The sequence below is a fragment of the Ruegeria sp. CH11 genome, from assembly GCF_056537105.1.
This window is the reverse complement of sequence record NZ_JBQFQX010000023.1, coordinates 1-54618: the sequence shown is the minus strand read 5'-3', so window position 1 is coordinate 54618 and position 54618 is coordinate 1. Positions and strand designations below refer to the sequence as shown.

At 55.3% G+C, this 54618-nt stretch carries 46 protein-coding genes and 2 pseudogenes; 21 read left to right on the top strand and 27 right to left on the bottom strand.

What is annotated here, in order from left to right; all coding sequences use genetic code 11:
- Positions 1-99 precede the first annotated feature (99 nt).
- Positions 100-1089 (bottom strand): LysR substrate-binding domain-containing protein, encoded by a 990-nt coding sequence (locus tag ACR0LX_RS21340; protein WP_480785371.1) that lies wholly within the window; start codon positions 1087-1089, stop codon positions 100-102.
- 51 nt (positions 1090-1140) lie between these two features.
- Between ACR0LX_RS21340 and proX the strand changes: the two genes are divergently transcribed.
- The 4 genes from proX to betC all read left to right on the top strand — a co-directional run bounded on the left by proX (position 1141) and on the right by betC (position 5609).
- Complete coding sequence (proX, locus tag ACR0LX_RS21335; protein WP_480785370.1) at positions 1141-2100, top strand: glycine betaine/L-proline ABC transporter substrate-binding protein ProX; 960 nt, start codon at positions 1141-1143, stop codon at positions 2098-2100.
- A gap of 62 nt (positions 2101-2162) precedes the next feature.
- Positions 2163-3182, top strand: a complete 1020-nt coding sequence (locus ACR0LX_RS21330; RefSeq protein ID WP_480785369.1) for a quaternary amine ABC transporter ATP-binding protein — start codon at positions 2163-2165, stop codon at positions 3180-3182.
- A gap of 11 nt (positions 3183-3193) precedes the next feature.
- A complete protein-coding gene (locus ACR0LX_RS21325) occupies positions 3194-4111 on the top strand; it encodes an ABC transporter permease subunit (protein WP_170768762.1) in 918 nt (305 codons plus the stop codon).
- 1 nt (position 4112) lies between these two features.
- Positions 4113-5609, top strand: coding sequence for a choline-sulfatase (gene betC, locus ACR0LX_RS21320; protein ID WP_480785368.1), 1497 nt, complete (start codon positions 4113-4115; stop codon positions 5607-5609).
- A 462-nt stretch (positions 5610-6071) separates the two neighbouring features.
- On the opposite strand, the gene ACR0LX_RS21315 is transcribed toward betC, so the two are convergent.
- Positions 6072-7961, bottom strand: coding sequence for an SLC13 family permease (locus ACR0LX_RS21315; protein WP_480785367.1), 1890 nt, complete (start codon positions 7959-7961; stop codon positions 6072-6074).
- A 159-nt stretch (positions 7962-8120) separates the two neighbouring features.
- Here ACR0LX_RS21315 and ACR0LX_RS21310 point away from each other — a divergent pair.
- From ACR0LX_RS21310 to ACR0LX_RS21300, 3 genes and pseudogenes are all read left to right on the top strand, one after another.
- Positions 8121-8469, top strand: a pseudogene (locus ACR0LX_RS21310) (transposase); the annotation flags it as partial.
- Positions 8470-8560: 91 nt separating this feature from the next.
- Complete coding sequence (locus tag ACR0LX_RS21305) at positions 8561-9286, top strand: alpha/beta hydrolase (RefSeq protein ID WP_480785366.1); 726 nt, start codon at positions 8561-8563, stop codon at positions 9284-9286.
- Positions 9287-9491: 205 nt separating this feature from the next.
- Positions 9492-11003: a class I adenylate-forming enzyme family protein gene (locus tag ACR0LX_RS21300; protein ID WP_480785365.1), complete on the top strand. Its 1512-nt coding sequence runs from the start codon at positions 9492-9494 to the stop codon at positions 11001-11003.
- Between the two features lie 424 nt (positions 11004-11427).
- On the opposite strand, the gene ACR0LX_RS21295 is transcribed toward ACR0LX_RS21300, so the two are convergent.
- Both ACR0LX_RS21295 and ACR0LX_RS21290 read right to left on the bottom strand, forming a co-directional pair.
- Positions 11428-12795, bottom strand: coding sequence for a dipeptidase (locus ACR0LX_RS21295; protein WP_480785364.1), 1368 nt, complete (start codon positions 12793-12795; stop codon positions 11428-11430).
- A 332-nt stretch (positions 12796-13127) separates the two neighbouring features.
- Positions 13128-13721: a TetR/AcrR family transcriptional regulator gene (locus ACR0LX_RS21290; protein WP_480785363.1), complete on the bottom strand. Its 594-nt coding sequence runs from the start codon at positions 13719-13721 to the stop codon at positions 13128-13130.
- A 117-nt stretch (positions 13722-13838) separates the two neighbouring features.
- Between ACR0LX_RS21290 and ACR0LX_RS21285 the strand changes: the two genes are divergently transcribed.
- From ACR0LX_RS21285 to ACR0LX_RS21260, 6 genes are all read left to right on the top strand, one after another.
- Positions 13839-14216, top strand: a complete 378-nt coding sequence (locus ACR0LX_RS21285) for a hypothetical protein (RefSeq protein WP_480785362.1) — start codon at positions 13839-13841, stop codon at positions 14214-14216.
- A 13-nt stretch (positions 14217-14229) separates the two neighbouring features.
- On the top strand, positions 14230-14655 hold the full coding sequence (locus ACR0LX_RS21280) for a GFA family protein (protein WP_480785361.1): 426 nt from the start codon (positions 14230-14232) through the stop codon (positions 14653-14655).
- Positions 14652-15542, top strand: coding sequence for a haloalkane dehalogenase (locus ACR0LX_RS21275; protein WP_480785360.1), 891 nt, complete (start codon positions 14652-14654; stop codon positions 15540-15542). The genes ACR0LX_RS21280 and ACR0LX_RS21275 overlap by 4 nt, the downstream gene beginning before the upstream one ends.
- A 113-nt stretch (positions 15543-15655) precedes the next feature.
- Entirely contained in the window at positions 15656-16615 is a 960-nt protein-coding gene (locus ACR0LX_RS21270) for an HlyD family secretion protein (RefSeq protein ID WP_480785359.1), read from the top strand.
- The gene (locus ACR0LX_RS21265; RefSeq protein ID WP_480785358.1) at positions 16612-17538 is read left to right on the top strand and encodes an ABC transporter ATP-binding protein; all 927 of its coding nucleotides are present in this window, start codon (positions 16612-16614) and stop codon (positions 17536-17538) included. Before ACR0LX_RS21270 ends, ACR0LX_RS21265 begins: the two co-directional genes overlap by 4 nt.
- Positions 17535-18680 (top strand): ABC transporter permease, encoded by a 1146-nt coding sequence (locus ACR0LX_RS21260; RefSeq protein ID WP_480571503.1) that lies wholly within the window; start codon positions 17535-17537, stop codon positions 18678-18680. Before ACR0LX_RS21265 ends, ACR0LX_RS21260 begins: the two co-directional genes overlap by 4 nt.
- Positions 18681-18840: 160 nt before the next feature.
- Here ACR0LX_RS21260 and ACR0LX_RS21255 read toward each other — a convergent pair.
- Positions 18841-19540, bottom strand: a pseudogene (locus tag ACR0LX_RS21255) (IS6 family transposase).
- A gap of 147 nt (positions 19541-19687) precedes the next feature.
- On the opposite strand from ACR0LX_RS21255, the gene ACR0LX_RS21250 reads away from it, so the two are divergent.
- Positions 19688-20722 carry a GlxA family transcriptional regulator gene (locus ACR0LX_RS21250; protein ID WP_480785357.1) on the top strand — a complete coding sequence of 345 codons (1035 nt, stop codon included), beginning with the start codon at positions 19688-19690 and terminating at the stop codon, positions 20720-20722.
- A gap of 4 nt (positions 20723-20726) precedes the next feature.
- Here the strand turns inward: ACR0LX_RS21250 and ACR0LX_RS21245 are convergent, their stop codons facing one another.
- From ACR0LX_RS21245 to ACR0LX_RS21230, 4 genes are all read right to left on the bottom strand, one after another.
- Positions 20727-21302 (bottom strand): sarcosine oxidase subunit gamma, encoded by a 576-nt coding sequence (locus ACR0LX_RS21245; RefSeq protein WP_480785356.1) that lies wholly within the window; start codon positions 21300-21302, stop codon positions 20727-20729.
- Positions 21295-24255 carry a sarcosine oxidase subunit alpha family protein gene (locus tag ACR0LX_RS21240; RefSeq protein WP_480785355.1) on the bottom strand — a complete coding sequence of 987 codons (2961 nt, stop codon included), beginning with the start codon at positions 24253-24255 and terminating at the stop codon, positions 21295-21297. The genes ACR0LX_RS21245 and ACR0LX_RS21240 overlap by 8 nt, the downstream gene beginning before the upstream one ends.
- Entirely contained in the window at positions 24252-24539 is a 288-nt protein-coding gene (locus ACR0LX_RS21235) for a sarcosine oxidase subunit delta (protein ID WP_480579955.1), read from the bottom strand. Before ACR0LX_RS21235 ends, ACR0LX_RS21240 begins: the two co-directional genes overlap by 4 nt.
- A 71-nt stretch (positions 24540-24610) precedes the next feature.
- Positions 24611-25861 (bottom strand): sarcosine oxidase subunit beta family protein, encoded by a 1251-nt coding sequence (locus ACR0LX_RS21230; protein WP_480785354.1) that lies wholly within the window; start codon positions 25859-25861, stop codon positions 24611-24613.
- A gap of 400 nt (positions 25862-26261) precedes the next feature.
- Between ACR0LX_RS21230 and ACR0LX_RS21225 the strand changes: the two genes are divergently transcribed.
- The 3 genes from ACR0LX_RS21225 to ACR0LX_RS21215 all read left to right on the top strand — a co-directional run bounded on the left by ACR0LX_RS21225 (position 26262) and on the right by ACR0LX_RS21215 (position 29056).
- On the top strand, positions 26262-27638 hold the full coding sequence (locus ACR0LX_RS21225) for an ammonium transporter (RefSeq protein WP_480579961.1): 1377 nt from the start codon (positions 26262-26264) through the stop codon (positions 27636-27638).
- 24 nt (positions 27639-27662) lie between these two features.
- Positions 27663-27830 carry a hypothetical protein gene (locus tag ACR0LX_RS21220; protein WP_480785353.1) on the top strand — a complete coding sequence of 56 codons (168 nt, stop codon included), beginning with the start codon at positions 27663-27665 and terminating at the stop codon, positions 27828-27830.
- A 128-nt stretch (positions 27831-27958) separates the two neighbouring features.
- Positions 27959-29056, top strand: a complete 1098-nt coding sequence (locus tag ACR0LX_RS21215) for a cytochrome P450 (RefSeq protein WP_480785352.1) — start codon at positions 27959-27961, stop codon at positions 29054-29056.
- On the opposite strand, the gene ACR0LX_RS21210 is transcribed toward ACR0LX_RS21215, so the two are convergent.
- The 15 genes from ACR0LX_RS21210 to ACR0LX_RS21140 all read right to left on the bottom strand — a co-directional run bounded on the left by ACR0LX_RS21210 (position 29053) and on the right by ACR0LX_RS21140 (position 46513).
- Positions 29053-30309: an NAD(P)/FAD-dependent oxidoreductase gene (locus tag ACR0LX_RS21210; protein WP_480785351.1), complete on the bottom strand. Its 1257-nt coding sequence runs from the start codon at positions 30307-30309 to the stop codon at positions 29053-29055. The genes ACR0LX_RS21215 and ACR0LX_RS21210 overlap by 4 nt on opposite strands.
- Before the next feature lie 53 nt (positions 30310-30362).
- Positions 30363-32735, bottom strand: a complete 2373-nt coding sequence (locus tag ACR0LX_RS21205; protein WP_480785350.1) for a trimethylamine N-oxide demethylase — start codon at positions 32733-32735, stop codon at positions 30363-30365.
- Between the two features lie 4 nt (positions 32736-32739).
- Complete coding sequence (locus ACR0LX_RS21200; RefSeq protein WP_480785349.1) at positions 32740-34725, bottom strand: ABC transporter permease; 1986 nt, start codon at positions 34723-34725, stop codon at positions 32740-32742.
- Positions 34725-35744 carry a quaternary amine ABC transporter ATP-binding protein gene (locus ACR0LX_RS21195; protein ID WP_480785348.1) on the bottom strand — a complete coding sequence of 340 codons (1020 nt, stop codon included), beginning with the start codon at positions 35742-35744 and terminating at the stop codon, positions 34725-34727. Before ACR0LX_RS21195 ends, ACR0LX_RS21200 begins: the two co-directional genes overlap by 1 nt.
- 74 nt (positions 35745-35818) lie before the next feature.
- On the bottom strand, positions 35819-36772 hold the full coding sequence (locus ACR0LX_RS21190) for an ABC transporter substrate-binding protein (RefSeq protein ID WP_480785347.1): 954 nt from the start codon (positions 36770-36772) through the stop codon (positions 35819-35821).
- 68 nt (positions 36773-36840) lie between these two features.
- The gene (locus ACR0LX_RS21185; RefSeq protein WP_480785346.1) at positions 36841-38175 is read right to left on the bottom strand and encodes a flavin-containing monooxygenase; all 1335 of its coding nucleotides are present in this window, start codon (positions 38173-38175) and stop codon (positions 36841-36843) included.
- On the bottom strand, positions 38172-38465 hold the full coding sequence (locus ACR0LX_RS21180) for a DUF1330 domain-containing protein (RefSeq protein WP_480785345.1): 294 nt from the start codon (positions 38463-38465) through the stop codon (positions 38172-38174). The genes ACR0LX_RS21185 and ACR0LX_RS21180 overlap by 4 nt, the downstream gene beginning before the upstream one ends.
- A 1-nt stretch (position 38466) precedes the next feature.
- The gene (locus ACR0LX_RS21175) at positions 38467-39057 is read right to left on the bottom strand and encodes a hypothetical protein (protein WP_480785344.1); all 591 of its coding nucleotides are present in this window, start codon (positions 39055-39057) and stop codon (positions 38467-38469) included.
- Positions 39054-39902 (bottom strand): carbon-nitrogen hydrolase family protein, encoded by an 849-nt coding sequence (locus ACR0LX_RS21170; protein ID WP_480785343.1) that lies wholly within the window; start codon positions 39900-39902, stop codon positions 39054-39056. Before ACR0LX_RS21170 ends, ACR0LX_RS21175 begins: the two co-directional genes overlap by 4 nt.
- Positions 39903-39905: 3 nt before the next feature.
- Entirely contained in the window at positions 39906-40319 is a 414-nt protein-coding gene (locus ACR0LX_RS21165) for a hypothetical protein (protein ID WP_480579990.1), read from the bottom strand.
- Between the two features lie 13 nt (positions 40320-40332).
- Positions 40333-41697, bottom strand: a complete 1365-nt coding sequence (locus tag ACR0LX_RS21160) for an FMN-binding glutamate synthase family protein (RefSeq protein WP_480579993.1) — start codon at positions 41695-41697, stop codon at positions 40333-40335.
- A 53-nt stretch (positions 41698-41750) separates the two neighbouring features.
- The gene (locus tag ACR0LX_RS21155) at positions 41751-42620 is read right to left on the bottom strand and encodes a GltB/FmdC/FwdC-like GXGXG domain-containing protein (RefSeq protein ID WP_480579996.1); all 870 of its coding nucleotides are present in this window, start codon (positions 42618-42620) and stop codon (positions 41751-41753) included.
- Positions 42608-43483: a class II glutamine amidotransferase domain-containing protein gene (locus ACR0LX_RS21150; protein ID WP_480785342.1), complete on the bottom strand. Its 876-nt coding sequence runs from the start codon at positions 43481-43483 to the stop codon at positions 42608-42610. The genes ACR0LX_RS21155 and ACR0LX_RS21150 overlap by 13 nt, the downstream gene beginning before the upstream one ends.
- A 145-nt stretch (positions 43484-43628) precedes the next feature.
- Positions 43629-45104 (bottom strand): glutamine synthetase family protein, encoded by a 1476-nt coding sequence (locus ACR0LX_RS21145; RefSeq protein ID WP_480785341.1) that lies wholly within the window; start codon positions 45102-45104, stop codon positions 43629-43631.
- A gap of 65 nt (positions 45105-45169) precedes the next feature.
- Positions 45170-46513, bottom strand: coding sequence for an NAD(P)/FAD-dependent oxidoreductase (locus tag ACR0LX_RS21140; RefSeq protein ID WP_480785340.1), 1344 nt, complete (start codon positions 46511-46513; stop codon positions 45170-45172).
- A 96-nt stretch (positions 46514-46609) separates the two neighbouring features.
- Here ACR0LX_RS21140 and ACR0LX_RS21135 point away from each other — a divergent pair, with 96 nt between their 5' ends.
- Entirely contained in the window at positions 46610-47326 is a 717-nt protein-coding gene (locus tag ACR0LX_RS21135) for a FadR/GntR family transcriptional regulator (RefSeq protein WP_480785339.1), read from the top strand.
- A gap of 449 nt (positions 47327-47775) precedes the next feature.
- Here ACR0LX_RS21135 and ACR0LX_RS21130 read toward each other — a convergent pair whose 3' ends face one another.
- Complete coding sequence (locus ACR0LX_RS21130; RefSeq protein WP_480785338.1) at positions 47776-48498, bottom strand: type 1 glutamine amidotransferase; 723 nt, start codon at positions 48496-48498, stop codon at positions 47776-47778.
- Positions 48499-48740: 242 nt separating this feature from the next.
- Here ACR0LX_RS21130 and ACR0LX_RS21125 point away from each other — a divergent pair, with 242 nt between their 5' ends.
- Positions 48741-49514 carry a DUF1194 domain-containing protein gene (locus ACR0LX_RS21125; RefSeq protein ID WP_480785337.1) on the top strand — a complete coding sequence of 258 codons (774 nt, stop codon included), beginning with the start codon at positions 48741-48743 and terminating at the stop codon, positions 49512-49514.
- A 548-nt stretch (positions 49515-50062) separates the two neighbouring features.
- Here the strand turns inward: ACR0LX_RS21125 and ACR0LX_RS21120 are convergent.
- Complete coding sequence (locus tag ACR0LX_RS21120) at positions 50063-50842, bottom strand: HalD/BesD family halogenase (RefSeq protein ID WP_480785336.1); 780 nt, start codon at positions 50840-50842, stop codon at positions 50063-50065.
- A gap of 107 nt (positions 50843-50949) precedes the next feature.
- Here ACR0LX_RS21120 and ACR0LX_RS21115 point away from each other — a divergent pair, with 107 nt between their 5' ends.
- A complete protein-coding gene (locus ACR0LX_RS21115) occupies positions 50950-51864 on the top strand; it encodes a LysR family transcriptional regulator (protein ID WP_480785335.1) in 915 nt (304 codons plus the stop codon).
- 140 nt (positions 51865-52004) lie between these two features.
- On the opposite strand, the gene ACR0LX_RS21110 is transcribed toward ACR0LX_RS21115, so the two are convergent.
- Positions 52005-53081 carry a helix-turn-helix domain-containing protein gene (locus ACR0LX_RS21110; protein WP_480785334.1) on the bottom strand — a complete coding sequence of 359 codons (1077 nt, stop codon included), beginning with the start codon at positions 53079-53081 and terminating at the stop codon, positions 52005-52007.
- 121 nt (positions 53082-53202) lie between these two features.
- On the opposite strand from ACR0LX_RS21110, the gene ACR0LX_RS21105 reads away from it, so the two are divergent.
- Entirely contained in the window at positions 53203-54390 is a 1188-nt protein-coding gene (locus tag ACR0LX_RS21105) for a sterol desaturase family protein (RefSeq protein ID WP_480785333.1), read from the top strand.
- The last annotated feature ends 228 nt before the right edge of the window (positions 54391-54618 follow it).

Below are 54618 nucleotides of genomic sequence, written 5' to 3'. Positions count from 1 at the left end.
TCATTGACCGAGGAGTCTCATTGCTGCGTTGCCGCCCGTTGGCGAAAGGTTTTCTGCAGGCTCAATATGTCGAGCTGAAATAGAGCACGCAAAGCTTTCCTACTGTAATATTGGCGGGCTTCTTAGCTGAGTTGCCTGATCAATTATCCAGCTGCAAAACTTTTTTGTGTCTTCTCTGTCCGCAGCCGCGTTTATCAAATAGAAATAGTCCCGCTCGATCTCCAAGAAGCCATCCAACTTTCGCAAAGTCCCGTCGGCGAGATACGGATCGACCAATGGATTTCCTGCCAAGGCGATACCTTGTCCGGCGATCGCGGCTTGCAGCATGTTGATATAAGTATTCAAAGCTACTCCGCTGGACTCGGTTGGTAGCACCAGGCCATTTGCTTTGAACCAATGCGGCCAGCGGGCACCGGGTCGATAGATGCCAGACAAATGAAGCAAGTTCTCCTTTGTCAGATCAGCGGCTTCTGACAGGGCCGTATTTGGGGTGTATTTGGGGCTAAGCACCGGGAAAATGCGTTCTTGCAGCAGCGGAGTTACGTTGTCTCCGGGTGGTTTGTCCTTGGAATAGCGGATCGCAACATCGATGCTTTCGGCGGCAAGGTCCAATTTGCGATCGGTGACGACGAGGTTCAGCTCAACCTCCGGGAATTGATTGCTGAAGTCCACTAACCGCGGCATAAGCCAGTAGGTCGCAAATGCAGTGGTCGTGGTTACTGTCAGCGGGGTATCACCTGACGTCTTTGAGACATTCAGAACGGCGTTTGCAATTTGGTGCAAAGCCGGAGCCACCTCGGCCTCCAACATCCTGCCTGCCAGAGTCAAAGATACTTTTCGGTGATCCCTGACAAACAGCGTCGTACCAAGCGCTTGTTCAAGCTCGGCAATCTGGCGGCTGACCGATACGCGCGTGACACCCAGTTCTTCTGCGGCACGCGTAAAGTTGGAATTTCTGCATGCCGCTTCGAAGGTAATCAAATGGGGAAGCTTTGTAAGAGTTTTGCGCAGGTTTACCATAACGTATTGGTTAACATTGTGGATGGTATTTTGGAACTTCACAACTGCGTTCAGATCACAAAAAATCACCCCAAGAAGAGAACCGGCTGGACTGGCCTTAGAAAATTCTGGGAGGAAAACATGACAAACTTTTCCAATCTTGCACGCACCGCGGCAATAGCAACCGTACTTGGGGTCCCGGCAATTGCTGCGGAACAGCCCGGCGCAGGTGTTGATGTCTCACCCATCAAGGGATCGCCCGCCAACGCTTGGTTTCAGCATATGGTCGTGCAACAAGGCCTTGAGGCGTTAGGCTATAACGTCGAAGAAACCTTGGAAGCCGACTTCCCGGCGGTTCATCTGGCCGTCGCGTCTGGCGACGCCGACTATACCTTTAATCACTGGAAGCCCCTGCATAACGAATTTTTTGACAAATCCGGGGGCGAAAGCACCATGTCTCGCGTCAAGGCTGGAATTACCGGCGCGGGCCAAGGGTTCTTTATCGACAAGAAGACAGCCGAAACGAACGGCATAACCAGCGTCCAACAATTTTCCGATCCTGCCGTTGCCACCCTGTTTGATGCAGACGGCGACGGGCGCGCCAACCTGTCCGGCTGCAATCCCGGTTGGGGGTGTGAAATCGCGATAGAGGATCACCTGGACAATCTGAACCTGCGCGACACAGTTCAACATGATCAAGGAAGCTATTTCGCGATCATGGCGGACACCATTACGCGATACAACGAGGGGGGTGCCATTCTGTACTACACTTGGACGCCGAACTGGATCAGCGACGTCCTGGTCCCCGGAGAAGACGTGGTGCAGATCGGCGTTCAAAGCGACGGCGAGATGGATGCAGGGTTTGCTGTGAACGACGTCTATATCGTCGCCAACAATGAATTCCTTGAAGAAAACCCCGCCGCTGCAAAGTTCTTTGAACTTGTCGACATTCCGATCAGCGCCGTCAACGCGGCACAGGTCAAACTGCGCGATGGTGAAAACACACTGGAAGATTTCCAGCGCCACGCCGCAGATTGGATTGCCGAAAACCAAGCGCAATTCGACGGTTGGGTGGCCGAGGCCGCAGCCGCCGCAAACTAACTCTCCCCGAAGACTTTGGGGCGGCTTACCCGGCCGCTCCGGTTTTTTGAAGGAACAAGACAATGGCTGATGCACAGATCGAATGTCGTGACCTCTGGAAAATCTACGGCAACCGTTCGGACGAAGCTATGAAGGCGGTGCTGGCTGAGGGGCTTTCGAAAGAGGACGTGCGCGACAGATACGGCTGCGTTCTTGGCGTTCGCGATGCGAGTTTCAGCGTCAGGAAAGGCGAAATCTTCTGCATCATGGGGCTGTCAGGATCAGGCAAGTCCACCCTTGTGCGCCATGTCAACAGGCTGATCGAACCGACGTCGGGCCAAATTCATGTGGCAGGTCAGCGTGTGGACACGATGGGCGAAGAGGAGCTTCGTCAATTGCGGGCCGAAACGATTGGAATGGTTTTTCAGCATATGGCGCTGTGGCCTCATCGAACCTTGGGCGAAAATGTCGGTTTCGGGCTCGAAGTCCGCGGCATTGATTTGCAAACACGGCGAGAGGCGGCAGTCAAAGCGCTGGAAGCCATGGATCTTGGCGGCTGGATCGACCACTACCCCGATCAGCTGTCGGGCGGCATGCAGCAACGTGTGGGTCTGGCCCGCGCCTTGGCAGCCGACCCTGAAATTCTGCTGATGGACGAGCCATTCTCGGCGCTTGATCCTTTGATCCGTCGGCAATTGCAGGACCAGTTTCTGAACCTGTCGGCGCATATGCACAAAACCACGCTGTTCATCACCCATGATCTGGATGAGGCCATCCGGATGGGAGATCACATCGCCATCATGAATGATGGGGAAATTGTGCAAATCGGCACTCCCGAAGAAATCGTCACCAGCCCCAAAGACGACTATGTCGCCGAGTTTGTTAAAGGCATCAGCCGTGTCGCGCTGGTCCGGGCGGAAACCATCATGGAACCGCTGAACGGGCGGGACGCCACTGACAAAACTATACGCGTTGATGCTGAGTTGGGAGAGATCATTGATCTCTTCATGGACGATCAATCTCCGGTCACCGTTGTCAGCGCGGATCATACATCCGTCGGACAGATCACCATCAAAGACGCGTTGACCGCGTTGCGTGGGTAAGGGACGAATTCATGGATATCTGGAACATCTTTGACACTGAATGGGTCCCCGTCGGCACATGGGTCGAAACCTTCCTGCAATGGGTGGTGACCAACTTCCGCTTCATCTTTCAGGCCATCAAAGTCCCGTTCGAAATCGTTCTAACCGGATTGGAGGACGCTCTGACCCAGGCCCCTGACCTGCTGGTTCTGGCGTTGATCATTTTGGTGGCCTGGCAGGCAGGCGGTCGCCGTCTGGGCCTGATCTCGGCGGCCTGTATGCTTGCCATCGGCCTGATGGGCGCATGGGAAGAAAGCATGACCACCCTGTCCATCGTTCTGACATGCGTTGTGTTCTGTTCATTGATCGGCATTCCGCTGGGTGTGTACTCGGCCAAGAATGATCGGTTCTGGACGGTCCTGCAGCCCATGCTCGACCTGATGCAAACGATCCCGTCCTTTGTCTATCTGGTGCCCATCGTGATGCTGTTCTCGATCGGCAATGTCTCAGGCGTGATCGTGACCTTCATCTACGCTTTGCCACCGGTGGTGCGCCTGACCAATCTGGGCATCCGACAGGTTCGTGGCGATATGGTCGAGGCCGCGCGCGCGTTTGGGGCCTCAAACCGGCAGACGCTATACAAGGTCGAGCTACCTTTAGCGATGCCGACAATCATGGCCGGCGTGAACCAGACCATCATGATGGCGCTGAGTATGGTTGTGGTGTCTTCGATGATTTCCGTGACCGGTCTGGGCCAGATGGTTCTGCGCGGCATCGGTCGGCTGGACATGGGTCTTGCGACCGTTGGCGGGCTGGGCATCGTATTCCTGGCCATCGTCATTGACCGCGTATCGCAAAGCTTCGGCATTTCATCGCGCGAACGCGGTCACAAGAAATGGTACGAAACCGGCCCGGTTGGATATGTCCGCAGCCTGATGGGACGGGGGTGACATGACCGACTCTCGCCCAAATATCCTGTTCTTTCAGGTCGATCAGCTAACCGCCACTGCCCTGCAAGCCTACGGGGACAAAATTTGCCATTCCCCAACTATCGATGGGTTGGCCGCGCGTGGTGTGGTGTTTGAGAACGCCTATTGCAACTACCCTCTCTGTGCGCCGTCCCGCTTTTCGATGGCAACAGGGCAGTTGTCGTCGAAAGTTGGCGCCTATGACAACGCAGCAGAGTTTTCGGCCGAAATCCCAACGTACGCGCATTATCTGCGTGCGGCAGGCTATCAAACAGCCCTGTCCGGCAAAATGCATTTCATTGGCCCGGATCAGTACCACGGGTTTGAAAAACGCCTGACAGCAGATCTCTACCCCGGTGATTTCGCATGGGTTCCCAACTGGGAACACGAGGGCAAACGCGACACCAATGATCCCCGTGCGGTGCGTATTGCCGGAATCTGCGAACGGTCCGTCCAGATCGATTATGACGAAGAGGTCACCTTCAAGGCGATACAGCATATATATGATATGGCGCGCAGTGACAACGAACGCCCATTCTTCCTGCAGGTCTCTTACACCCATCCGCACGAACCCTATCTGTGTCGGAAGGAATTCTGGGATCTTTACGAAGGCAAAGACATCCCCATGCCCGCTGTGGGGGCTTTGTCAGAAAACCAACATGACCCCCACTCCGTGCGCCTGCTCAAGGATTTCGGCATGTTGGGCATTCAGTTCAGCGACGAGGATGTCGCCCGCGCCATCCGCGCATACTATGGATCAATCAGCTACATCGACAGCCTGATGTCCCGGGTCATGGATGCCTTACGGGCAACCGGCGCGGACAAGAACACCGTGATCTTGTTCACTTCGGATCACGGCGAAATGCTGGGTGAACGTGGCATGTGGTTCAAGAAGCATTTCTATGAGAAGTCCCTGCGCATTCCCCTGATCATCGCTGGCCCCGGTATCGCACCACAACGGGTTCAGGAATTGACTTCACTTGTCGATCTTCTTCCCACACTGAACAGCATTGTCGAAATTGAGGAACCTGTGGAGTCGTTGGAAGGCGTGAATCTGCTGTCTCTGCTGGACAAAGGTAATCCACCGCCTGAACGTGCGGTCTATGCCGAGTATTTGGCCGAGGCGACTAAGGTTCCGATGTTCATGATCCGCCATGGGAGTTACAAGTTCATTTACTCGTCACATGACGGGAACATGCTTTTTGATCTATTGGACGACCCGAATGAGCTTACAAACCTTGCACACGCCGAGGTCCATCGCGAATTGGTCGACGGATTTATCCAAGAAGTCGCAAAAAAATGGAATGAAGCTGAATTGATGCAACGCATCATCCTTAGTCAGAAGCGACGCGCCCTGGTTCGCAAGGCAATGGGGCAAGGCATCAAGCAACGTTGGAACCACGGTGAGTCTGAAACCGACAAAGTTCTGTGGTACCGCGGAGAACAGGGCTACAATGAATGGGCGTTCGACTATATCTGACCCCAAGCCAATGAGCCACCATTTGTAATGGCAGTCTCGGCCCAGAGCCGACCTAGATTGCGACTATTGATTTCTGCAGCGCCAAAGCCCCGTGTCGTAGCTGGTCTGTCGAAAGCTGTTCGGCTTGACCAGTTCAACCATGGCCGCGAACTCGGCCGCCCAGCTTTGTGTTTGCGCATTCAGAGCCTCCATATCGCGCCGATTGGTCCAATCGTTCACGCAAAGCCAAATGGCGTTTTCACCTTGGTCCACTCTGCGATAGAGAAGCGCGTCGTTCTGGTTCAAACTATACGATCTCAACGTGTTTCGGCGCACGCAGATCATCTGCGCCCACTTACTGGGTCATTCCACCTTTCAATCGTCTGAGTGGCATATGCAAGGCTGTCGGACGGTCGTCAGGTTGCCTTATGAGTTCTTCTGAACCGAAACGGAATTCATCCGCACGGATCGCCGAGAGGCGGATCAGAAGAAAATCGCAAGTCCGGTCATTGAGACAACCAAGAAAAGAATGGTCATGATTCCGCCAGAGCGAACGAAATCGACGACCCGGTAACCTGCCGGCCCCATGATCAACGCGTTCACCTGGTGAGTCGGGATCAAAAATGAGTTCGACGTTGAAATTGCCACCGTGAGAGCAAATACAGCCGGGTTACCACCAGCCGATACGGCAATGGAAACTGCTAGCGGCACGAGCAAAACAGTTGCACCTACATTGGACATGACCAGCGTGAACGCCGTTGCCAGAACGGCTATTCCTGCTTGCAAAGACCATATCGGCCAACCCTTTAGGAGGGCCAACACGTGAGCTGCAATCCAATCCGCAGTACCGGTGTTCTGGACTGCCTGGCCCAACGGGATCAGCGAAGCGAGCAGAAAAACTGTACTCCAACTAATCGACTCGTAGGCTTCGTCTATCGAGAGCACCCGGCTCAACACCATCCCAATAGCGCCAATCAACAGGCATAATGACAAGCGCAGATCGGAAAACAGGATTAAGCTCAACGCGATCAGGAAGAAGGCAAGCGCCCATCCAACCTTGTGTGGCCGTAGCTCTTCCTGGGGAAAATCCGAGGTTACGACGACAAAATCCCTGTCTGACTTCAGTCGAGTCAGACGGTCCCACTGGACGTGTACCACACACGTATCACCAGCTTGCAAAGGAACTTGCCCGATATGCGTGGCCGAATGATCTTCGGTTTCTACATGGCTCAGTGTTTCTTCGCCGCGCTGAATGGCCAACAGAGACAAACCATGTGTCTGACGGAGACGCAAATCAATCGGAGTCTGGCCGATCACTGAAGAACTGGGCGGAATGACGACCTCTGCAACCCCCGATTGGGTCGCGGCGAAGTCATCTGCAAAGACATCTAGTTGGGGTAGGATCTCTAAGCCGTAGGGTTCAGCGAACTGATACTCAACCACACGGCGCAGGCCAAGCACTGCAAGCCGCGCTGGCGCTTCGATCTTGGTATCAGCCATCGGCGCGATGACTTTGTGGCCGCGATAGGATGTGCCAAGAATGTACATGTTATGGGCGACCATTAGGTCCGCGAGCGTTTGCCCGATGATGATCGAGCCTTCAGGAACACGTATCTCAAACATATCGGCCCTAAGCCCATAGGTGTTTTCGACATATGTTTGCATGGACCGAGCTGAGCTTGCGTCTTCTCCACGCTCTCGCTGCGCTGGGAGGACCCAACGACCAAAGAGCACAAAGTAAAGCACCCCCGTCAGCACCAGCATCACACCGATAGGCGTGACTGAAAACAACCCAAATGTCTCCATTTGTTGGTCAGACGGAAGGGATGAGTTTGCCGAAACAATCAGGTCATTCAACAGGATGAGGGGCGACGACCCGACCAATGTGATAGTCCCACCCAGTATCGCGCAAAACCCCATGGGCATCAGCAACCTACTCAACGGGATTTCCGTACGTGCTGAGATGCGGCTAACAACAGGCAGAAAAAGCGCGGCAGCCCCGACGTTCTGCATGAAGGAGCTGATGACACCAACCGTTGTTGAAATTATCGGAATTATCCGGGCCTCTGTCGTGCCTCCATTCTTGAGGATCAAGGCCGCAACCTTTGACATAAGTCCAGTCTTATCAAGCCCAGCCCCAATTACCATCACTGCGATGATGGACATCACAGCGTTTGAGGAGAAACCTTCAAAAAGCTTTGATATATCGGCTAGATTACCTAGTCCCGGTAGATAGCTCAGCGCGCCAAGCAGCACCATTACAAGAATTGCGGCAACATCGATCCGAATAATCTCGGTAACAAAAAGTAAGACCGTAAAAGACAACAGACTCAGTACCGCTATCATTTCGTAGGTCAGTGTTGGTAATTCCATATCGTACTCCCAACCCAACGTTACCTGACTAGCAGCAAATACGAAGGACCAACTCTGCGCCGCAGATAAGGCCAAAATCCATCAAGCCGATTCACGCGGCTTATTTTATCGGACGTGATATCTGCTGAAACCTGGATATCGCCAACCCAAAGAGACGCTGATGACCGGCGTGTTCTGAGCGGAATTATTATCCTCAGTCGCAATCGGTTGCGGTGGTCTAGTGCCCCTCGCGAATATCGGCCGCCACAGACACGATACAACAGTTTGAAGCGGTGGAGCGAAAGGGCGTGTTTGTTCGGATCATGTCTGGGTTGGCAACGAAGGGGGCTGATCGCAAGACCATCAAGAATGTCACGACCTACCTCTAGGCGCACCGAACAGCCTCCTGCCTGCGGTTAGAAGAACGGGGCGCAGCAGGCTAATCAGGCGAACCAATGGCGGTATGGACACGAAGTTGCATGCAGTTACCAATAGTCTCGGACGCCCAAAACGCTTCTTCAAATCCGCTGAACTGAGCAATTCAATTGCCAATTGTTCAATTCCTGTTTCCTGCTTACCTTGCGACGACAAGTTCGCAATGGAATGGAAATGAGGTCTTGATGCAGCCGCACGCAATTGTTCTCGTTCATGGCCTTTGGCATGGCGGGTGGTGTTGGTCTCGGGTTGCGGAAATACTCAGAAGTCGGGACTATCGTGTTGATACCCCTACCAATACCGGTGTCGGGGAACGATCCCATTTACTGACCAAAGATATTACCCTTGAGACATTTGTTCAGGATATCGTGCAACATATCCTCTATGAGCAATTGCAGGACATTATTCTTGTTGGCCACAGTTTTGGAGGTGCCACAGTCACTGGCGTCGCTGACAAAATCCGCGATAGGATTGCCAAGCTGGTCTACCTCGACGGTGCTATTTTGGAATCCGGCGAAACGTGGATGAGCCTTCTCGACGCGGATCTCGCCAAAGCAAGGACAGACCTGGCGCGATCCAGCAGCGGTGGGCTTTCATTGCCTCCGGTAAAACCGGCTGCAATGGGTGTGGCCAAGGATGAAGACGCTGCGTTTATCGAATCCCGCCTGACACCGCACCCGTTTTCAACGATGACAACCGCGCTGGATCTTGAACGACCAGCGGGGGATGGGTTGGATGTGCACTACATTCAATGCATGGATCCACCCTACCCGCCGGCCAATCTGTCGCTGGCCCGGGCCCATGAGAAACACTGGCCAGTCACTCAGATTGCGACCGGTCACGATGCAATGGTTCTGGCGCCTGCGCTGGTAGCAGACGAAATCGACCGAATTGCTGGATCAACACAATAGTTTTTCGCACCCCCGATTAAGCGCGCTTTGGCGCTGTCGTTCGAGGCAGATTTTCACCTAAGGCACGGGCTTTCACCTAGGCCATCTCGTTCCCGGGGCTTCTGCGACCGCACAACGTAGTCTACACCTTGGAACAAGCTGGATTAAGGAGAAGCCCATGCCGGTATCTGGGTCGCCGCTGAGGGTATCGGCGGATTTGACAGACTTGCTTCGTGCGGGTTTGTCAGCAAACCCCGACGGGATCGCGCTTTATGCGTTGGATGGTGCTCTGACTTGGCGAGAGATTGATGCCGCCTGTACCCGGCTTGCTCGGAGTTATCTGAAAATAGGACTGCGGCCGGGCGACCGCGTGGCATCAATCATGCCGAACCGGGCGGCCCTGGTGATCCACTATCTGGCATGTATGCGCGCCGGTTTGGTGGCAATGCCGCTCAACTATCGTTACTCGGCTGCGGACATAGATTATGCCCTCGAATTGGCGGCACCTGCAGCGCTATTGGTGCATAGTGAGCGGGTCAATGATATTTCCGCTGTCTCTGGCATAGCGCGATTGCCAGTGGGGCTGATAGCGCATGCCGGCAAATTGGAAGGCGCGTTTGACTTTGAAGACCTTGTGGACGCCGAGAGTGAAGAAGCCCTGCCTGAAGTTCAGGCGGAGGCTCCGGCCTTCATATTTTTCACCTCCGGGACCACTGGCAAACCGAAAGGCGTAACGCATAGCCATGCTAGTATGGGAAGTATGGTTGCGAGCAATGCTCAAGGGTTGGGGCTGGTGCCACAGGACGTGGTTTTGCCTGCCTCGTGGATTTCCCATACTGCCGGATTACGCCTCACGCTCGCTGGGCTTTGGGTCGGCGCCAAGACGACTATTGCGCGGAATTTTACACCGGAAGAGTTGTTGGGGTTATTGCGGCAGACACGACCGACAGTCGCGCAAATCCTGCCTGCGCCGTTGGCGGCGTTGCTAACATCGCCCGGCGCAGCACGAGACGACTTTACCTCTCTGAAAACGATGATGGCGGGAGGAGACAAGCCGTCGCAAACAGTGGTCGAGGCGTTCAAAGCGCTGGCAGGCGTACCGATTGGATCGTTCTACGGGATGACGGAAATGGGAACATCTCATTCCAACACGCATGGAGGCGCCGAAAAAACCGGTGCGGTGGGACCGAACAATCCGGGATATGTCTCAGAGCTTCGAAATGAGGCCGGGGAGGAAGTCCCTGTGGGTGCGGACGGTCGGCACTGGGTCAAGAGCCCAAGCATGATGACCGAGTATTGGAACAACCCGGAGGCGACTGCAGCGGCCTTTCGAGACGGTTGGCTCGACACCGGTGATCTGATGCAGCGAGATGCGGATGGCTATTTTTGGTTCCGGGGGCGCCAGAAACAGATCATCGTGCATGATGGCTCAAATATCAGCCCGGCAGAGGTCGAAGATGCGTTAACGGCACATCCAGCTGTCGCGGCAGCTGTGGTGGTTGGGGTGCGAGACGAGATGCATGGTGAGGATGTTTGGGCATTCGTGAGTATGGCGGAAGGTGCTGCATCAGTTGACGTCAATGAAGTAATTGACTTCGCGCGGGAGCGGATTGGCTACAAAGCGCCAGATGTAGTTAAGGTATTAAAAGCGCTTCCGTTAACAATGGGTGGCAAGCTTGACAGGATGGCGCTGAAGCGATTAGCGGCCGATGAGAGCGGTCCTGCGCACGTGTTGTAAGCCTTGGACATTCGGGCAGCAGCCGCAGCCAGATCCACGATACTCTATACCGAAAACACTGTGCGATGACTCGGGTACCAAGCAACGCATGCTGCATCGTAAACCGATGACCTTTGCCGCCAAAAGCTAACATTGCTCAAAGTGAAAAGCGAAAGAAGACGACGCCATCGAAGTGACAGCGCCGCAATATTGCGCTGGACCCTGCAAATGCAGGGCTGGCCCGCGCGGTTCTGCCCATCTTTATCGGAAACACGCAACCGGGTCTCAAACCAGTTTCACCACTGATTGCTGACCTGGCATATGACCAGTGGCTGGTCACGCATTATGAAGACCGGTTTATTGCAGAGGTGATAGATGTCGTTGATCGCACGCTTGCAGTGATGTCAGAAGCTTGTAAAAACCGGTGAATCGATGCAGCAAATGCCTATTCACCCAACCTTTCCATCAATCTGGCATAGGCTGTTTGGCCGCGTCGGAATGTTGGCAAACGGAAGAACTCGTCCGGGGCATGTTGGTTCTCATCCTCATGTCCGAACGCAAACATGACGGCGTGCAGACCCAACTCGTCCAGCAGGGTCGACATCACCGGGATCGAGCCTCCAACACGGGTTTTGTAGGCTGGTTTGCCGTAAACTTCTTCCAGAACCTGACCCGCGATGGCGGTTGCGTTGTGCCCGGCTGGCACAAGGAACGGGTCCGCGCGGCCAGGGTTGCGCGATACCTGAGCTGTCACACCTGGCGGGCAATGAGCCTCGACATGGGCCGAAATCAGGTCAAAGATCTTTTCGGGATTTTGATTGGCGACCAAACGACACGTGATCTTGGCCGAGGCCACTGCGGGCAAGACTGTCTTTGTGCCTTCCCCTTGCCAACCGCTGGTCAGCCCATTGACCTCAAGCGTCGGACGTGCCCACAGATTCTCACGCGTGGAATATCCCGGCTCACCCAAGGTCGCGGGCGCTCCGGTCTGGGTCAGATAGGCCGCCTCATCCCAAGGCACCCGTGCTATTGCCGCGCGGTCTTCATCGGTCAATTCGACGACATCGTCGTAGAAGCCATCGACTGTGATCCGACCATCGGTCGATTTCATGCTGGCTAGCAACTGGGCCAGCGCCATCGCCGGGTTTGCAATACCGCCGCCATGCATACCAGAGTGCAAGTCCGATTTCGCGCCTTGAACCGAGATCTCAAGCGAGGTGAGCCCTTTCAGACCCAGAACCAGTTGCGGCGTCTCGGTGTCCCACTGACTGCCATCGGCGGAAAAGATCATATCAGCCTGAAGGCGATCGAGATTTGCTTCGATAAAGGGCGGAAGGTCGGGCGATCCGATCTCTTCCTGGCCTTCAAAGAAAAACCGCACATTGACGGGGAGTTTTCCAGTTTCAGCCAGCAATGCCTCGGCCGCAAGGATCGGTATTAACATCGCGCCCTTGTCGTCGGTCGCGCCACGCCCGTAGATCCGATCCCCGCGGATCGTCGGCTCGAACGGAGGCGAGGACCAGAGATCAAACGGTTCAGCCGGTTGCACGTCAAAATGGCCATAGATCAGGATCGTGGGTGCATCGGACCCGGCATGCATCCAATCGGCGCAGACCACTGGATGGCCTGCTGTCTCCATCATCTGAACGTTTTCCATTCCCGCTGCGACCAACCGGTCAACCACCCACTGTCCGGCTTTTCGAACATCGCCCGCATTTTCGGGTTTGGCTGATACCGACGGAATACGAATGAAGTCACACAGTTCTTCGACAAAGCGCGTTTGGTGTGCGTCGAGATAATCGGTCCAGCTCATTCCTTGTCCTCTCTGTTGCTCGCGCTAAACTTACGAACCTAGACGTGGTCCGCAAGTCTGCGAAGACAACCTGATACTCGCAACAACCCGACATGGGCGAGCGATACCAGGTCAGCCCTCAGCAGTCGATCAACCGCCAACCGAAATGCTAGCCCACGATCCTGACTTTCGCTGCAGGCGCGCTTTTCTTGCGCCGCAAGAGGTCAGAATTGCGTAACTCTCATTGGCACGAGAGCTGAGCAATCGAAGGCAACTTCGTAATCTCGTTCGTTTGCGCATTGGACTTTTGAAGTTGTCTAATAGGGCCTCGTCGCGCAATTACTTTTGATTACTTACTGATCTTTCCATCCCTCAATCAGCCCGACCGCCGCCTCGGCGTAGCTCTGCGGAAACTGGTCCGAGGTTCGTGCTTTCATGATCGTGTGCAGCCCCAGCAGAAGTCCGGTTAGCAGCTTTGCACCTCCTACTGGATCTACGTCGGAGCGCACTGCGCCCTGTGATCTGGCGCGGTTGAGGATTGCCACAAATCGCCCCTCCAAGGTGGTCAGGTATCGCTCGATTCGGACGTTCACCTCGGGGTCAGAGCGGTCAAATGAACTGATCGAGTTGAAGGCAAGACAACCGGCATCCTCGATCCTTGGCATACGGTCAGCCGAAGCGATCCCCCGGAACCAGTCGGCCAGATCATCCAGTGAACAGCTGTCGGGGTCAGGGAAATGCAGGGCCTCGGCATTGTCCAGGTAAGTATCCAGCGTCTTTAGAAAAAACTTCTCTTTCCCACCATAGGTGGTCTGCAGGGTAAAGCGGGTCAGCCCCGTCTGCTGCTCCAGTTCCCGCGTGCTGGCACCGTGGTATCCCCGCCGCCAAAACAGGTCCAGCGCGCCTGCTACGGCACTGTCGTGATCCGTCTTGCGTTTTCGCGCCACAGATTTCTCCTTGCTTTTTCTATCCATGTGGATAGTAATTTCTTTCTATCCACATGGATAGCATTGCGGGCACGTAACGGCAAATGCTGTGTGCCCCAACTGAAATGGAGACCTGATATGACCACCATAGACCCAACAGCCGGGGCATCGAAGCCCGTCACCCTACGCGCAATCTTCATCCTGAACGCATTGAAAATCCTGATGGCTTTCGGCTTCTTCGCCGCGTTCAAGTATTTTGGGCTGCAGGTTGGAGAGTTGGCTGGCCCGCAAGCTGCTAACCTGATGCTCTATACGATGCTGGGGTATATGGTGACCTTCGCCTGCATCGTCGCCTCTATCCTCAAGCGCAGCATGATCGCAATCCGCGCAGCGATTGCCGTTGATTTTCTGGTCTCGATCCCGGCAACGGCGGTCATCGGCTTTGTCATCGCGATTATCAGCATGGGCCTGACCTTCACGGCCTCTGTCCGCGCGTATTTTGCGTATCGCGGGTAAGATGAGCGCTCCGATGGGTCACCCGAACAAGATCGAGGGCCAATGTATCTGCGGCGCAGTGCGCTATTGGGTGCAGGACAACATGGCCACCTTCAAACTCTGCTATTGCAGCTTTTGCCAAAGGGCCTCGGGCTCGGCCCATGTAGCGAATGCATTCACCACGCCGGACCGGATCGAATGGCTGGAAGGCCAAGAACAACTGACATCTTTCGATGTGCCCAGTTCCCAGGTGCGCCGGGTGTTTTGCCGAACCTGCGGGGCGACGCTGCCATTCGAGACTCAAAACGGCAAGTTTCTGGTTGTCCCCGTTGGCAGCTTGTCTCGCCCGCCGTCCCAACCCGTTAACGCGCTCGTCGGCTGGGCGTCCCGACCTGCTTGGTATGATGAGTCGCTGGGTCTGATCGAAGAAACCCGCAATGCAGAAAGGGTGGCTCAATGAGTACCGAACAAGAAATCTCACCCGACTTCCCGTTTGACTCGAAATATGTCGAGGTGAACGGGCAGCGCATCCACTATGTCGATGAAGGTGAAGGCGCGCCGGTCTTGTTTTTACACGGCAATCCGACCTCGTCCTATCTGTGGCGCAACATCATACCCTACGCCGCCCGGCAAGGTCGAGCTATCGCGATGGACCTGATCGGCATGGGCAAGTCGGACAAGCCAGATATTCCTTACCGCTTTGTCGATCACGTTCCTTTTGTGGAAGGGTTTATCAGGGCGCTGGGGCTGAAGGACGTGACGTTGGTCATCCACGACTGGGGCTCAGCTTTGGGGTTCCACTATGCGCACCGGCACCCAGAGAACATTCGCGGTATCGTGTTCATGGAAGGCATTGTGCGTCCGATGACCTGGTCCGGGTTCCCGCCCGATTTCCGCGTCGGGTTTCGCATGATGCGAACACCCGGTCTGGGATGGCTGATGATCTCAGGGCTGAATATGTTCGTTGAGAAAATCTTGCCAAGCGCCATCGTGCGCGACCTAACCCCGCAAGAGATGGATCACTACCGCGCGCCTTACCCCACAGCGCACAGCCGCAAGCCGCTTCGGGTCTGGCCCTGCGAAATTCCGATCGACGGCACCCCGGCAGATGTGCATGACATTGTCAGTGGCTACAGCCGCTGGCTTGGTGAAACGCAAACCCCGATGCTGATGTTCCACGCGACACCCGGAGGCACCATCGGGCCAAAAGAGGTCGCCTGGTGCCGTCAGACCATCCAGAATCTCGAAGTGGTGGATATCGGCAAAGGCATTCATTTCCTGCAGGAAGATAACCCCCATTTGATCGGAGAAAAACTGGAGGAATGGCTGGCGCGGCTGCCCGGGTGACCCCGTTCTGCCATGTTTAGCGGCTGAACCGTATACATAAATCAGATTTCCTGATTTTATGCATTAACTATCGCCCAACGCGTTCAAAGGCCAAGCACCGGAGGGAAACACTTTTGAATCTGACGATCCCCATACCTTTGATCCTGGCGGCTGTACTGCCCGCCTTTCTGGACCGGTGCTCTGGATCCGATACCAGCGTCGCCTTGGGTGTATTGGCGCGCGACCGGGTGGCTTTGACCGCGACAGCCAGCGAAATCGTTGTCGATTTGCCGGTAGCAGAAGGTGCCGTGGTCAAGGCAGGCGACACGTTGGTTCAGCTTGATCCCACATTGCAAAGCGCAAAGTTGGCACTGGCGCAGGCTGAATTGGAAAAGGCGCAGGCCACGCTTTTGAAACTGCAGGTCGGGCCGCGCGAGGAAGAGATTGCGATTGCCGAGGCGAAGGTGGCAGGCGCTGTTGCGCGCCTTGCGGATGCCGAGGCCATCTATGACCGAAACGCCAGATTGGTCGAGAACTCGGTCGTGACCGAGGCGCAGGTGGCAAATGATCTGGCCCTGCGCGATTCCGCGCGGGCTGAACTGGCCAGCGCTCAGCAATCCCTGAACGAGCTGCAAAACGGCACCCGCCCCGAAGACCTTGCAGTCGCCGAGGCCAATGTGCGGGCAGCAGAAGCCTCGGTTGCCGCCGAACAGACTGTGCTGGATGATTTGACGGTCACAGCCACCCGAGACGGCGTGTTGGATTCCCTGCCGTGGAATCTGGGCGAGCGGGTGACATCCGGCAGCCCGGTTGCCGTGATGGTCACGGGCCAGACGCCTTACGCGCGCGTCTATGTGCCCGAGCCCCATCGCGTCAATCTGAGACCCGGCGACACGCTGGAAGTGCGCGTTGACGGGCTGGCCGATCCGCTGGACGGCGTGATCCGCTGGATCAGCGACGACTCGTCGTTCACGCCTTATTACGGGTTGAACCAGGATGACCGAACCCGGCTTGTCTATCTGGCCGAGATTGACCTGCCTACCGCGTCGCCGGACTTGCCTGCAGGAGTACCCGTGCAGGTCCCCATGCCATGAATGATATCGTCGTCTCGACCAAAGGTCTGACCCGGCGGTTCGGGGATAATACTGCCGTTAACAATCTGGACCTCGAAATCCGAACCGGTCAAATCTATGGGTTTCTCGGCCCCAACGGCTGCGGCAAGACCACGACCATGCGCATGCTGACCGGCCTGCTGACACCCAGTAGTGGGGCGATCTCGGTTTTGGGTCGGTCGATGCCCGAGGCTGCGGAACCGTTAAAGAATGAGATCGGGTATATGACCCAGATTTTCTCGTATTACCGCGATTTGACGGTGCTGGAAAACCTCAGGTTCGCGGCCGAGATTTACGGCATTCCAGTGAAGTCGGCCAAAGATCGGATTGACGAGTTGCTGGAGACCTACGATCTGACAACGAATGTCCACCAGCTCAGCGGTAGCATGAGCGGAGGGCAAAGACAGAAACTCGCCCTTGCAGCAACCGTCATGCATCGCCCGAAATTGCTGTTTCTGGACGAACCGACCTCAGCCGTTGACCCCGAAACTCGTCGCACCTTCTGGGAGCAATTGTTCGATCTGGTCGATCAGGGCGCGACCATGATCGTTTCCACCCATTTCATGGACGAGGCAGAGCGCTGTCACCGGCTGGCCATCCTGCAGCACGGGGTGAAAAAGGCGGACGGCTCTCCGCGTCAGTTGATGGACGATTTGCAGGCCGATGTAATCGAAGTCGAAGGCCCGGACCTGCGAACGGTCAAACACGCGTTGGACGGTCAGCCCAAGATACTCTCGACCGCGCAAGTCGGGTCGCGGCTGCGTGTGCTGGTGGACAAATCCGAACCTCAGCCGGTGGACATGTTGCGCGGCCAAACTTCGGCGTTTCCCGACCTGTCCCTGAACCCGCAGCGACCAAATCTGGAAGACGTGTTCGTCAGCGCCACGCGGGGACCGGAACAATGATCTCGCCACGCCGCATCGCCGCTGTCCTGAAGAAAGAGCTGCTGCAACTGCGGCGGGACCGGATGACCTTTGCCATGGTAATCATGATCCCGCTGATCCAGCTGCTGTTATTCGGCTATGCCATCAACACCAACTTGCGCCACGTCCCCGTCGCTCTGGTAGATGAATCGAAAACCGAGCTGTCGCATACGCTGGCGCAGATCGTTCAGGCCACGCAGGTCGTGACCATCACCGAGCAGCTGACCACCCCGCAAGAGGCCGAGCGCGCGATTACCGAATCCCGCGTCCGCGCTGCGCTGATCATCCCGCCCGATGTCAGCCAACGGCTTGCCCGCAGTCCGTCCGTCGGACTAGGCCTGCCCAATGCAACAGACCAGACCAGCAGCCGACCGGTTGCCCATTGGATCGTTGATGGCTCGGACACGATGGTTGCCAGCGCAATCAAGTCATTGCGCACGATGCCCCTGACCGAACTGCTGAAGCAGCCCCCAAACCGACAGGTGCCCACGTTCGAGGTGACGCTTTACTTCAACCCCGAGCAGCGGTCGGCGGTCAATATCGTGCCCGGTCTTGTCGGCGTGATCCTGACCATGACGATGATCCTGTTCACCTCAGCCGCGATCGTGCGCGAACGCGAGCGGGGCAACATGGAGATGCTGATCAACACCCCAATCAAATCAATCGAACTGATGATCGGCAAGATCATCCCCTATATCTTTCTGGGCCTGATACAGGTCGCAATCATTCTCGGCCTCGGGCATGTCCTTTTCGATGTTCCGATGAACGGCGGGTTGGGAGTGCTGCTCGTGGTCACATTGCTGTTCATCATTGCCAGTCTGTCACTTGGACTGGTGATCTCAACCCTTGCCCAAAACCAGCTGCAATCGATGCAGATGACGATCTTCGTCCTGCTGCCTTCGATCCTGATGTCCGGTTTCATGTTCCCCTTTGACGGTATGCCCCAGCCGGTTCAGGTCATCGCCCAAGCCCTGCCGGCGACACATTTCATGGACATGATCCGGGGCGTGGTCCTGCGAGATGCTTCGCTATACGAGTTGCGCTGGGGGATACTTTGGATGATCGTATTTGCGGTCTTTGGGTTGGTCGCTGCGACACTGAGGTTTAAGAAACGGTTGGGTTGAAAATGGCCCGGTCTGAGAGCTGACTTGGTCGATGGCATGGCGGCTCAGAATCCCTGTATCGCGCGTGAAACCAGCCTGTTGAAGGTAATATCCAATGCACTCTTTTGGGTTCTGACAGGCAAGTTCGAACCAGTCTCAGCTAAGCTAGAAAAGCTGCACTTTAGGCCGTACAAAGTTCGCGCCACTCGCTAAGAGCGGCGGTGCGTGTCAGCTTGAAGGTGTCTCGGCTGGCGAGCGATCTTTCTTGGTTGAAGTGGTTATAGGCGGAGGAGTGAACGGAGGCGAATTTCTGCAAACTTCGCATGCGCCTGAACGTTGCACGGCACGTTCGCGTCGTCGAAACGGCAGGTGCGAATTCTCGGCGCGGTTGTTGAGCCACCTGCCCGTCTGTTGTTTTTTCAGTGCACCCATTTCTCTGAGTACAGCCTTGTAGGATGCGAAGCGATCTGTGACTACTCCTTCAGCCTTGCCGTACCGCTTTTTTCCTGAGGAATTTCAGTGCTGCGGCTTTGTTTCGACGCTTCGCGACGACGGCCTCAAGCACTTCACCTTCGTGATCGACGGCACGCCAGAGATAGTAGTTTGCCATTCACCTTCACGAAAACCTCGTCCAGGTGCCACTTCCATTTGGAGAACGCGCGCAGCTGCTGAACACGCTTCTGCCTTATCTCAGCAGCGAACATCGGGCCAAACCTATTCCACCAATACCGGATAGTTTCGTCGCTCACGTCGATGCCTCGCTCTTGCAGCAGATCTTCAACATTTCGAAGCGAAAGCGGGAAGCGGATGTACAGCATCACCGCAAGTCGGATGATCTTGGGGCTGGTTTTGAAGTATTTGAAAGAGGCAGGTCTGGTCATGGGCAAAAGCTACGCAGCACCCCTGCCCCGCTCAAGCAAAGTTCTTCTGACAAGACCCTTCTGACAATACTGGATTTTTCTGTTAGTCATGAAGCAAAGTCGAAATACGGGGACTAACCAGTTCGCAAACTGCAAACGAAAAGCGATATGAAACATCTTTCAAGCCCTATGAAGGGTTTAAGCTTGGAAACACGCGATCGGATAACACTGGGATTTCTGACGTTTCCCGGGTTTCCGATGGCTTGCCTTACGTCTGTGATCGAACCTCTGAGAGCAGCCAATGAGATTGCCGCCCGCGAAGTGTTTTCCTGGAAAGTTGTATCTGAAACCGGCGCTTCGACGCTTTCCAGCGCAAAATTGCTCTTTCCGTCTGACATTGCCTTGCAAGAAGTCCTGGGGCTGGAAATGCTGTTTCTTCTTTCAGAACCTGATGGGAAATTCACGGATCCTGACGCAGCAAATGGCAAACTACGATACCTAGCGCGACATGGGACAAACGTTTGTGCGATTAGCGGAGGAATTTTCCCGTTAGCCCGTTCCGGTGTTTTGGATAGTCAGACCTGCTCTGTTCACTGGTGTTACAAAACAGCTTTTGAGAATGAGTTCCCTGACGTAGAAACTACAGATGATGTCATTGTTTTGAACCATCGCTGCTGCACAGCATCCGGAGCGGCAGCCGCCTTTGATCTATCACTTCATCTGATAGAACTTGTTTTTGGTGAGGCCGTCATGACCGAAGTTGCTTGTTGGTTTCAACACCCGTCAATTCGCAGCCCAGGCATACGTCAACAGACACCCGCGTTCGAAACCGATGACACCGCTGATCACCTTCCAAGCATCGTATCCAAGGCGATCCAACTGTTTTCAGAAAATCTGGAGTTTCCTTTGACCACGCGCGAAGTTGCGCAGCGCGTCGGAGTTTCAGCCCGGCATCTTGAACGTAGCTTTCAGAAGGCCACAGGGCGAAGCCCGGGTCGCTATTATCGGCTTGTTCGGTTACGGGCAGCGCGTGAGCTTGTAATTTATACACAAGATGCTTTCACATCTATTGCAAGTGCTGTTGGTTATTCCAATCCAACTTCCATGTCACGAAACTATTCTGAACAATTCGGCTCTTCTCCGCGACAGGATCGGCAAGAACGCAACCGTTTTCGCGTAACCAGAAATGCACCCTTCAATTGAGTCTCTAGTGCGTACGAACGACAGTCCGGGCGGTTTCAGTAAGAGCATGGTGCAGTGATTTGGCCGACGACCGCGGCCCGAGTGCAGAGAAAGATGTTTCTGTCTCATGGCACCACAAATAGCACCCGATGTGGTGCATCGAGCATCGGGTGGTGGCACCGGACTGCATGGCTCGGATATCAACGTTACAAATCCGTTCGAACAGATCGCAAGCTCTCGGGCCGGTGATGTCGAACCGGCACCAGCCATCGGTTTGTTCGACGACCGAGGCCGTGTTTCCGACCGAGGCCTTGACTTCGTCGGCGAGCATCTCGTGGCTTGCGTGATCAGCGTCGATCATCCAACTGTCGGGACCAATCCAAAAGGCGGAATAGCTCAGACACGCTACCGAATGGCCCGGTGAAGGCAACGCAGCACCAATCAACTCATTGGCCCTTGCGCCGCACGCTGCCTGATGCCCATGACGTGCGGTTAGGGATGCCAACGCCCGCGATGGGTTTTCTGTGATCGTCAAACCGGGAAAGTCGTCGGATCTCGGCTCGGCGCCGCCAAGCGGTGCGAGTGGTTTCAGCTTATGCACGCTGGCGTCCTCCATCGGGATCAACGAAATGGGCACTTACCACTTCGACCTTTACTTCGTTGCCTTCCAGCGGGTTGACCAGCCGCAGAACCTCGCCCATCCTTTCGCCTCCGTTCTTCAGGAATCCGATGCCGATCGAACTGTGCAGGACTGGTGAAAACGCGGCCGAGGTGACGTAACCCTGATCGTGGGCTGCATCGATAGGACCATCACCATTCATCAAATGGCCCCCTGCGACAACGGAGTCGCCAGTATCCATCGGTTTGAAGCCCACAAGACGCAGAGCATCTGGCTCGTTCAGCCCGACGCGCTCGCTTAGGGTGTTGCCGATGCAGTCCTTCTTTTTGCTGACCATCCGGCCCATGCCAAGATTCAGAGCCGTGGTGGTGCCATTCAGCTCATTACCGGCGGCATGCCCCTTTTCGATCCGCATGACGCCCAGCGCCTCGGTGCCATAAGGAACCACGCCAAACTCTTCGCCTGCCTCCATCAATGCGCGGATCATCGCATCGCCATAGCGTGTGGGCACGGCGATTTCATAAGCCAACTCGCCGCTGAACGAGATACGGAACAGACGCGCCCGGCAACCGCCGCAAACGCTGATCTCGGCGCAAGCCATGAACGGAAACGCATCGTTCGACAGATCAAAGTCCGGATCGACAACTTTCTCCAGCAGTTTGCGTGCATTCGGTCCGGCCACGGCATACTGCGCCCAAGCCTCGGTGGTCGAGATCAGTTGCACGTCCAGATCGGGCCAAAGACATTGCCGAGCGAACTCCATCTGGCGGTAGACCAGAACGGCGTTGGCGGTGGTTGTCGTGACCACAAAATGGTCTTCGGCCAGTCGCGCCGCAGTGCCATCGTCATAGGCGATGCCGTCTTCCCTCAGCATCAGGCCATAGCGCACCTTGCCCACCGACAGTTTCGCGAACCCGTTGGCGTAAATCTTGTTCAAGAACACTGCCGCGTCCGTTCCCTGAACGTCGATCTTGCCCAACGTTGTGACGTCGCACACACCGACCGAGTTGCGGGTCTGCAGCACCTCACGATCCACCGATTGCCGCCAGTGCGTTTCACCTTTTTGCGGGAACCATTGTGCACGCAGCCAATCGCCGACCTCGGTGAACACTGCGCCCTGTTCCGTTGCCCATTTGTGACTTGGGGTCTCTCGGGTCGGATGGAAATGCTTGCCGACCGACCGACCGGCCAGAACACCCATCGAAACCGGCGTATAAGGCGGGCGGAATATGGTGGTGCCGGTCTCTGGGATCGACTTGCCCGTCATCTCGGCCATCACTGCCAAGCCCCCCATATTCGAGGTCTTGCCCTGATCGGTGGCCATACCCAGCGTGGTATAGCGTTTCAGATGTTCGACCGAGACATAGTTCTCTTGATGCGCCAGTTTGACGTCTTTGACCGTCACGTCGTTCTGTTGGTCTAGCCAGGCCCGGCCCTTACCCTCTTTCACATACCAAAATGGTTGCAGGTTCACCGGTTCGTCCTCGGCCTGCGGCAAATCCCCGACCTGCGCCGCGATCCCGAGATCAGACAGAGCCGCTACCGCCCCTTCCGCGCCGGATTTCAGCGCGCCATGGGTCGACATCACGCCCGCCGCAGCACCGGCGACCGACATGCCGACCGGCAACACGTCACCCGGTACAAACGCTGCGAGGCCTTCGTTCCATTGTGGACGCCCGCGCTGATGGCAGGTCAAATGAATGTTGGGATTCCACCCACCTGAAACCGCCAGGCCGCCGCAAATGATATCACGGGTAAACCCCTTGGCCGTACGGACTGTCACTGACCCCAAGCCCAACCTGCCCTTGCTGTTGATCACCTGCGCACCGGCGAACAGTTCGGTCCCTTCGACCGCAGGAGCGTCGGCCCGTGTGTCGATCACGGCGGTGACATGCACGCCTTTCGATATCAGGTCGGCGGCCGTGCGATGACCATCATCATTGTTGGTAAATACAGCCACGTGCGCGTGCGGGGTCACTGCCCAGCGGTTGACATAGGCACGGGTTGCCCCGGCCAACATCACGCCGGGGCGATCATTGTTGGCAAAAGCAATAGGCCGCTCGGTTGCACCGGCACATAGCAGCGCTCGTTTTGAATAAATCCGCCACATGATCTGGCGAGGCTGCGCGGCATCGGGCGCGGGCAGATGATCAGCTACCCGCTCGACAGCACCATAAATGCCATGATCAAAAGCCCCGATCACGGTGGTGCGCGAAAGCAAGCGAACATTGTCCATCGCCGACAGCTCCGCAAGGATCTGCACCGCCCAGTCCGATCCGGCCAATTCGCCGACCTCATAGCGTTCGGCGTTGAGTCGCCCGCCCATGACAAAGTCCTCGTCCGCGAGAATGACCCGCGCACCAGCTCGACCTGCCGTCCGCGCCGCCATCAGACCCGCCGGACCGGCCCCGATCACCAGCAGATCGCAGTGCAGAAAGCCTTTGTCATACACATCCGGGTCATCTTGTCCGGACACGCGGCCCAAACCGGCGGCGCGCCGGATCACCGGTTCGTAGAGCTTCTCCCAGAACGCCTTTGGCCACATGAATGTCTTGTAGTAGAAACCTGCCGTCAGAAAATTGCTGAACAAGTCGTTGACCGACAGCACATCCCGTTTCAGGGATGGCCAGCGGTTCTGCGATTTTGCTTCCAGCCCGTCAAAAAGCTCGGCCACCGTAGCGCGGGTGTTGGGCTCCTGCCGTGCGCCAGAACGGAGTTCGACCAGCGCGTTGGGCTCTTCTGACCCGCAGGTCAGTGGCCCACGGGGACGGTGATACTTGAATGAGCGCCCCATCAGACGCACACCATTGGCCAGCAGGGCCGAGGCCAATGTATCGCCGGGATGGCCTTGATACTGTCTGCCGTCAAAGTTGAACTTCAGGGGCTGTGACTGATCGACAAGACCGCCATTCAGCCGGTTGGTCTGTACGCTCATATGCTGCGCCCCCTTGCCCGGGCCACATCACGGGCCAGTTCGACGGATGTGATCTCATGCGTCAACGTATTGCGCGTCACTACCAACCATGAGCGGTCGCCTTGCTCGTGATACCAAAGTTCACAATGCTCTCCGGCCGGATTGTCGCGCAGATAGAGGTAGTCGTGAAAGGCGTCGGCTGCGTTGTCAGCCTGCCAGTCGGGGCGGTCGATCAGTGCCACGTCGCCGAGATAGACAAACTCCTGCGCGTCGCGGGGGCCAAGAAGCGGATGGGTGATAATCATGGCATTGGCTCCTTTCGCATTTTCGAACCGTAGAACCGGTTCTCGGTTTTACGGAAGACACTCATATCCCTTCAGTGCAGGTTGGGCTGCGCGCCCACCCCCTTCTCATCGATCATGTGACCGGTACGGAACCGATCCAGACGATAGGCGGTTGCAACGTTATGCGGTCGATCGGTGGACAGAAGATGCGCAAAACACCAGCCTGATGCCGGGGTCGCCTTGAACCCGCCATAACACCAGCCACCGTTAAAATAGAGACCATCAATGTGCGTCCGGTCGATGAACGGAGAGCCATCCATCGACATGTCCATGACGCCGCCCCAAGCCCGCAGCAATCGCACCCGCCCAAGCGCCGGGATCAGCGCCACGCCGCTTTCCACAACATCCTCGATCACCGGAAGATTCCCCCGCTGGGCGTAGGTGTTGTACATGTCGATATCGCCGCCAAAGACCAGTCCGCCTTTGTCCGACTGACTGCAATAGAAATGCCCTGCCCCGAAAGTGATCACCCCATCTATGACCGGCTTGAGCCCCTCGGACACAAAAGCCTGCAACACGTGGCTTTCGATCGGCAAACGCATGCCCGCAGCCTCCATCACCCGACTTGATGAGCCGGCCACGGCCACCCCGACTTTCTTCGCCCCAATGAACCCGCGCGAGGTCTCGACCCCCAAAACCTTGCCATTCTCGATGCGGAAACCTGTAACCTCACAGTTCTGGATGATATCCACACCATGCAGATCCGCGCCGCGCGCGTAGCCCCAAGCCACTGCATCGTGGCGCACCGTGCCGCCGCGCCGTTGCAAGAGCCCGCCCTTAATCGGAAAGCGGCTGTTATCAAAGTTCAGGAACGGATACATCGCCCTGACGCCCGCCGCATCCAGCAGTTCGGCATCCGAGCCGTTCAGGATCATCGCGTTGCCCCGGCGCCGTGCTGCATCGCGCTGCGCATCCGTGTGAACAAGGTTAAGAATGCCACGCTGGCTAACCATGGCGTTGAAATTGAAATCCTGCTCAAGTCCTTCCCAGAGCTTCAGGGAAAATTCGTAAAACGGCTCGTTCCCGTCCAGCAGGTAGTTCGAACGGACAATTGTCGTGTTTCGCCCCACATTGCCCCCTCCGATCCAGCCTTTCTCAAGAACTGCAATCCGCGCTTCACCGAACTCCTTGGGCAGATAGTATGCAGTGGCCAATCCATGGCCGCCTCCACCAACGATCACAAAGTCATATTGCGTCTTAGGCTCAGGATCACGCCAGGCTTGTGTCCAGCCTTTGTGTCCAAGAAGTGCTTCCTTGATTACCCGAAATCCTGAATAACGCATGATTAACCCGCATTCCTTTTGAAGCACGCTGAGGATCAAACTTCGGCTTGACCATTTCGATATGCGGCGTCGAACTGACCTTTTGCGACCAAATAACCGAATGTTTCGCGTTTTATCCTATGAAACGAATGCTTCCAAAATTAGCTGACCAGGTCAGCTAGAACCTAAGGGAGTTAGTTTAGCGAGGCTTGAATTCACAACGCCACAAGGATTCACAATAGTCATTGAATTTACCATCATCTGTTCCCAAGCGTCATTTTGCCCGCCGTTATTTGGATTAGTTTTGGATTAATTTTTTTACTTCTGGTTTCGATTTGGTTTAGTGTAGCATTTTGTCGCAGACTCTTGAAATTCGTCTGTGAACACCGAGCACGGTCGGGAACTCAGCAAGGTTGGGAACATGGAAGAGCAACTAGCAGAACTAGCGGCCAAGGTCGCGGAACTGGAAGCATCGACGTCTGTAACGAACACGATGTTTGCCGAAACCTACTACTACCTCACGATACCCTTAATGGTCATCATCCATGCCGGTTTCCTGGCTTACGAGATGGGGGCATCGCGCCAAAAAAACGTGCTGGCTTCGGGAATAAAGAATATTCTCGCCTTCGCATTCATGATGCCTACCTTCTATTTCTTTGGGTGGTGGGTCTACTGGGGTTTCCCAACCGGGATCACGTTCTCAGAGGGCGCCATGGGCATTTCAGGTTCCACGTACGCTTCATTCGCGCTGCCATGGTCAGATAGCGCTGGCCCGAACCTAGACGATCAGTCAACTGGTGTATTTTGGGGTGCTTTTGCCCTTTTCGCTGCGACAACGGCCTCTATCTTCTCGGGTGCTGTCATCGAACGAATCCAAGTCGTCGGGTTTGTCATCCTTGCAGTCGTACTGGGCTCTTTCGCGTGGGTTGTCGCTGCTGCCTGGGGCTGGCATGCAGATGGATGGATGGTCACACAATGGGGTGTCCACGACTTTGGTGCTGCCGGACTGGTTCATGCGGTGGCAGGGTTCTTTGCCCTTGGTGTTCTCATCAACCTCGGTCCGAGAATCGGCAAATTCAATGAGGATGGTACGGCCAACCACATAGGCGGTCACAACATGCCATTCACAGTCACGGGCCTGATGCTGATCATCGTTGGTTTCTGGGGCTTCTTAATGGCCTGCGTAATCGTGCCGGGCGAAGCCTGGAGCTGGTACGCTGACAAAGCCACCACCATTTATGGCACGCCGATGACACTAAGCTCACTGGCATTCAACATCCTGATGGGCATGTCAGGCGGCATAATTGGCGCATGGGCAATCGCTCGGGACCCATTCTTCATGATGTCAGGCGCCCTTGCAGGCATCATCGCCACCGCCTCAGGCTTGGACGTTTACGACCCGTCTCTGGCGTTTGTGATGGGCTTTGCCGGCGGCGCTCTGCTTAAGCCGTGTTATACATGGCTGGAGAACCGTGGCATCGACGACGCTGTCGGAGCGGTCACCGTTCACGGCACGATCGGCCTGTTTGGTCTGATCATGTTTGGTGTCTGGGGGTCAGGGCTTCCTGCAATTCAAGGCGACGACGTCGCGACTGTGTCGCTGCTTGGCCAGATAGTCGGTGCCGTGGTCTTCTTCCTCGTGGGCTTTGTACCAGGGTACGTCATCAGCTGGGTTCTCAACAAACTGGGAATGCTGCGCGTCACAAAGGAAGCCGAAATTGCCGGCCTCGATCTGACGAAAGTGCCCATGCAGGCATATCCCGAAGGTATCTCACCTTCGGCCAGCCCTGCCGAGTAACATCTGGAACAAGGAGACAAAGTAATGGGATTTAGCCTAGCAAATGTGGATGAAATGAGCGGTCCGATTTTTATGGGTGCCGGAGGTTCTACGCCGATGCTTTGGTTCGTGCTTGCCGTACTAATTTGTTTGTTCGCACTGTGGAGTGGACAAAAGCACGAGCATGATGCCTACAAAAAACTAAAGGAATAATTGCCACTGTACTAAACTAAAGGCCGCACAACTTGTGCGGCCTTTTTTGTTGGACACCGATGAGTCGAATTCTTCCATTTCTTGACCTGACCAATCCGGGGTTTTCCACTCGATCTCCGGAAGTACGTATGGCGCGCGAGGCGTCGTGGTGCGCTCGGACACCATTCGGATTTGCGGTTCTCCGGCACCGCGAAGCCGGTACAATTCTGCGAGATCGTAGGTTTCGTCAAGGCAGCCACGCCTGGCCAGAAGCGGTTGGGCTTCAGGGCAGTTTTGCAGAGTTCTGGAAGCGCAGTGTCATCTCGCTGGAGGGCGAAGAACACGCCGCTTTACGGAATATCGCCCAGAATGCCTTTGCCAAGGAACAAATCCTTGCGCTGGAACCCACATTCACCAAAATCGCTGAAACCTTGTGTGATACCCTAAGGGGCCCCGGGCCCTTCGACATAATTGATGGCTTCACCGAGCCGTTCGCGGGACAGGCGATTACGGCGCTTCTGGGGTTGCCAATGCAGATTTCTGGACGGCTTGCATCAGATGCAACCTGTCTTGGTTTGGCAATGGGTCCCGAGGCTCTCCGCTACCAGACAGAAGTCAACGCGTCTTTGGATCGGCTATCGGTGTTAGCAAATCGGTTAATCGATGCACCGCCGCACGACAGTTTTGTATCTCGCCTTGTGTCCCAAAAATATGAAGATCGTCAGGCGTTGGTCGATCTGACTGTCATCTCCATCTTTGGCGGCGTGGATACGACCCGTGCTCAATTGGCATTCGCGGCACATCTGTTCTCGCAACATCCAGAACAGTGGGACTGGTTGCGGGCCAACCCGCAAGCGGTTTCAAACGCCATCGACGAGGTGATCAGGATGCGCCCAACAACGACTTGGGCGACCCGAGAAGCATTGGAAGATATCACGATTGGGGATGTGACTATTCACTCAGGGGCAACCGTGCATATTCTCGTCCACGCCTCTGGTACTGATCCTAAGTCCGGCCACAATGGCGCATTTGACATTCGCGCGCGCCGAAAGTCGCATTTTGGATTTGGAGGAGGCGCTCATCACTGTCTGGGACACTTGGTTGCAAGAACAGACATGATGGCGGCACTGAAGGTCTGGCTGCGTTACTGGGAAGCTATTGAACTTGCAGACGATCCGGTGTTTTTGCCTGACAGTGGCAACACAAGCCCGCTGCGGATGACCGTTTTACCGAAATGGGCGAACTAACCGTTTGCGCTTCTGTCTTCACGGGGATCAACCCAGTTGCGGTACCACAAATCAATTGGGCGCAGGAAATGAGGTCGGCCACCGGGATAGAACCAACGCGAAGAAAGCCTCGTCTGCGTAAAGGCCGTCTCGCCGTCTGGTGACCCCACGGCGCAAAGTGCTGCCTTGCGGCCCAACCACGGGGCCAACACAGTTCCCCCGCCTGAATACCCCAAGGCATAGTGAATACCGTTTCGCTCGCCTACATGTGGCAACTGACCAAAGGTGAAACCAGTGTTTCCGGTCCAGACATGGGACAGCCGAACATCCCGCAGTCTGGGCCAAATCTCGGCCATCTTATTGTGCAGGCGGCGTGCGGCCTTGTGAAGGTCGATATCCACCAATGCCGCACGACCTCCGAACAGCAAACGGGACCCATCGGGCGAAACCCGAAAGTAACTGTGGTGCATTCGGGTTTCCACCATCATGCGCCGACCGGGTGCCAGTTCATTTATCAGTCCACGTTCCAACGGTTCTGTTGCCACGAGATAACTTGGCACCGGAAATACACGCCGGTTGAACCAGTTGAATTGGTTGCCTGTATAGCCATTGGTGGCCAGAATAACCCTGTCAGCGGAAATGCTCCCTTGCGGTGTCGAAACCTGCCAAGCCGTGCCTGCCTTTTGCATATCCGCCGCCGGGCAATTCGAAACAACGGGAATGCCCCGAACTGACGTGGCATTTAGCAAACCGAGCAGATACTTGGCCGGGTGAATTGCGCCATGTGTCGGGAATAAGATGGCGCCCTTGTACAGTGGCGTCCTAATGTTCTTTGGCAACTCATTGCGACCCAGAATCTTGCACGGTCCAGCGCCTTTTTCTGAAATCTGAGTCGCCATCTTTTCTTGCGCCGCGAACTGGTACGAAGTGTAAGCCAGCTGAATGCGCCCGCATTCTTCGTAATCGCAAGTGATTTGCTCTTTCTTCAATAGGTCTTTGACCCAATTCAGTGCTTCTGATGCTTCCGAGAACAGAGCATCGGCGACCTGCGGTCCATAGCGAGTTGCCAACGCGTCCCAACCAACCCTCGGGTGAGCTCCCAACATGCCACCGTTTCGGGTCGAAGCCCCCTGCCCCGGCTTACCGCTGTCTATAACCAAAACCCGAGCCCCCGCATCGTGGGCCGCGATGGCCGCCGAAAGTCCGGTGTATCCGGCGCCAATGACAAGAATTTCTGTTTTTGTGGGCAGCCTTTGTTCAAGAGCAGGCCACATTACATCGTCCCACCAATAAGGACGCCCAGGAACAGCATCCTGTGTGAAGAGGCTCAATCGTAGTTCCCTTTTACCCGCTCTTTACCCGGGTCGAAATGCGGGAAGGCGACCACCCGGGCCTTCAGTCGCTTCTGCTGGCCGTCCAATTGGCCGATTTCAATATCCGTCCCGACTTCGGCATGTGCTGTCGCAACCCTACCAAGCGCGATCACTTTCCCAAGAACCGGCGATTTCACGGCAGAGGTAATCTCACCGACTTGCGCCTTGCCAATCCGAACACAATCGCCGGGCGAAGGCACGGTTCCTCCTTCGATTTCAAACCCAACAAGTTTTCGGTGCGGATGCGCCTTGCGTTCTTCCAATGCAGCGCGGCCAATAAAGTCGTCCACTTTTGATTTCAGCGGCACGGTAAAGCCAATTCCGGCTTCAAACGGGTCCGTTGTGTCGTCAAACTCGCTTCCCGCGAAAATCAGACCTGCTTCGATCCTCATCATGTCCAGCGCGGCCAGGCCCAGCGGCGCAAGATCAAACTCCAGACCCGCGTCCCAGACGGCATCGAACACCTCAACCGCATCCTTTGGATGGCAGAAGATTTCGTATCCCAACTCACCTGAATAGCCAGTTCGGGAAATCACAACTGCGGTTCCCGAGTAATCGCCGATACGGGCGATTGTCATGCGGAACCACGGCAGTTCCTCAACGGACGGTTGGGTTGGCGGCGTCCAGAAGACTTTCTTAAGGATATCCCGGGAATAGCGCCCCTGCACGGCAATGTTGTGAAGCTGATCCGTTGACGGACGGACCCAAGCGTTCAAACCCCGCTTGGCAGCCTGCTCCTTAAGCCACAAGCCACTTGTGTCATTGCCCCCTATCCAACGGAAATTGTTGTCCCCCAAACGATAAATTGTACCGTCGTCGATCATTCCGCCGTGCTCATAGCACATGGCGGTGTAGCTGACCTGCCCGACACTTATTTTCTTGACGTTCCGCGTCACGCAGACTTGCATCAGCTCTTCCGCGTCCGGCCCCGTCACCTCGTATTTTCGCAGTGGCGACAGATCCATGACCGCTGCCTTTTCACGCACGGCCCAGTACTCTGCAATGCTTCCAAGTTTGGGGATCGTGTTTGCAAGCCAGTAGCCGTTGTATTCAACGAAATCCTCGGTGTGACGCGCAAAGCAATCATGGAACGCGGTTTTTTTGGTTTCTTCCACATCCGCCTCCGCAGATTTTCTATAGCCGACGGATCGTTTGAAATCCTCGGTGGCTTTGTACGTGCGGACCTGGATATCCGTCGGGTTCCATCCATTTGCCGGGTCGACATCGCAGGGGCACGCGGTGCTGACGCAAACCAGATCAGACAAAGCTCGGAGCAACACAAAGTCGCCGGGTCGTGACCAGGGGTCGTCCATTCCGATGGCGTTCGTATCATCGAGCATCGTGTTGAAAAAGAAATTGATCGCGGGCCAGCCGCCGCGTGGCCGGACGTTGAATCGGGCCAAATCCGCATTCATGTTGTCCGAGCAGTTGATATGCCCGGGGTAGCCGAGATCCTCGTAGTACCGTGCCGTGCACGCAAGACCAAACGTGTCGTGACGCCCGCAGGTATCCTGAACGATCTCTACAAGCGGCTCCTGATCAACGGACCAGTATTTTGAGAAAATTCCCGGGTTGGGGTAGAGGCTTCCCATTAAGCTGCGGGTCGTCGTCGGATCTATCTCGCGCTCAAGACCATTGTCGAGCGCGCGCAGCGAAAAAGCCTGAAAGTCAGAACACTCCCTGCCCTTCACGTCCAGAATTTGGATGTACTCACCCTTTTTGACTTCGTAGGCCGATGCGTGTCCGGGTTGGATGTTCAGGTCTTGTAGCGGATCGGCCAAAGGATCAGGTGGTCCCATCGCGCCTTTGGCATGCTTCGGGTCCGCCCTGCGGATGTAGAGGACAAGTTCGGTTGGCGCATTCTGTGCCTCTGGGCTCATCGGTTTGCCCGGAGCCGCGCAAATCAACAAACCATCACGTTCTGCCGTATAGCTGGCTGTTTCGCCGGGCTTCGATCCCTCTGGAAAGACTCTGATCGCATCCCCGGTTTCGATAGTGAACCCCGATGCTGCCAACGCCTTCAGAACGGTTGCGCCCGAACGTGAACCATTTGCTAGCGTTTCAATCGTCGCGGTGGGCCGTCCCTTGCCGATAGTCCCAAGCATCGCCGCATCTGAGGTTCGATCAGGTGCAAAAAACACCAGTTCACCCGGTTGCAAACCTTCTTTGTCGACAATGCTGATCTCATCACCTCGAAAGATCGGCACAGCTCGTGATCCGCCGCCGGGCACTGGATGGCGCTCAACACCATGAGGCAGTATCGGAAGGCCGGGCGAGACAATCCCCCGTCTTTCCCAAGGATGCTCAATGAACTCCGGCTTGTTCATACCCTCAACCGAGCCCCAGTACTTTTTTGCGCTTCTCGGCCCACGCCATGACAGCCAGATCAAATGTCAGAGCCATAAACGCAACGTTCAACCCCAGCACGATGTTCTTGCCAAGTTCAGTACCTGCAAGCGTCCGCTGAAGCTCCTGACCAAGATCCTGCGTGCCAATGAAGGCTGCTATGATCACCATGAAGAAGGCGAACATGATCGCCTGATTAAATCCTACTGCCATAGTCGGCAGGGCCATCGGTAACTGAACCGTCCATAGCCTCTGCCGACGCGTCGCGCCGGACATATCAGCCGCTTCGGTAATTTCCGGCGGAACAGTACGCAGCCCCTCGATCGTGTATCGCGTGAGCGGAACAGTGGTGAAGATCACGATCGCGAAGACCACTGCAACATCATTCACACCGAACAGCATGATAGCCGGAATAAGGTAGATGAAACTGGGGAATGTCTGTGCCGTATCGCAAGCCAGCAAAATACGGTTCGACCACTTTGCGGAACGCGCAGCAAAAATCCCCAGTGGAATACCGATCAGCATCGAAATTATGACGGCCGAGATGACCGTATATAGCGTGATAACGGAACGGTCCCACCAGCCTGAAAAGGCGACCAGCGTGAAGAAAACAAACCCATAAATCGCAGGTCGTTTGCCACCAAGCCAATACGTCAGCGCTGTTATCAGCAAAATGAACGCAGGTGTTGGGATCCACAAAAGCGAGTTTCGGAATGGTATCAGAACTTTCACATTCAAGAACCAACGCAACCATTCTGTCACTGCATTCACCGCATCTATCGCCAAAAAGCCCTTTATTACGACGTCAATCTCTTTGCCTTTTGAGAAAGATTGACGTCGACCGATTTCGGCAAAGACATCAACGAATTGTGCGATTACACAGAACACAAAAAAGACGGACAGACCAATCAACAGGTAAGCGTGTTGCTGCCACCACGGCGTACCCTTCTCAAAATGCTCGGGTTGTTTGACGACCCACGCCTTTGACAACCGGTCGAGCATGATTGCGAACAAAACGATGGTCACGCCAATCTCAAAAGAACGGCCAAGTTTGAAACTGCCCATCATCGCGAGCAGCTTTGCGCCCAGCCCGGGCATGCCAATAAAGGCGGTCAAAACAACCATCGCTAGACACAGCATGATGACCTGGTTCACGCCGACCAATATTTCGGTCCGCGCAGCCGGCAAATAAACACGCGTCAACATCTGCCATCGTGTGCACCCGGACATCTTGCCTGCCTCGACAATCTCGGGACTGACTTTTTTCAGTCCAAGTGTCGTCATCAAAATCATGGGAGGGATCGCATAGATGATGGTGGCAACCGCCCCTGCCGTTGGGCCTACCTTGAAGAAGATAACTGCCGGCAAAAGATACGTAAAAAACGGAAGTGTTTGAAGCACACTTAGAACCGGTTTGATCGTGGTATCCACCCAAGGGTATTTCCAGGCGGCAATCCCCAAGAGAAGCCCGATCAAGAACGCAATCGGTGCAGCAACGACCAACACAGACATAGTCTGCATTGCAATGTCCCATTGACCGATGAGCGCTGTCCAGACGAACGTACCACCCGCCAAGGCGGCAAGCCTCCAGCCGCCGAGGTAAAAGCCGAGCACCGTCGCCGCGCCCGCAATTGCCGTCCATGGGATCGGACCCATCATCGGCCAGCGACGTTTTCCATAAAGCAAGTTCGCCGTTGCATCCAACAGAAACTCAAGCGGCCCTTCCGCTATGAACCGGGTGACGTAGATCAGGCCTAGATCGTTCTGAACAAAGGCGAAAACAGCGTCAAGCACCTCTGCGGTTGGTGGGATCATGGCCTCGGGTATCCGCTGTAACCAAGGCGGCAGCACGCCGAATGCATGCGCGGCCACAAAGGCCAGCGCCGTACCTATCAGTGCCAACAATACCGGATCTCGACCGCTACCATTATGGGTGCGGGCACCAACTTCGGAGGCGTGCGTGACGGCCATCAACCGGCCCCCAGCAACAGATCAAGCGCTTCGGACCGCTGCATCACCCCGACAACTTTTCCTGATTTGTCCGCCACCGGAATCGCTTCGCGGGTTTCATTCACCAATTGCCTGGCGAGATCCTGAATCGTGGATTTGGCATCTACGGGATCGCCCTCGAGCGCGTGCCCGTTTATCGGCCTAGAAAGACCGCGGGCATGAACAACCCGCGCTTTGTCGATATCCTCAGTGAATTTCCGAACGTATTCGGTTGCTGGGTTCATAACGATCGCGTCTGGCGTATCACATTGTTCGATCGCGCCGTCTTTCATAATTGCGATCCGATCAGCCAACCGGAGTGCTTCGTCAAAATCATGAGTGATAAACACAATCGTCTTGCCCAGCATCTCCTGCAAACGCAGAAACTCGTCCTGCATCTCGCGACGGATCAGAGGGTCCAGCGCCGAAAACGGCTCATCCAGAAACCAGATATCCGGCTCAATCGCAAGAGATCGAGCAATACCAACACGCTGTTGCTGCCCACCTGACAATTCTCGCGGGAAATAGTCCTCGCGCCCTTCGAGGCCGACCAAACGCACGACTTCCAACGCTCGTTCGCGCCGGGTGTGTTTGTCTTGCCCACGCATCTCTAATGGAAACGCAACATTTTCCAGAACCGTTCGATGCGGCAAAAGGCCAAAGGACTGAAACACCATTCCCATTTTGGACCGACGCAATTCAATCAGGTCTTTTTCCGCCAATGACATAATGTCCTGACCCTCGACCTCGATGGTGCCGCCAGTTATATCGTGCAACCTGGAGAAACAGCGGACCAGTGTCGACTTCCCGGATCCGGAAAGCCCCATGATAACAAGCATTTCACCTTGACCGACATCTACAGAAACATCTTTGACCCCGGCAATGTACCCGTCAGCACGAATGTCGTCGAAGCCATGGCTTTCAGGCATCGAACGCAGGTATTTCTCTGGATGAGCCCCAAAAAGCTTCCAGACATTTCTGGCCGAAATTACCGGTGCCATGCCATTCCCCTGTCGTACAGTCACCTGCCCCACATGGTCTCGCGGGACAGGTACATTTGTCAAATCAGCTCAAGTTAACCCGAGCACTCCTGGATCCATGGATCGACAATGCCACGGTTTGCGGCCAGCCATTCAACGGCTGCTTCATCCGGTTCCAACTCGTCTGTGTCCACCAGTTTCGCCATTTCGGCGATTTGAGGGTTCGTGAACGAGATCTTGGTCAGCACGCAATACGCTGTTGGCCATTTGCCTTCCATTCCGTCCCAGGCCGCCTTTTTGAGATAGCCAGTTGCGGGGTTGCCGCAGTCGTACAGAGCGTCCGGATTTGGTCCGACGGAAGGATCGGTGTCGCACCCGTCCACCCACGCAGGAAATTCAACGAACTCACCCGGCCATACGGCTTCGGCAAAGTTGGGCGTCCAGTTGAACACAACAACCGGCTTTTTTTCAGCTTCTGCTGCACCAATCTCGGCCCAAAGCGCCGCAGCCGAACCGGCATTCACGACAACGAAGTCCATATCCAATGCCTCGACACGTTCCTGTCCGTGTTTCAGCCAGTCCACCGGACCGTCCAGGTACCGGCCTTTGTCGCCCGTTTCAGCGGTTGCAAAAACTGCTGCACAATCGTTCAGCGCTTGCCAATCCGGTAGACCGGGGCACGCGTCCTTGGTCCACATCGGATACCACCAGTCTTCGCGGGTGACCGCGTCGTGGTCGCCGGCATCATGCAGACCGCCTTTCGACAGTGCTTCGCGGAATGACGCCCCGAACGCACCTTCCCAGACTTCCAATTCCAGCGCGACATCGCCCAGACGCACCGACTCGTAGACAGCCTGGCTGTCTGTGGTGACGTATTCGACATTCAGATCCATCTCTTCGAACATCTGACCAACCACATTCGACATCACGATCTGGCTTGACCAGTTGTGGATCGGGATCACGATCGGATCATCGCTGTCAGCGGCATGCGCCGAAACGGCCATCGCCGCGAACGCACTCGCAGAGGCCAATAAAGTCAGTTTTCTCATCTTCAGTCTCCCTGTTGTTTTCGGCGGTGGTCCGACGCCCGGTCAGGGCGAGGGTTCACGCGCCCTGTTCAAGTCTTCAGGTAATCCTCAAGACTGTCGTCCAGCGCATCCTTCCAGACCGTATGGTGCGGGGGCGCCTTTGTGCCGGTCATTGGGCTGGTATAGCCATGGTCCCGGAATTCCATAATTCCCTTCTTCTTGTGCTTCTTCCACTCGTAGAATGCCTGATTGGCCGCTTCGATATCGAACGAGGGATAGTCAGTCTCGGCGATCAGTTCGGCGGTATATGCGCCTTGATACGCGATGCAGGCATAGTCATCTTCGAGAGCGTCTTCGTCGACCTGCCGTTTCTGCCAGTCCGCCTCCATTATTGCGGCATCCGGCAACGCTATGCGGTCCATTATCACGTCCCGCACCCACCAGGCCTGCGCGTCGAACATGTTGAACGTGTACCACTGGTCTTGCATCCCCAGATAAAAGAGGTTCGGGTTTCCGGTGTACACGACACCCTTATAAAGATCGTTTGCAGCCAACCGGTTAGCCGTTTTCAATCGCAAATCATCTGGAAGGAATGGGAAATGGTGCTTGTATCCAGTGCACAGAATAATCGCATCCACGTCGCGAGAGGTTCCGTCAATGAAGTACGCGGTTTTTCCGTCCACTCTCTCCAGCGCCGGGACTTCCGCCCAATTATCCGGCCACTTGAAACCCATGGGCGCTGTCCGATGTGCCACCGTTACTGATTTGCATCCGTACTTCCAACACTGAGAGCCGATATCTTCAGCAGAATAGGATGTTCCTAGGATAAGGATGTCCTTATCCTTGAACTCAACCGCGTCCCTGAAGTCATGTGCGTGCAGGATGCGACCTTTGTAGGACTCGAAACCGGGATAATGCGGTACATTCGGGAAACTAAAGTGCCCTGATGCTACCACGACCTGATCAAAGATCATTCGCTCTTCAGTATCACTTAGGGCATCACGAACCGTTACTTCAAACCCGTCTTCAACCGTCCGCACATCTCGCACAACAGTGTTGAATTGAATGTACTTTCGGACATCCGCCTTTTTTACCCGGCCTTCGATATAGTCGAACAGGACAGCGCGCGGTGGGTAGGACGCAATGGGTTTTCCAAAGTGTTCTTCGAAGGTGTAATCCGCAAATTCCAGCCCTTCTTTAGGCCCGTTTGACCACAAATAGCGATACATTGAGCCATGGCAGGGATTGGAATGCTCATCCAGACCGGTCCGCCACGTATAGCGCCAAAGCCCTCCCCAATCGGCTTGCTTTTCGTAACAAACGATCTCGGGGATATCCGCGCCCTTTTCAGCAGCAGATTGAAAAGCCCGCAATTGCGCAAGCCCCGAGGGGCCTGCCCCGATGATACAGATACGTTTGGTCATGCTACCCCCTCGACTATTGTCTGAACGCTGCTGGATGCGGACATTCGAAGTTCTTTGGCTTCTGCGTAGTCGGGTGAATGGTACCAGTCTTTGGCCGCCTGAAAGCTCGGGAACCGGATGACAACATGCCGATCACCATGTGGCGTGCCTTCGTGGCTTTCACTACGCCCGCCGCGCACAAGAAACTCGCCGCCGAACTTTTCGATAATCTTCTGAACCATCGCCACGTAGGTCGGATAGGTCTCTGCGTCTGTCACGCGGATCTGAGCGATCACATAACCGGGCACCATGTCAGCGCACCTCCGATTCAGATGAACTTGCACTCCAATCCGGCTCGAAACCCAGAACTTCTGTGTCTTCTGGCAAAGCCGGGTTAAACAGTCGGTTATGCGCCATGGTCGCCTGATACAGCGGGTTATGAGGGGCCAGCCGCCAGACCTTGCAGGACAAATCGAACACCTGCATATACGCCTCGAACCGCAGACGGACCGTGCCCGCTTCGCGGATTGACGCGGCACCTGGAGAGCCTGGTGGGAACGTGGCCGTCAGGATATCGGAAAACTCTGCCGCTTTCTGATAGTATGTGGCCGAAAAAAACCGGATCGCCTGATCCCGTCGCTGTGCGGGATCATTTGTCTTTTTGGCCATATGCAACAGTTCCGGGGTGACCGAGTACCCAGTCGTTTTGTTCAACACTGTGATGATGTGCCCCAGCGGATCGTCCTGCCCGGGCAGAAACAGGGCCGGGGTAATCGCGTCGTCGGGGCGGCCGTGACTATCCCGCATAGCGATCTGACGCACCCGGCACTGCCACTTGAGAAACGCAAGGCGCAGCGGCGAAGCAGAATAGCTTTCTCCCAGGACGGTACCCAGTGAACTCATGCGACGTCCTTTTTTTTGGTGTCTTCTATTCGATAAGGCCTGTCATGAAGTAAGCTGGGAACCCGTGCCGCCGTGGCTTGAACAAGATCGAGATCTAGTTGCGCGTGGATGACGCCGGGTATTTCGCCACCGTCAGCCAGAACTTCTCCCCACGGACTGATTACAAGTGAATGCCCATAGCTCGCCCCGCCACCAGGAACAGGACCGACAGCACAAGGGGAAACAACAAAGGACGTGTTTTCAATGGCGCGTGCGCGATTAAGAACATGCCAGTGCGCCTTTCCGGTAATTTTGGTGAAAGCCGCCGGGCAGCACAGTATTTCCGCGCCTCCCTGTGCAAGATCCCTGAAGAGCCCGGGAAACCGGAGATCATAGCAAATCGTGTGACCCACTTTGCACAAAGAGGTCTCGTAAATGCAGGTACGATCCCCCGGCGCTACAGTGTCGCTTTCGCGATAGATAGCGCCTTCGGCAAGATCCACATCAAACAGGTGTATCTTGTCATAGTACCCCAGAATTTCGCCCGAAGGATCAAGCATATAGCCACGATTGATGATCTTCTCGTCCGGTCCGTCGACCGCGATGGATCCGATGTTCACCCAAACTTTCCGATCGGCCGCAAATTCGCGCAGCTTGGTCAGTACTAGGTGTTTCGATTCCGGCTGAGATGGCGGGCATAGACGTTTGCCATCTGATGCCAGCCCGCCACAATATTCGGGCAAGAACAGCATTTGAGCTCCAGCTCGAACTGCTGCCTCGGCCATCGGCAAAGCCTCGGCTAAGGCACTCTCCATCGTCGGCATCGGCCGGGTCTGGAGGCAAGCGATATTTAGCGGGCGCGGCATAGGTCAGAACTTTTTGTAAGCCTTTCTGAGCATGACCAACGGATGGCGGTCAGACATCTGGAATTTCAACAGCAGCTCGCGTGCGATCATGTCGCGATCCTGCTGATTGTCCGGCAGATCGATGCTGTCCGGGATGCGGACCCAGCCGTTGATGTTGCGGTCAAAGACGGCGGGCTTGCCCTCTTCATAGCCCATGTGAATGTCTTCGAGCCAATTGAGATCATCCCATCCCATGAATTCGATATAGCTTTTGAGGAAGGGCGTGATCCGGTTGTAGTCCGGCACAAGGTTCACGTCATAGCGATAGCCAATATGCTGGCCGATCTCTTTCTCACGTTCAGACTCCAAACCATCCGCATCGTTGATGAACTGGTTGACGTCCTTGATTTCAGACCCGCGGTACTGTGTTCCGGCCATGTCTCAGCTCTCCTTACAGATGGTGATAGTCTTCGACGCCAACAGTGTGGCTTGTCCCGGCCAGAGGGACGCCGGCCATCGCCGAGGCTTCCATGGTCAATGCGGCCAGATCTTCGGGCTCCAGCGAATGCAGGTGGGTCTTGCCGCAGGCGCGGGCAAACAGCTGAGCCTCGATCGTCAGCGTATGCAGGAAGTTGTAGACACGCTCGGCCGCTTCATCGGGATCAAGGCGTTGACGCAACAGGGGGTCTTGTGTTGCGACGCCAACCGGGCAACGGCCCGTATGGCAGTGGTAGCAATAGCCCGGCTCTGCACCTATCTCTTCAGGGTAATTGGCCTCGGGGATATCTTTGTTGCAGTTCAGCGCCATCATCGCCGAATGCCCGATTGCGATTGCGTCGGCCCCTAGGGCGATCGCCTTGGCTACGTCGGCCCCGTTTCGGATGCCACCGGCATATATCAGGGTGATGTCGCCGCGTTTCCCAAGGTCATCGATGGCCTTGCGCGCCTGGCGGATCGCAGCCATGCCCGGAACACCTGTGTCTTCGGTCGCAAGGTGCGGGCCCGCGCCCGTGCCACCTTCCATCCCGTCGATATAGATCGAATCCGGGTCACATTTCACGGCCATCCGAACATCGTCATAGACACGAGCCGCGCCCAGTTTCAGCTGGATCGGGATCTGCCAGTCAGTTGCCTCACGGATTTCCTGAATTTTCAGCGCCAGATCGTCCGGACCCAACCAATCGGGGTGGCGGGCTGGCGATCTTTGGTCGATGCCCGCAGGCAATGACCGCATTTCGGCGACCTGATCCGTCACCTTCTGCCCCATCAAGTGACCGCCCAGACCCACTTTGCAGCCCTGCCCGATGAAGAACTCGCAACCATCTGCAAGCACCAGATGATGCGGGTTGAACCCATAACGCGACTGAATGCACTGATAGAACCACTTTGAAGAATATCGACGTTCGTCCGGGATCATCCCACCTTCGCCCGAACAGGTGGCAGTGCCCGCCATCGTTGCACCACGCGCCAGGGCGGTTTTTGCCTCATAAGACAGAGCCCCAAAACTCATGCCCGTGATGTAGACCGGGATATCCAGCTCCAGCGGCCGTTTGGCACGCGGGCCGATCACCGTTTTGGTTTCGCACTTCTCGCGGTAGCCCTCGATCACAAAGCGCGTCAGCGTGCCGGGCAGAAATGTCAGATCATCCCAATGCGGTATCTTTTTGAACAGCGAGAACCCTCGCATCCTGTACCGGCCAAGTTCGGACTTGATGTGAATGTCATCCATGACCCTGGGCGGGAAGATAAAGCTGTCTCCGATGCGGTTGACATCACGGTCGAGCGCTTTCTTGGTTGGCGGGTTTCCATCTGCCATGTTTTATACCTTTCAAAGGGTTATCGGGCATCCCTGTCGCGCAGGGCCGTCCCTCAGAGGATGAGTTTCTTCTCGTTCGGTTCGAGGTTGTCGTAGTTCCAGAGCTGCTTGCCCGCGACGACCTTGGTGAAATGGTCCACGCCCTTGTCCGGCATCAGCCCGTATTGGGTCAGCTTTCTGGTCAGCCATGCCTTGTCTAGATCGGTCAGCTCCGCCTCGACCGCATCAACGCCCAAGGACTGGATATCGCCGCCGATGTAGATCGTTCCGTCATACATCGAGTCGCCCAGGTTTTTGCCGGCATTGCCGCAAACCACCATCCGACCGCGCTGCATCATGAAACCTGAAAGCGCACCCGTATCACCACCCACGATGATCGTACCGCCTTTCATGTCGATGCCGGTGCGTGATCCGACAGACCCCCGGCACACAAGATCTCCGCCGCGAATGGCCGCACCAAAGGTGGAACCGGCGTTCTTTTCAACGATCACCGTGCCGGACATCATGTTTTCGCCGCAGGACCAGCCGACACGCCCGTTGACCCGCACGTTCGGGCCGTCAATCAGGCCAACGGCAAAATAGCCGGTCGAGCCTTCGACGATCAGATTCAGCTTGTTCAGAATCCCCACGCCAAGGCTGTGCATGCCGCGCGGGTTCTTGATGACGATCGATCCGAAACCTTCCTCCATCAGCGCCCGGATGTTTGAATTGACCTCGGTCGCGGTCATCTCGTCGCAATCCAGTTCGGTCCGCTTGTTGAAATCGACGTCAGGTGCCCACGGATAGGCGAACCGTTCGGTCGCATCCGGGTCGAATTCCATATACATGGACCGCCCTGTCAGCTGGTCCGTTGTCATGCCCAAGGCTTTGACCCGTTCTTCCTGGGTCATGCCTTTCAGGTCTGCATCGCTTACGCTTGCCATACGCGAACCTCCTCGTCGTAGGGGTCGGTTGTGTCGATTTCATGGGGCAGGATTGCGCGGATCGCGACCTCTTCAGAGGCCATGGCGATCAGGTCATCGCTTTCGTAAAGAACCAGCGGTTTTGCGGCCATCGTATCCTTGGCCATGCCCAGCTGATCCTTGGTGCAAACAAGATAGGTAAACACCCCGTCGATCTCATCAATCGACCGCCTCAGGCTTTCCTCAAGCGTTACGCCGTTGGCGAGGTTGTGCGCCGTGTAGACCGCTAGCAATTCGCTGTCGCAATTCGACATGAAGCGATGACCTTTCCGCTCCATCTCGCGCCGCATGATCCAATAGTTCGTGATCTGCCCGTTATGGACGACCGAGACGTCGTTATAAGGAAACGCCCAATACGGGTGGGCCGATTTGATATCGACGTCGGATTCGGTGGCCATTCTGGTGTGGCCGATCCCATGCGTGCCGCGGAAATCATCCAGACCATAGGCTTCGGCGACTACGGATGCATCGCCTAGATCCTTGATCAACTCCAGCCCATTCCCAAGCGACAATATCTCTACATCTTCGATCTCTTCGATGTGTTCGGCCATCTCGCCGGTGTTTCCGTCATGGGTCAGGACATAGCGCAGGGCATAGGGGCGCACGCGTTCCTTGTCTTTCACGTTCGCGCCGTGTTCCGCCAGAATGGCATCGACCTGAGCCATCCGCTCTTCCAGGACATCGTGAATGCCGCGTCCGCGATCCATGTCCTCGGCCTCGGCGATCTTGACCCGCATCACGTAGTCTTCTGCATTCTCACGATAGACCGCATAACCGGTTGAATCCGGCCCCCGGTGCTTCAGTGATTGAAGCATTGCTGTCATCTCGCCGCCGACGTTTGACGCGCCTTTGAGATGAATTAGTCCAACAATTCCGCACATTTGACCTGCGCTCCTCCTACGAATTCTTCAATCTTGCGTAGTTCGATGACTTGGCGGATGTCCTCAGCCATCCGCCAAAGGCCTGCAGCTAGGGCAGACACTCCATGTACGTTTCATTATCCCACTCGGTGACAGTGGACATGAAGCGCGCAAACTCATCGCGTTTGTATTCTTCGTACAGACGATACATCTCGCCCGGCATGCCGCGCTTGACGACTTCGTTCCCGGCCAGATGGTCCAGAGCCTCGCCCAATGACATCGGAAGCTTTTTGACCTCTTTGCCTTCGGCCATCGCCTCGTAGATGTTGCGCTCTTCGGGCTCACCGGGATCAAGGTTGTTGTCGAGCCCGTCATCCATCGCCGCCAGCAGGGTTGATCCCATGATGTATGGGTTCACCATCGAGTCGACCGATCTGTATTCAAACCGTCCGGGCGCCGACACCCGCAAACCGGTCGTCCGGTTCTGGAACCCCCAGTCGGCAAAGACCGGTGCCCAGAACCCGGTATCCCACAAGCGGCGATACGAGTTCACAGTTGAACACCCGATGGCCGTCAGTGCCTGAAGGTGCGTGACCACACCGCCAATGGCCTTCAGACCCTCTTTGCCAGGCATCTGCGGATCATCCGTGTCGGGCATGAATGTGTTTTCACCACCCTTTACGTACATGTAGTTTTCTTTCATTCCGGGCAAATCGCCAGGATCGTTGCCAACCGGAACGAACTCATCCTCACCACCTCTCCACAGGCTCATGTTGTGGTGGCACCCGCTGGCCGACACGCCCATGAACGGCTTGGTCATGAAACACGCAAAGATGCCGTTTTCACGCGCCACCTGCGCACAAATCTGGCGATAGGTGGTCAGACGATCGGCGTTGCGCAACACGTCGTCAAACATCCAGTTCAGTTCAAGCTGGCCGGGCGCGTCCTCATGATCGCCCTGGATCATGTCCAGTCCCATCTGGCGTGCATAGCGTATCACCTGCATGGATACAGGCCGCAGGCTTTCAAACTGATCGATGTGATAGCAATATGGCTTTGAGAACCCATCACGCGGCTTGCCGTCCTCGTCGAATTTCAGCCACATCATTTCGGGTTCGGTACCGATCCGAAGCTTGGTTCCGTGCTTTTTTGTGAATTCCTCGTGCAGCCGACGCAGGTTCCCCCGGCAGTCCGACGTCAGATAGCCACCGGGATTTTCCTTTTCCTCGCGGTTGCGGAACAAGGTGCAGTAAAACCGCCCGATCGTCGGGGCCCAGGGCAATTGCATGAAGGTTTCAGGTTCCGGAATACCTACAAGTTCGGCCGCCTCGGGACCATATCCAAGATAGTTGCCAGCACGATCCGTAAACAGGTTTACCGTCGCCCCATAGACAAGTTGAAACCCCTTCATGGCAACGGTTTCCCAGTGATCAGCTGGGATACCCTTACCCATGATCTTTCCAGTGACCGACACGAATTGAAGGTAGAGATACTCAATGCCTTTGGCATTGATCATTTCCCGTACCTGCTTGATTTTCTCATCGCGCCCCGGCGCGTCTACAAATCTTTCAAGATCGGTGGCCACTTTCTATCTCCTTGCTGGCTTGACGGAGCACTCTTCCGGCGCTCTTCAATGCGAACTTGGTAATTCTAACTCCACGGATACGGGCTGTTGGATACGGGGTGCAGTTCACCCTTGGCGAACCGATCAAATCGGAACGGCTCCAGAAGTTCCTGTCGTTCTCCAAGCACTTCGTCCGCAATCAGGTGACCAACACCCAGCATTTTCCAACCGTGGTTACTGTCGGCGATCACTGTGACGTTTTCTCGGAAATGATCGAAAACCGGAAAGCTGTCCGCTGTGAAACAGCCAATCCCGCCGGATGCTTCCTTGTGGTACTTTGGCATCATGCCTTCGTAGCGCGCCTGACAATGGGCCAGCGCACTTACCCACATATGCGCAAATTCGTGGCTCGAGACGAATTCGGGCGAAGACGGCCCATAGGGGTCGATCTGTACCTGGTCGACCGGCGTTTCCACCTTGTACGGGCTGGCGCCGCCCTGAATGCCGCCAAAATGCCAATCGGGCTTGTAGTAGATGCCCCACATCTCTTCGGTGATGGTCGACCCATCGACAGTCGATTTCAGTGCCGCATCCGTGTCGACATGAATCACTGGCGCAAGGCTGCCATCATCGGCGCGCCCAATATCCGGGTCGATATCCAACACGCCTTCCTCAAGCTGCCAGAACCGCCACATGTCGACGCTTTCATGAACCTCGCCCTGCAGGTCTTTGACAGTGATCTGGCTGGGCAGGTCCAGCATCGACCAGAAATCACGCACCCACGGACCGGCCCCGATGATGACGCGCTCGCAGCTCAGACTGCCTTTGTTCGTTTCAACGGACCGGATCGCGCCCGAGCCGTTCATGGCTTCGAACCCCAAGACCTCGACCCCGGTGATGATCCGCACGCCCAGCGCCTCGACCTTTTCGGCCAGCGCATACATCGTCTTGGTTTGATTAGAGAACCCACCGCGTTTTTCGTGCAGAACCGACGTGATGTTCTGCGCCTGCCAGTCGTCGAAATAGCCGCGCATATATGACGTGCAGGCGTTTTCGCCCTCGATGAAGACGCTTTCGTATCCGATTGCCTGCTGTTGCGCGTAAATCGACCCTACATCATCGCGCATGCTTTCGGACGAGATCTGCATGTACCCCACCGGATGGTACGACAATCCCTCCGGATCGGTTTCCCAGACGTCGACCGAATGGGCCATCAACCTGCGCATCGCTGGCTGAAAATAGTTGTTACGCACCACGCCGCATGCGATTCCGGACGCCCCGGCAGCAATCCCGCTTTTGTCCAGAACGACGATGCGACCCTCAACAGTTTCGCCGCGCTCCTGTAATCTCTCAGCCAGCTTCCAAGCTGTGGATATGCCATGGATGCCAGCGCCGACGACTACGAAATCTGCGTGTTGAGGGAATGCCATGTGTTTCCTCGTCCGTGGATGTTGCGTAAAAGAAGAGCCGCACTGAAAACCAAAATCAACAACTTTTAATCCAAAAATTGCATTTTGGACCACTGAATGCTAAATTGGTTTAAAATTGGACTACTAAATGGATCAAAAATGGGAAGACGAAATTTCTCCGACGTTGCGTCGGAACTCAGGCGTTCAATCGAAGAAGGGGATTTCCAGCGATTCGAGCGCCTTCCACCATCGCGGCTGTTGTCGGAAAGATTGGGAGTAGCTCGAAACACGCTGCGCGACGCGCTCTACCAGCTCGAAAAGGAAGGACTGTTGGAGACCCGTGCTGGCAGTGGCACGTACGTCACAGCCGCAAAACAGGATGTTGTTCCATCTGCAGTAGAAGAAGCCACCCCGTTAGAATTAATCGACGCGCGTTTCGCACTGGAACCGCATATCTGCCGTCTGAGCGTTCTACACGGCCGGCGAGAAGATTTCGAAGCGTTGGAAACGCTTTGCACTCAAATGGAGGCGGCACAAAACGATCCCGTTGTATTTGCCGAGGCAGACACCGCATTTCACCGCAGGTTGGCCGCTTCGACAAGAAACAACTTGCTGATTTGGTTAATCAGTCAGATCAATACGGTGCGATCCTTGGATGAATGGACCCGCATGCGTCATCTCACACTCGAAGAAGAAATTATTCAACAATACAATGCCCAGCACCGCGAAGTTCTCAACGCCTTGCGCTCACGTGAACCCGAGCGCGCCGCTGTCAAAATGAAAGAGCATCTGGAAACTGCACGTTTGTCGCTAACGCGTGCGGCAGAAGCGTAGTGCGCTTGCCCAGTCCAGACCTTAGGTCTCTCGGCGCAGTCTGCGCCGGGGTGTTGGGCGCACTACCCGTTCCTACGCTGGCAAGTGACTGCGAGATAATCGAAGCGTTGAACCGCTTTGCCACTTCGGGTTCGGCACCCGAAGGCGCAGTTTGTGTAACCTATTTATCGTCTTCTTCGACAACCGGAGTCTCCTGTTACTGGAGCCACTCTTATGGGAGTCCTTCCGCGGAAGATCAGGCTTCGGCGATGTGGAGTACGCTGACGAAATGCAGAAATGGCAGTCTTTTGAAGCCAGATGAGCAGGTGAACCACCCCGACAGTTACGACCTGAGGCAGTGGGCGCATAGACAGGACTTGTACGCCGTTTCGATCAAAGACAAGGCCGACAAAAATAGAACGTTAGTTTTCCTTCGTTTCGAGCCCGGCGAAGCCCCGCCTGCTGACTGATCACCGGACCTGCGCGGAGGTCTGCATCCAATTGATGTAGAGTCGTTCCGCCATGGCATTGAACTCCGGAATATGCTTCGAGACATCGGCTGCAAGACGCCCGGTGGCGTTCTCGCCCATAGCGTCATCTAATGCTGACCGGTACTCGGGGATTTCGGCCCAATTGGAAACCGTGTCTTTTTCGACTTCGATGTGGAATTGAGCAGAATAGGCACGCGTCCCCCATTTCATCGCTTGTACGGCGCAGTCTGGCGAAGTTGCAAGGCAAGTTGCCCCCGGAGGCATCTGCGTAACCTCCGCCGAATGCCATTGAAGACATGGAAAGCGATCAGGCAATCCATCCAGTATGACGCCAGAAGCTCCTTCCTCAGTTAGCTGAACGTCCATAACGCCGATCTCAGGTGTCTCAGATGGCCCCACGCTTCCGCCCAAGGCTTCGGCCAATAACTGATGCCCCAGGCACAAGCCCAGAAACGGTAGACCTCTGACTTCTACGGCCTCGCGAATGAAAGCCTTTTCGTCTTTGAGCCATGGATGAGCATCTTCCTGCCAAACGTCCATTGGCCCCCCCATAACCCACAGACCTTCATATCCATCCAGTGAAGGCAATTGTTGATTCTGATCCAGTTCGACCGCGTCATAGTCGTGACCATCTTCCCTGAGGAAGTCGCGGAAAACACCTGGATGCTCAACAGTCGCGTGCTGCAATACAAGAAGCTTCATAGCCCTTCCTTTTTCAGATCAACTTAATTGTAGAACGATTTTTTCCTGTTGCGAAAGGCCGCGTGTGTTGTCTACCAACTCAACAAGGGTCTCTCGGCCACAAACAAACAGCGACAAATACTACCTGCGGCTCGACGTCAAAACGAGTTTACATACGTCAAAACTTAGAGGCTTCAGAAAGACCAAAATATCCAGTCCATGCAAACTACTAGCTATTGAACAAAAACCTGCGAAGATCGGGCATGCGTAGACTAACGATCCTGCTACTGTATTCATCGTTGCTGATGCCAGCGCTTGCACGAGCAGAACCGTGCCGACTCGCGCTTGTACTTGCGTTGGATGTATCTGGCTCCGTAGACGAAGTTGAATATGCGCAACAATTGAACGGTCTTTCCTACGCACTGAACAACGCCGAAGTACGGGCAGCTATCTTGAAGGACCCTGAAACCCCGGTTCACCTCGCAGTCTTTGAATGGAGTTCCCAGAATCATCAGTTTTTGATTCAACCTTGGACGATACTAGACAGTCAAAACGCAATCGACGCCGCTATTGATCGAATTCGGACGTATCGCAAGAAGCGTGCAGGCTTAAAGACGGCGCTTAGCACTGCACTATTGTTTGCAGGCGAACTTCTCGAAGAGAAGAAGGAGTGCTGGCAAAAGACCGTGGACGTGTCCGGAGACGGCAAGAATAACATAGGCCCACCTCCTAAGCGCGTTTACGAACTCAATATTTTTACGAACGTAACAGTAAATGCTCTGGTAGTGGGGGATCCGAAGCCAGAAAAAAAGGGCGACGTGGGTGAATGGTTAACTCGAAATGAGCTTCAAAGATATTTTGAGCGTGAGGTTATCTATGGAAATGCAGCATTTGCAATGATTGCGAATGGTTACGAAGACTATGCTCAAGCGATGAAAAGAAAGCTACTAAGGGAAACCACCCTACCCGTTTTCGGTCACTGCGGATACCCGCGCGAATGCGACATCACTTTCCGAACGAAACTGCACCTGCCCTGAAGAAACCCCTCCCATGAAGGTGTCGGCAACGTAATCCCAACGCGTCTCCGGAGACTTGGAGAAGTCTTCAGTCAATTTTCCATCAGCCTGGAGCGTGGATGGCGCTTGAGTTGACTGCAGGCTCAGTCGAGAAACTGAGCGGCAAAACGATTGCGATCACACCGTTCATGCACTCGCATTGGTGGGACACATCACAGCACGGGTGAAACCATATTTCATCCTGAATTCAATCAATAACCAGACAATCATTCTAGCAAGTTGAATGTCTGGTTTGTTGCGCAGACTGTGAGTTGGAACAGACACAAATTTTGGCAGCGCAGCGAATGGCCGCTAAGCAGCCTGCAGACGCAGAATTCGGCTGCTGTGCTCAAAGTCCGCAACGGGCCGTCCTTTCAGGTGCACATAGGTTGGTATCGCATGAATGCTGGGGTCAATCTAATGGTGACTTAGTGTCCAAGCCTATGATCACCGCAAGTGATTTCAAAGTTGGCTTTCTATTTGCGCCTCGCATTTCCTTCCGCGGGACGCGTTCATCGTTATGCGATTTTTCAGTTCAGCCGCCCATAAAACGTCATGCGCGCTGCCTCGGAAAGCTCGACACCGGGTTCGGCATTGTAAGCCAGCACGGCCAAAATTCGCGTAAGGTCGCCCTCGTTCGGCGCTACCCGGTGTATCGAGTTGCGGCCACGGAAGAACACCAGTGTCCCAGCTTTAGCTTCCACTGTATAGACAGGTGCCTTTCCGTCCAGTATCTCGTCGACTTGCTCAAATCCCATTTCGCCGGAATCAGCATCACGAACAGCATTCACATACTCGAATTTCCCGCCTTTTTCCGGTGCCTGTACCATCAGCGTGATTGCAAAGGACGAGTTGTCAAAGTGCCAACCGAGCTCCTCGCCCTTCTCAGCGAAGTGGAGGTTGATGGACGAGAGTGGGTCAGCATATTCATGCATTGCCTCTTCGCCCAGAACGTCGCACAGGAAACTGCGAAAAACCGGGTCATTGTAAAGTATGCGCAGCGCCGAGCCCTGGGGCATCAGATCGTCGGTGATGCACCCCTTAGACGAAGTTACAAGCCGGTTGCGCGCGTGGTCGTCTGCGAAGTCTTCATCTTTCTCGGTGAGGTAAACATTGTGCTGGTTCGTAGATTTGAAGACCTTGTCCTTGTTGGCGAGACCTTCATCGCGGATCGCATCAATCGCATCCTTCAGAACAAAACCCGGCATAACGAAAACGCCGGTATCATCAAACTCGTTCTTACAAGCCGTCCGGAAATCAACGTCGGCAATCGGGAAGGTGTCCAAATCGATAATGTCACGCAGTTCCATAGAACTCTCCTGAATTCGAGTTTCTTTTGGAGTGGAGTATCAAGAATAGAAGAACAAATAAAATTACTTTTTGTTGCCTTTGGTGTGAAAGAACTTATTCAAGGCACATGACAAAGATAACACTCAAGCAATGTCTATACTTCAGGGCTGTGGCGCAGACCGGTGGCATCACCTCAGCGGCGGAGACCGTGGGGATCTCACAACCGGCCGTGGCTCAGGCGATCGCCAAATTGGAAGATCAAACCGGCCTCGTACTGTTTCGGCGCTTACACGCACGCGGCATGGAGCTGACGGCGCAGGGCGTCGAACTTCTGCGATACGCAGAGCAAATGTTGACCTACGCGGATCACATGGAAGTCGCAGCGGCAGATATCGCTGCACATCGAAAAGGAACTCTGCGTGTGGGTTGCTTTCAGTCGATTGCTCCGTTCTATCTGGCGCGCATTCTCAGTGACTATCGCCAAAAAGCGCCAGGTGTCGTTCTTGAAGTCGAAGAACGACTGCAAGAGGAATTGATCATTGCGCTTGACCGAAACGAAATCGATTTGGCGATCCTCTACGATCTGGGAATCGATCACACTCGCTTCCAGGTAAAGCCCCTCGCGACTGCGCATCTGTATCTGATCGTCCCGCCAGACCACCGGCTTTCAACCCGAGACTCTGTCTCTATCAGTGAAATTGATGGTGCCGATTTTGTGCTTTTCGATGCGCCTCAAAGTCGGGAGTTCTTTCTCAATCTTTTTTCTTTGTTCGATATTGCGCCCAAAATCGCCTTCCGGTCGTCTTCTATTGAATCTGTGCGATGCCAGGTTGCCAACGGACTTGGGGTTTCGCTTCTCTCAATGAAGCCAGCCGAAAACACAACTTATGATGGTGGTCATGTTGTGCCGATCAGGCTGACCGAAAAGATGCCCCCGACGCATATCGTGATTGCATCGCATGCGGATACCCCGGAGAACACTCTGGCGGAACCGTTCATCGCTTATTGTCGTGATGAATTTGGCGACTCGTATAGCCTCTAAATCAGATGCGAGTAAGTCTAGCATCCGTGTGCACTGTGGGCGTTCAGGCTTTGCACTCGCGGTGAAAGGCGGCAATGCGGGCGCGAGGGCAGCATCCGGAAGGCCCGCTGGATGTGTCGGCTATGGGCCGTTAGCACCGATCATACTTCTCGAAGCAGCGCTTCATTTCGGTATTCTGTGGGGGTCATGCCTGTTTGCGAGCGAAAGGCCCGGTTGAATGGCCCTAGCGATGAGAAACCAACGTCAAATGCAATGCTGAGCACTGTACGCTCGGCCATTTCCGGCTTTTCCAGCATCGCTTTCGCCTCACGAATGCGAAATGCGTTCACGAAGCTGGTGAAATTGCGGTGCCCCATTCCCTGATTGATCGCAGACCGTAGCCGATGTTCTTGCGTCCCCAGTTTGGCCGCCATTTGTGCTACGGTCAGCCCTTCCTCCCTCCAAAGACCTGCGGCCATCGCTGTTTCAATGCGCTTAATCAATGCCGCTTGTGCGGGGTTCGGGGTTATGTCGCGCTGCGGGGTTTCGAGGTGTTCGATCCAGATACCGGGTGCAACACGCACCGACCAGACCAAGAACGCGACAGCGGACAGACAAATTACAGCAGCCTGTAGCGGAAATACCCAATACGGAAGCACGTGATCCAATTGAGTGATTTCAATCACCGTTATGATTATGCCCAGTGTCAACAACCACGCCAGAAACCAACGACGAAATCGGCGGCGATCGGCGATCAAATCTTCGGCTTCGCCTGACACAACAATTTTCAGCATGTGCAAAACGAAGATCAGCACGCATAAGCCACGAACCACGCCCAGCGGAAACTGCAGCTGGGTCAACCAGCTTGTCCCAACAATCAGCACTGCGACGACGACCTGCCAAGGTCGGATGACAACGTCGTCCTGAAATAGCTCAATCGCAGCCCAATAGATCAGAACCGGGATCACGCCCGACATCATCACAAGAACAAACCGGAAAGGCCCCTCGCTCAGATTGATCCCCGGAGATGATACGACCACATAAGGGCCAAGGCTCAGGCAAAGCAGCACAACGGCCAGACATTTTCTGGTTCGGGGTCCGTTTGTCAGAAAGATCAAAGCGCCGAGGTAGAGAACGCCAACGGCGCAGCCGCGCAGGAAAGTATCGAAGAGCGCCAAGTCCAACATCACACGCGTAAGCGAAGTGCCATTTGGCTTGCCGGTCAATGGTTGGACCACGTCGAAACTGAAAAATCCTCGCCGAAAACTCAAAGCACCCATTGTTTTTCGAATTCAGAGAGCATTCGCAGCCCGCGCACGTCAGTTCATTGTGCAGGTCCTTCAGCGCTCGGAGAAAAAAATGTCGCATTTAAACTCACTGCTTTCCATCTATACAAATGTCTTTGGCGGAGACTTCATGCGCTATGTTTTAGGCGCAGGCGGTACGTATCTGTTGATCAATGTCCTTCTGGCACATCGGCTTACCGCACAAAAAATCCGCCCATCGGATCCACCTAGGGGCCAGATACGTCGCGAGATCCTGGCAAGTTTGCGGACCGTCCTGATCTTTACCGCCGCCGGGACATCAATCGTTCTGGGTGCAAATGCCGGGGTCATCACGATATACCAACAGGTTGCGACATTTGGTTGGACCTATTTCGTGTTCAGCGTTGTTGCGCTGATCGTCCTTCATGATGCGTGGTTCTATTGGACACACCGCGCGCTGCACTGCCCACCGCTGTTCCGGCGGTTCCACCGGTTGCACCATAGATCACACCAACCCACACCCTTCACCTCTTACAGCTTTGATGTCGGTGAGGCTGTGGTAAACGCTCTCTACCTGCCTTTAGTGTTGATCACTCTCCCGACGCATCCATTGGCGCTGTTCGTCTTTGTGACCCATATGATGTTACGCAATGCAGTGGGTCACTGCGGGATCGAGATCTTTCCAGCCGACAAGAAAGGGCAACCAATTTTTGGATGGCTGACAAGCGTCACTCATCACGACCTGCATCACGCCCATGCCGGTTACAACCTCGGCCTGTATTTCTCTTGGTGGGATCGGCTGATGAAGACGGAGCATCCTAAATACCTCACCGAGTTTGCCCGCGTTGCACCCCGCATCCCGACTGTCAGCCTGAAAGCACTAATTCTGTTGGTAGCAATTATTGGAGGTCTGACAGCCAGCCGCAGCGATGCCTTCGAACTGAAGGGTCACTACGCCTCCCCTGGTCTCGGTATTATAGTCGCGTTCGAGGGTTGTGGCCCGAAGAGCGCAACCAGATGTGGGCGCTTGATTTGGATGTGGGAGGGGCAGACGCCACATGCAAAAATCGGCGATTTGATCCTTACGGATCTGGTGTTCAATGGTACTGCCTGGGAGGGATTGCTGCGAGACCCGGAATCCGGGCGGACCTATCGAGGTACGATCAAACAACCGAGCCAACACCGGCTTAACCTCAACGGCTGCGCTGGTATCATCTGCGCAAGCCAAACGTGGCACTCAACACTCTACCTTCGAACCATACTTTCTGCACACGGAGGTTAACTCCATGCAGAGCGCTTGAGCGCCTTTAACGCGTTACCAAATCGGCGCCCGGCCTGTATCGCGATATCCCCATTTCCCGTCCTCAATAGCATGCAAAGTGTATTAACAGCGCGTCCAACTAACGGCTTCGTCCGCGATTATCGGCTCATCGCCTTTTGGATTTGGGTGTAGCTGCGAATGTCTGCAAAGCAGGAGGCGGCCGCAGCATTTCACGTGTCTGCCAGATGT

Coding starts and splice junctions, on each gene's coding strand:
- ACR0LX_RS21105 (WP_480785333.1), top strand. CDS start 53,203: ATGTCGCATTTAAACTCACTGCTTTCCATCTATACAAATGTCTTTGGC.
- betC (WP_480785368.1), top strand. CDS start 4,113: ATGACCGACTCTCGCCCAAATATCCTGTTCTTTCAGGTCGATCAGCTA.
- ACR0LX_RS21315 (WP_480785367.1), bottom strand. CDS start 7,961: ATGGAATTACCAACACTGACCTACGAAATGATAGCGGTACTGAGTCTG.
- ACR0LX_RS21195 (WP_480785348.1), bottom strand. CDS start 35,744: ATGGCACCGGTAATTTCGGCCAGAAATGTCTGGAAGCTTTTTGGGGCT.
- ACR0LX_RS21240 (WP_480785355.1), bottom strand. CDS start 24,255: ATGAGCGTACAGACCAACCGGCTGAATGGCGGTCTTGTCGATCAGTCA.
- ACR0LX_RS21210 (WP_480785351.1), bottom strand. CDS start 30,309: ATGTGGCCTGCTCTTGAACAAAGGCTGCCCACAAAAACAGAAATTCTT.
- ACR0LX_RS21185 (WP_480785346.1), bottom strand. CDS start 38,175: ATGACCAAACGTATCTGTATCATCGGGGCAGGCCCCTCGGGGCTTGCG.
- ACR0LX_RS21165 (WP_480579990.1), bottom strand. CDS start 40,319: ATGGCCGGAACACAGTACCGCGGGTCTGAAATCAAGGACGTCAACCAG.
- ACR0LX_RS21260 (WP_480571503.1), top strand. CDS start 17,535: ATGATCTCGCCACGCCGCATCGCCGCTGTCCTGAAGAAAGAGCTGCTG.
- ACR0LX_RS21115 (WP_480785335.1), top strand. CDS start 50,950: ATGACAAAGATAACACTCAAGCAATGTCTATACTTCAGGGCTGTGGCG.
- ACR0LX_RS21155 (WP_480579996.1), bottom strand. CDS start 42,620: ATGGCAAGCGTAAGCGATGCAGACCTGAAAGGCATGACCCAGGAAGAA.
- ACR0LX_RS21265 (WP_480785358.1), top strand. CDS start 16,612: ATGAATGATATCGTCGTCTCGACCAAAGGTCTGACCCGGCGGTTCGGG.
- ACR0LX_RS21190 (WP_480785347.1), bottom strand. CDS start 36,772: ATGAGAAAACTGACTTTATTGGCCTCTGCGAGTGCGTTCGCGGCGATG.
- ACR0LX_RS21200 (WP_480785349.1), bottom strand. CDS start 34,725: ATGGCCGTCACGCACGCCTCCGAAGTTGGTGCCCGCACCCATAATGGT.
- ACR0LX_RS21215 (WP_480785352.1), top strand. CDS start 27,959: ATGGCGCGCGAGGCGTCGTGGTGCGCTCGGACACCATTCGGATTTGCG.
- ACR0LX_RS21275 (WP_480785360.1), top strand. CDS start 14,652: ATGAGTACCGAACAAGAAATCTCACCCGACTTCCCGTTTGACTCGAAA.
- ACR0LX_RS21140 (WP_480785340.1), bottom strand. CDS start 46,513: ATGGCATTCCCTCAACACGCAGATTTCGTAGTCGTCGGCGCTGGCATC.
- ACR0LX_RS21230 (WP_480785354.1), bottom strand. CDS start 25,861: ATGCGTTATTCAGGATTTCGGGTAATCAAGGAAGCACTTCTTGGACAC.
- ACR0LX_RS21125 (WP_480785337.1), top strand. CDS start 48,741: ATGCGTAGACTAACGATCCTGCTACTGTATTCATCGTTGCTGATGCCA.
- ACR0LX_RS21120 (WP_480785336.1), bottom strand. CDS start 50,842: ATGGAACTGCGTGACATTATCGATTTGGACACCTTCCCGATTGCCGAC.
- ACR0LX_RS21330 (WP_480785369.1), top strand. CDS start 2,163: ATGGCTGATGCACAGATCGAATGTCGTGACCTCTGGAAAATCTACGGC.
- ACR0LX_RS21205 (WP_480785350.1), bottom strand. CDS start 32,735: ATGAACAAGCCGGAGTTCATTGAGCATCCTTGGGAAAGACGGGGGATT.
- ACR0LX_RS21305 (WP_480785366.1), top strand. CDS start 8,561: ATGCAGCCGCACGCAATTGTTCTCGTTCATGGCCTTTGGCATGGCGGG.
- ACR0LX_RS21180 (WP_480785345.1), bottom strand. CDS start 38,465: ATGGTGCCCGGTTATGTGATCGCTCAGATCCGCGTGACAGACGCAGAG.
- ACR0LX_RS21150 (WP_480785342.1), bottom strand. CDS start 43,483: ATGACAGCAATGCTTCAATCACTGAAGCACCGGGGGCCGGATTCAACC.
- ACR0LX_RS21220 (WP_480785353.1), top strand. CDS start 27,663: ATGGGATTTAGCCTAGCAAATGTGGATGAAATGAGCGGTCCGATTTTT.
- ACR0LX_RS21280 (WP_480785361.1), top strand. CDS start 14,230: ATGGGTCACCCGAACAAGATCGAGGGCCAATGTATCTGCGGCGCAGTG.
- ACR0LX_RS21135 (WP_480785339.1), top strand. CDS start 46,610: ATGCTAAATTGGTTTAAAATTGGACTACTAAATGGATCAAAAATGGGA.
- ACR0LX_RS21295 (WP_480785364.1), bottom strand. CDS start 12,795: ATGAGCTGGACCGATTATCTCGACGCACACCAAACGCGCTTTGTCGAA.
- ACR0LX_RS21235 (WP_480579955.1), bottom strand. CDS start 24,539: ATGATTATCACCCATCCGCTTCTTGGCCCCCGCGACGCGCAGGAGTTT.
- ACR0LX_RS21225 (WP_480579961.1), top strand. CDS start 26,262: ATGGAAGAGCAACTAGCAGAACTAGCGGCCAAGGTCGCGGAACTGGAA.
- ACR0LX_RS21160 (WP_480579993.1), bottom strand. CDS start 41,697: ATGGCAGATGGAAACCCGCCAACCAAGAAAGCGCTCGACCGTGATGTC.
- ACR0LX_RS21175 (WP_480785344.1), bottom strand. CDS start 39,057: ATGAGTTCACTGGGTACCGTCCTGGGAGAAAGCTATTCTGCTTCGCCG.
- ACR0LX_RS21170 (WP_480785343.1), bottom strand. CDS start 39,902: ATGCCGCGCCCGCTAAATATCGCTTGCCTCCAGACCCGGCCGATGCCG.
- proX (WP_480785370.1), top strand. CDS start 1,141: ATGACAAACTTTTCCAATCTTGCACGCACCGCGGCAATAGCAACCGTA.
- ACR0LX_RS21285 (WP_480785362.1), top strand. CDS start 13,839: ATGACCACCATAGACCCAACAGCCGGGGCATCGAAGCCCGTCACCCTA.
- ACR0LX_RS21250 (WP_480785357.1), top strand. CDS start 19,688: ATGAAACATCTTTCAAGCCCTATGAAGGGTTTAAGCTTGGAAACACGC.
- ACR0LX_RS21130 (WP_480785338.1), bottom strand. CDS start 48,498: ATGAAGCTTCTTGTATTGCAGCACGCGACTGTTGAGCATCCAGGTGTT.
- ACR0LX_RS21325 (WP_170768762.1), top strand. CDS start 3,194: ATGGATATCTGGAACATCTTTGACACTGAATGGGTCCCCGTCGGCACA.